The following is a 57,671-nucleotide window of genomic DNA, read 5'->3' on the forward strand; positions in this document are numbered from 1 at the left end:
TGAAACAGAAAATCCTGAAAAGACATTCCCTAAGGGTATAGTTATTTCAGCAGCAGTTATCTCAATTGGATACTCAATTGGAATATTCCTAGTTGGTGTATTTACTAATTGGGCAACTGTTATGGGTGACAAGACTGTTAATTTAGGTAATGCTAGTTATGTAGTAATGGGTAATCTAGGATATGCTCTAGGTCAAGCATTTGGTGCAAGTCAAGCTACTAGCCTAGCAATGTCACATGGGATAGCTAGATTCTTTGGATTTTCAATGTTCTTAACACTCGCAGGTGCATTTTTCGCATTAATGTTTTCTCCATTAAAACAAATAATTGAAGGTACTCCAGCTAAATTATGGCCTGGTAAAATGGCAGAAATGAAAGACGGAATACCTCAAAATGCTATGTGGGTTCAAGCAGCAATTGTATGTGTTATGATTGTTCTTATAGCCTTCGGTGGAAATAGCATGGCAAAATTCTTCAAAATATTAGTATCAATGACTAATGTAGCTATGACTCTTCCATACATGTTTATAGCATATGCTTTCATACCATTCAAGAAAAATACAGATATTATCAAACCTTTTGAAATGTTTAAGACATACAAAAGTGCTGTAATATTTACAGTTGTAGTTATGTTCACCGTTGGATTTGCAAATTTCTTCTCAATTCTACAACCGGCATTGGCAGGAGATTTACAAACAACACTTTGGAGTATAGCTGGACCAATATTCTTTGCTGCAGTTGCATGGATAATGTATAGTAGCTATGAAAGAAAATATGTAAATAAATAAATAATAGAATATGCCTTTTTTAAATTAAATTTAATCATAAATGATAAAAAAGTGACATCTGTAATGTAAGCAGATGTCACTTTTTTATCATTTTGGTTTTCTAATAATTTATAGATTTTATCCCTAGTCCTTGCGCTTCGGTAAGTGTTATTTTAGATTCATTAAATACAGCTCCTCCATTTATTGGGTCTTCACTACATAGTACAGGACCATCTAAATCAATTTTAGTTATAATACTCTTTGCACAAGCTAAATGCACAGCGGCGGTTACACTAACCTTTGCCTCAAGCATGCATCCTATCATACATTCAACTCCATATATTTCTGCTAAGGAACATATTTTTAGAGCATTATATATCCCACCCGTTTTCATAAGTTTTATATTTACAAAGTCTGCAGCTCTCCTCTGCATAATATTTAGTGCATCCATAGGAGAAAACACACTTTCGTCAGCTAAAACAAGTGTAGATACATTATCTGTTACAAATTTTAATCCATCTATATCATGGGCTGAAACTGGTTGTTCTACAAACTCAATTTGTAGTCCTGCATCCTCCATTTTTCTTAAAACATTTACTGCTTCCTTTGGCTTCCAGCCTTGATTTGCATCAATTCTAAGATTAACATCGTAACCTACAGCCTGTCTTATTGCTTTCATTCTTTCCATATCCCTTGCAGAATCTTTTCCTACTTTTATTTTCAAAGTACCGTATCCTCTACTTATAGCATCTAAACTATCCTTTGCCATTTCTTCTGGATCATTTACACTTATAGTTATGTCTGTTACTATTTCACTTCTATGCCCACCTAACAACTTGTATAGTGGTGCTCCATATAACTGCCCATATAAATCATATAATGCTATATCAACTGCAGCCTTTGCACTAGTGTTCTTTAAAACACAGTTTTGCAATTTTAGCATTAAATCTTCAAAATTTTCTATTTTCATACCTACTATGGCTTTCTTTATATGATCTTCGATAGCTCCTATTATAGAACCAGTGGTATCCCCTGTTATAACTCCTGTTGGTGGGGCTTCTCCAAACCCTATGTTGCCTGTATCAGTGTGTATTTCCACTATAACATCTTCCACACTGTGTACAGTTCGTAATGCAGTTTTAAATGGTGTTCTAAGTGGAACAGAAATTCGTTTTATTTTTATATCAGTTATTTTCATAAATATCCCTCCTTAAATTTTATATAATAAAAACCCAGTAAAAACAGAACCATAGGTTTGCCTTTACTGGGTTTCATTTACTTTGAGCTAGGTGTGACCCTATTCACTTTAAACAAAGCAGTAATTTTAAAATTGTCTAAGTTTTACTTCATCGTACTTTTTCACAGCATCTTTATAAGCAACTACAATAGCTCTTTGAGATGAACCATGATATCTTTTTTTTATTTCTTCTTCTAATTTACAGTCAAATATTTTTAAGCTTTTTCCCATTAAAAGTGATTTTATAAAATCATCTGTTGTTCTTATTGTGGATGAGCAACTTAAATCAATTATTTCACCTGTATCTGCATCTGCCACAAACCCTATAAAAAAAGAACTGAATTGATTAGTTATAGCATTATCTGTATTCGTTTTAGCATTACCAACTACATATATTGTATTTTTGTTATACACAAAACCACCTCAAAATATATTATACGTTATATTAACTTATTTGTTAAGCGTGCACTATTCTAGTAATATACATCACATAATAGAAAGAATTTTACCTACCACAAGTGCTGCTCCTGTTCCTACAATATATCCCATAAGCGCCATCAAAATCCCTATAGGTACTAGTGCTTCGCTGTATGCAGCAGCTAATATTGGTGCTGATGCAACACCCCCTATATTTGCAAGACTTGCAACTCCAATAGTGAACAAGTCCAATTTAAATATCTTAGCAGCTATAACTGAAATTACAAAATGTATCCCCAGTATACAGAATCCTGATATTATATAAATAGGAGCCTGTGTAAGTTCTGCAAAATTTGCTCTAGATGCTATAAGCGCAACTATAGTGTAAAGCATAATATTAGAAAGCTGTGTAGATCCTGGTATCTTTGCAACTGGTGTCATAGCTAGTAGTATTCCAACTAAGGTAGCTATAAGAATCGTCCATGTAGTTCCTGTCAAAAATACAGTTTGTGGAAGCATACCACCAAAATATTGAGCCATTGCAGAAACAAATAAACTTAATCCAAGCAATATTATTAAATCTGCAAATTCTATTTCTTTTCTTATATTTTCTTGGGCTGCATTCAATTTTTTCCCTATTTCATCAATTACACTCGTGTCTGATTTTGTCCATTTGTTAAATTTAGGAGCAAATGAAACTAACCATAGCAATAACATTACCCATATAGAGTAGTTTACTGAATCCATAAGTAAAGCATATCCCAGTTTTGAATCTGATATATGAAGTGCACCTTGGACAGCTACCATATTTCCAGTTCCACCTATCCAGCTTCCTGCAAGAGCTGCAAATGATTTCCAAGTATCTACCTCATAAAATCCTTTAAAAATTCCGTACGTAATTATAAAACCTAGCATTATACTTATAGTTGCCACAAAGAATCCTATCAACATTTTAGGTCCTAATTTTAATATTTTCCTCATATCACATCTTAAAAGCATAAGGAATATCATTGCAGGAAGCAAATTATCCTTTAAACCTTTATAAACCGCAGTTATTGAATCGGTTTTTTGCCACATACCCAAAGTTGAAAGTAGCATGGCTGTAAAGTACAGCAGTACTATAGCAGGAATATAGTTGAAAATTTTTGACTTTGATTTTTTTTCTGCAAGTACAATCATACCTGCAAAGAATAGAAGAAATGCAACATACGTAAATCCTTTTGTAATCATTTTTTTCCTCCTTTAAATTTAGTTAACATCATTAGTTTGCTAATTCATATATAGCTGCTGCCATTATTCGAACATTTTTCATTAGTGAATCTATTTCTATATATTCATCTGGCTTATGTTCAAGCATAGGTTGTCCTTTAAATATAGGTCCAAACGCTAATATATTCCCCATGCTCTTTGCATAAGTTCCTCCACCTATAAATATTAATTCTGCTCTCTCACCTACCTTTTCTTCATAAACCTTTTGTAGTTTTTTAATAAACTGGTTATCTGGAGACACATAAAGACTTTTCTTATGTCTTGTTGACAACTCTTCCATTTTTCCTTCTCTCATTTTATTTACAAATACATGTTTAAAGTCTTCATATTTTTTAGTCACAGGGTATCGCATATTAATAGAAATATCTATTTCCTTTTCGATCCCTATGAGCATCCCTAGATTGGATACAAACTTACCAGACATTTCATCTTCCAGACATATACCTAGCTTTCTTCTTTCTGTATCAAGGCCTATATTTTCATTCATAAAGCTTAAAAATTCTCTGACACTACCTACAAAATCTAGTTTACCCAAAAACAATAAAAGGTGACTCACTGCATTTTTACTCTCATCTGGCCTGCTTCCATGTGCAGAAATTCCAAAGGATTTCACTAATAAACAATTTTCCTTTTCCTCCAATTTTATCTCTTCTACACCTTGTGCTAATTTTTTAACTTCAGCTATTCTAGACTTAGGAATTATAACCTGTGCCTCTGCATATTCTGGAACTACATTAGGTGCAATTCCCCCATTAATAGACTTAAGAATAAATTCACCTTGCTGATTTAATTTTCTCCGATATTTATAGTTTACTATTCCTTTTTCTCCATTTATAATTGGATATTCAGCATCTGGTGTAAAACCTGCGGTCGGCAGTTCTTCTCCTATATCCCTGTAATGCTTTACACATTTAGATGTCAACGCACTGCAATCATTTCCTTACCTTCGCCATATTCTACATATCCTATCATGTTATCTAGATTTACAGTTTTAAATCCTAATTTTTTAGAAAGATCTAAACTGTACTGGAATACTTTTTGAACTCCCTCTCCAAAGGGCATATTCTCTTTTGGTGCATCTTCCACACTTTTAGTCTTTATGCACTCTTCAACACCTTTTAATATTTCATCTTTAAGTTCCAATATTTTCTCATCCAATGTCATAAAATCACCCCTCAAATTTTTAAGTACAAATTGCTTTTTCCACTATCTTTAGAGTCTAACAAATTTCAAAAAACAAAAAACCCAGCAAATGTACTCATTCACTGGGTTTTATTTACGATAATGCTTTAGGCATCTGTATAAACAAAACAGTAATTTAAAATCAATTATTCTCTTTCCTACATAATATACTGAAAATACAAAAAAGTCAATTTTTAAACACATTTCCTATAAATTCCCTACTTTTTACTTTTACCTAAATAAGCCTCCTGAATTTTAGGATTTAATGCAATCTCCACTGCAGCTCCTTCAAGTGTAATTATGCCCTGTTCTAGTACATAGGCTCTACTTGCTATTTGAAGTGCTTTATATGCATTTTGTTCAACAAGGAGAATTGTCTTGCCCATTTTTTGTATATCTATAATAATTTCAAATATAGTTTGGACAAGTAGTGGGGCAAGTCCAAGAGAAGGTTCATCCAACAATATTATATCAGGATTACTCATAAGACCACGGCCCATAGCAAGCATCTGCTGTTCTCCACCTGACAGTGTGCCTGAAATTTGTTTTTCTCTTTCTTTAAGTATTGGAAAAAGGGTAAAAACCTTTTCAATATCCTCTGCAATCCCCTTGTTATCTTTTCTTAAATATGCCCCCAAATTAAGATTATCAACCACAGTTAGGTTAGCGAAAATAAGCCTTCCCTCAGGAACCTGACATATTCCCCTTTTAACTATTTTATGTGGTATTGGCAGAATCTTTTCTTCCTTATATATTATCTCACCAGACTTTGGTTTTAAAAATCCTGATATGGAATTAAGGAGTGTAGATTTTCCAGCACCATTAGAACCAATTATTGTAACAATTTCACCTTGATTCACCTCAATGCTTACTCCCTTTAGAGCATGTATTCCACCATAAAAAACATTTAAATCCACTGCTTTAAGCATATTATTCACCCCCCAGATATGCAAACTTAACCTTAGGGTTATTTTGAATTTCAAATGGATTCCCCTGTGCAATAACACAGCCAAAATTCAAAACTGTAATATCATCACAGATCCCCATAACCAAATCCATATGATGTTCAATTAAAAGAATTGAGATTTTAAATTTATTTCTTATTTCTCCAATGAGTCCCATAAGCTTGTCTGTTTCATCAGGATTCATTCCCGCCGCTGGTTCATCCAGAAGTAGAAGCTTTGGCCTTGCTGCAAGAGCTCTTGCTATTTCAAGTCTTCTTTGAAGTCCATAAGGCAGATTATTTGCCACAAAATCTCTTCTGCACGTAAGCTCCATCATTTCCATAAGTTCTTCCGCCTCATCTCTAAGCATTTTTTCTTCCTTTGCAAATCTCGTATTTTTAACCAAAGACTTAGGCATTGATCCAAACAATATGGCTTCAGCCAAGGTGTATTTAGAATTGTTATGGCATGCAGTTAAAATATTATCATAAACCGTTTGTTTTTTAAAAAGTCTAATGTTCTGGAAGGTTCTTGTTATTCCAGCATTTGCAATTTTATAAGTCTCTCTATTATGAATATCACTATCATTAAACATAATCGATCCAGAGGTAATTTTATATACTCCTGTAATAAGGTTAAATACTGTGGTTTTTCCTGCTCCATTTGGGCCTATAAGCCCCATTATTTTATTGTTACCTATTTTAAAACTAACATCATTAACAGCAGTTAGACCGCCAAATTGTTTAGTCAAATTATTAACTTCTAGAAGAGTCATACTTATCTGCCTCCTTCTTTGGTGACTAAGTCTTTTTTGCTTTTCCTTCTAATTTTTTTAAACAAATTATATATACCTTTAAATGTTATTTCTTTTCCTCCAATTAATCCTTCCGGTCTTGCAATCATAATAAACACAACAACAACTCCATAAATTACAAGTCTCCAATTAGCAAAGGAACGCAATAATTCTGGAAGTATAATAAGAACTAAAGCTCCAATTACACCACCGCTGATACTTCCAAGTCCTCCAAATATAACTATAATTATAAGCTCAGTGGACTTTGTTAAAGCAAACATTTTAGGTTGAAGAAATCCAAGATAAGAAGCTAAAAGCCCTCCACCTACTCCACCATAAAATGCACTTATTATAAATGACATCATTTTAGTTTTAAATACATTAATTCCAATTACTTGAGATGCTAATTCCTCTTCGCGTACGGCTATCATATTTCTACCCTGCCTTGACCGTACAATGTTTGCCATAATTATAACGGCTATAATATCTATAACAATTACAGTTGTTAAATTTGTTTTTAATGGAATACCTGCCCACCCACGAGCTCCACCGAAATATTGAAAATTATCTAATATAAGTCTAAGTGCTTCACCAAAACCCAGAGTAGCAATGCAAAAATAATCACCTTTTAATTTCAAAGTAAATTTACCAATAACTAATGCACCTATGGATGCAAAAATACCACCCACAAGCAATGATGGAATAAAGGGTATTCTAAGATTTATCATCATAAATGCAGTTGTATATCCACCAATAGACATAAATGCTGCATTTCCAAAAGAAAATAGTCCTGTAAAGCCCGTTAGAAGTGCAAGGCCTAAAACTGGAATCATATTTATACCTGCAAACATTAAAATTCCTTTTAAATAGTACCAACTTAAATCCACTAAAAGCCCCCCTATGCCTTATCTTCAGTTACTTTACCCATAAGACCAACTGGCCTTACTATAAGTATGAAAATAAGAAGTGCGAATGCTATTAAATCCCTATATTGAGATGATATATATCCAGAAGTAATAGTTTCTATAACGCCCAAAAGTATTGAACCTACGACAGCACCTTTAATACTCCCAAGGCCTCCAAATACCGCAGCAATAAATGATTTTATTGTTATATTCCCTATTTGAGGATAAACAGTATATTTCATTCCAAATAATACACCAGCTAGTCCAGCTAAAATACCACCTACAGCAAATACAATTATAATAATACGATCTGCATTAATTCCCATTAAGGTACTTGCCTTCATATTATAAGCAGTTGCCTGAATTGCTTTTCCGATTTTAGTAAAATCAATAAGGTATATTAGAAATCCAAGGCAAAATGCAGAAATTATAAACATCATCAAATCAATTCTTCCAATATTTACAGCTCCTATTTTTATTGGTATTGCTGAAAAAACAGGTGGGTATGTCCTAAAAGTAGGTCCAATAGTTGCCACAACTATATTTTCAAGAAATATAGATACACCCATTGCTGAAATTATAAAATATAGAAAAGGAGCTTTTCTATCCATTAGTGGTTTATATGCAATTCTTTGAATAACAACTGCAAGAATACCAGCACTTAAGCCTGAAGCTATAAATGCCACTGGAAAAGGAAGTTTATAAAGTGTTATAAAAAAATAACCAAAATAAGCTCCAAACATAATTACTCCACCATGGGCAAAATTAGAGAAATTCATTATACTGTAAACAAGTGAATATCCAACAGCCATTAATGCGTAAACACTACCTATTGATAATCCATTTATAAGTTGTTGCAGAAAATTTGTCATCCTAATCTCTCCCTACTTTATTTTATTATAAATTAAAGTGGGGCGAACCCCACTTTATTGAAATTTAATGAACCGCATATTTCTGTTGAAAAATGTATTCCCCATTTACTATTTTTATAATAGCGGCATCTTTATTTTCTGGATTGTGTGTATCTTTCCCTATAATTATCTTTCCTGTAATACCTTTCATATTTGTAGTTTCAAGAGCAGCTGTTATTTTTGTTGTATCAAAAGTATTTGCTCTTTTAACCGCGTCGATTAACATATTTGTGGCATCATATGCAAGGAATCCATTAAGCTCAACATCTTTTCCGAAGGTAGTTTTATATTTAGCCCTAAAATCAGCAACATCAGGATCATTAAAATCAAGGTGATTGACAAAATATGAACCTTCGACGGCATCCTTTGCCATGGATATAAGTTGTTCTGATGGCCAGCCATCTCCACCCATTAAGGTAGCTTTTATTCCAAGTTCTCTAGCTTGCTTTGAACTTAACGCAACTTCTTTAAAGAAATAAGGCATAAAAATTACGTCTGGGTTAGATTCCTTTATTTTTGTAAGTGGCGCTCTGAAATCAACGTCCCCAGTTTTAAAGGCTTCTTTAGCTACTATTTTCCCACCTTTCTGCGTGAATGTTTTTTCAAAAAACTGAGTAAGTCCTTGTGAATAATCATCTGCTACATCATATAAAATAGCTGCATTCTTTGCCCCTAGTACGTCAAAAGCATATCCTGCTGCGGCTGCTCCCTGATAAGGATCTATAAAGCAAACTCTAAAGTTATATGGTTTAACTTTACCATCAACAATTGTAACCTTTGGGTTTGTAGCAACAGTAGCAATGTCAGGTACTTTCATTTCTTCAAGTACTGATGAAATTGGAATTGCTTGCCCACTTGCATTGGGTCCTACTATGCCAATAACTTTGTCCTGACCAGTTAACCTTTTTACAGCATTAACAGCTTCAGTTGCATCTCCTCTTGTATCATAAGCTACAAGTTCCACTTGCTTACCAAGTAGGCCTCCCGCTTTGTTAAGATCATCAATAACCATTTTAACTGTATTAGATTCACAAATTCCCCATACAGCTTGATCGCCGGAAAGTGAACCAATCCAACCTATTTTCACTTTGTCTGATGCCTTTGGAGTATTCCCACAACCTGTTAATCCAAGTGATAAAATAAAGATGCTTGTCATTAATAGAGCAAGAGCTTTCTTTTTCAAAGTTATTCCCCCTTATACTATTTGCATTTTTACAATTTAAGTAATTATATACATTTTTACTAAGTATATTGTTATAGATTCAACATTATTCTAAACACTTGAAAATAAAATGAATTTTCATTAAATAATCCTCTTGTATTCTTCACATTTTACACAATCAACATGAAAATCAATAAAGGTTGATAAAATATTTAAAATGACCTATTATAATGATAATCTAGTTTAGTACATTACAAAGGGGTGAATGACAGTCAACTAACCCACGACTAAAGTCGTAGGCATGGAGAAGAAATTCTCTGATGTCTTAGGTGACTAGACTAAGCGAAAGCTACGTTGTTCAGGTTATGATACCTACGAATATTTATCCTAGTTTATAGCTCTATCGTATAGTATTAAAAGCTCCAAGGGTAAGAAGCGGTGTGCTATACCTAACAAGCCTTTACAACATTGTCTAAGGGTAATTAACTCTGAAAGGAGAACGAAACATGAGTGTATTCGTGATTAATCAAAGAAGTGGACCATTAATGCCTTGCAGTACTAGAAAAGCAAGATTATTGCTGAGGCAAGGTAAGGCTAAAATAGTAAAAAGAACACCATTTACAATTCAACTATTACAAGCTACAGGAGAAAGCAAACAAGAAATAATATTGGGTGTAGATGCAGGGAGTAAATATATTGGAATATCCGCAGTAACACAAAATAAAGAAGTCTTTTCAGCAGAAATTGAGCTCAGAAACGATATAGTAAATTTATTATCTACCCGTAGGCAAAATAGAAGAACAAGGCGAAATAGATTAAGGTACCGAAAGCCTAGGTTTCTAAATAGGGTAGGAAGTATTAATAAAGGGTGGTTAGCTCCATCAATAGAAAATAAAATAGATACTCATTTAAAAATAGTAAACAGAATCCATAAGTTGTTACCTATTAGCAAAATTATAGTTGAGGTAGCAAGCTTTGATATACAAAAGATTAAAAATCCAACTATCGAAAGCAAAGAATACCAAGAAGGATTTGGTCTAGGATTCTGGAATATACGAGAATATGTTTTCTTTAGAGATGGTCATAAGTGTAAAGGCAGAAAGGGATGTAACAACAAAATACTTAATGTACATCATATAGAATCACGGAAAGTAGGTGGCAATAGTCAGGAAAATTTAATTACACTTTGTGAAGAGTGTCATAATGACTATCACAAAGGAAAACTAAAACTTAATCTCAAACGCGGTCAATCATTTAGAGATGCAGCATTTATGGGGATAATGCGGTGGGCTTTTTATAATAAGCTAAAAAAGTTGTATTCTAATGTAAGTTTGACTTATGGTTATATCACCAAAAACACAAGAATAATAAATGATTTGCCTAAAGAGCATAGAGTTGACGCACTATGCATTACAGGTAATCCACTAGTAAAAAGACTACAAGGTTACTATTATATCAAACAAGTTAGAAGACATAATAGGCAAATTCATAAGGCTAACATTCTAAAGGGTGGAATTAAGAAGCTTAATCAAGCGCTTTATTTAGTAAAAGATTTTAGATTGTTTGATAAAGTTCAATTTGAAGGTATAGAATGTTTTATATTTGGTAGACGAAGTACAGGGTATTTTGATTTAAGAAGGTTAGATGGAACTAAAGTTCATAGGAGTGCGAGTTTTAAAAAACTAAATATTTTAGAAATACGCAAAAATTTATTATGGGAAAGGAGATAGGCTGTTTATTGGAGTGCCTATGCAAGGTTTGGGCATTCCTCTCATGACTGAAGTCACGAGTATCCAGCCTCAAACATTATGAATGATCATAATCAGCTTATGTGCATAAATTTAAGACATAAACTTCATGAAAATGCTGAAATTTCAGGACACGAAAATAAAACTATGGAAATACTAATAGATTTCCTGAGAAATAATACTAATTTCAATATAGTTGTTAAAGATGGATATTTCATTGCCGAAAAAATAGTGAATAAAGATTTCACGAATATTGCCTTTAGAGCCGATATGGATGCTATTCCTATGACAGAAACAACCGATATAGAATATAAATCCAATAACAGCTGTGCAGCTCATAAATGTGGTCACGATGGTCACTGTTCAATACTTGCAGGCCTGGCCCTAGACATAGAGGAAAACCCGATAGATGATAAAAATATTTTTTTAATATTTCAACCTTCTGAAGAAGTAGGCCTAGGTGCTATGAAAATAGTTCAAGATGGTTTGTTACAAGAAAATAAAATTGATGAAATATATTCGCTCCATAATATTCCTGGATATGAGACTGGAACATTACTTTATAAAACGAATGTGTTTGCTTGTGCTTCAAAAGGAATTATAATTAATTTAAAGGGAAAGCCATCTCACGCAGCTTATCCAGAGTTTGGTATAAACCCCTCCGATGCCGCTGCTGACATTATTAAATTTTTAAATAATAGTACTAAGTCCAATATATATAGTGGAATGGTGCTTTGCACTATCGTAAATATAAATATTGGAGAAAGAGCTTTTGGAACAGCTGCAGCCACCGGTGAGATTTTGTTAACATTGCGAGGAGAAAATGAAGCAGATTTAATGAAACTTGAAAATAACGTATTAAAATTTGTGGAGAAGTGTTGCAGGCAGCATAAAATTGACTTCAAGATAAGTTATTCCGATGAATTCCCAGAGACAAGAAATTATGATAAATGCATTAATAAAATATTAAATGTATGTAGAAATAATGGTTATATATATGAAGAACTTCAATATCCTTTTAGATGGTCTGAAGATTTCGGCTATTATTTGAAAAATATAAAGGGCGCAATGTTTGGACTGGGAGATGGTAAATTACAACCTCAACTTCATACCGCCAATTATGATTTTCCTGATAGTATTATTAAAACAGGTGTAGATATTTTTTATAACATTGCCAAGTTTAAATAAAAGTATAGATTATGCAAAAATCAGCTTATTACTTTCTAAAAGTTATTTCTAAAACCAGTAGATAGTGATAAACTTATAAAGAGAGTTTAATTGAAAAGAAAACATACTGTTGTTATTAATAATTAGTAAAGTTTATTATCTTTGGGAGGAAACATTATTGGACAATTCAACATTAGATATAGAAAATTATAAAAACCTAGTAAACTTAACACCACAAATTTTATGTATCTTATCCTTTGCTGGTAAAATTAAATACTCAAACCCAGCTTTTAATGAAATTTTTGGATATAGTAATGATGAAGTACATGAATTAAATATATTTTCTATCATACACCCAGAAGATAGAGCCAACCTAGAAAGCACATTATTATTAGCTCATAAAAAACTACAAGATGTTATAAATTTAGAATTTAGATATAAGTGCAAAAACGGTAATTTCAAATTGATTTCATGGAATATGAAATTTGAGTGGAATCAGAAAATTATCTATGGAGCTGGCCGTGATGTTAGTAATAAAAGAGATTTAGAGCAAAACATATATGAAAGTAACGAAAAATTAAATACAATTATTGAAAATATAGCTGAGGCCATGTTCATTTCTGATAAGAATGGTAACTACACTAAATTTAATCGGGCAGCTCGGGATATATTTCCTTCTACATTCCATAATTTTAGTAAAATAGGAGATAGTCTTAAAGAAAATAGCTACTACGACATTTTGGGGAGTTTAATTAAACTTAATGATATGCCAGGTTTTAGGATATTAAGAGGCGAAAAAATATTAGGATATAGGATCATGAAAATTAATGACAGCATTACTTTTTATGATATAAACGGTGTTCCCATTTATGATGATAAGGGAAATTTTATTGCAGGAATACAATGTTGGAATAACGTTACAGAAACTGTATTACATGAAAAAATACTTCAGAGTCAATTTGACCTTCTCCACAAGACCATAGATACATTGGATTTACCATTTATAAGATTATCCTATCCTGATTTTAATATTACAGACATTAACCAAAAGGCATTAAATATTATAAATGGATTAAATCCTGAAATGAACTCTATTGATATTGTTAAAGGTCAAAATTATGGAGATATCATTACTGAATTTGATAAAACTGATGTTTTTTATCATTTCCAAATGATTAAAGATAAAAAAGAAACATCCTATATAACATATAAGGAGTTATTTATATTTGGGAAAAAAACATTTGTAAATGTATTATATCAGCCAATACTTGGACTTGAGGGTGATATCCAGCAAGTAATCGCAATTATACTTGACATAACTAAAGAAACTACAGCTAAACTTCAACTGGAAAAGAGTTTGAAAATGCAAGAGGAATTTTTTATAAATATTTCCCATGAGATTAAAACCCCTTTAAATGTTATTTTTAGTACCACTCAATTATTTGGCTTATTCATAAAAGATAATTCACTAATAGAAAATGAAGATAAGCTTGAAAAGTATATTAAGGTTATAACCCAAAACTGCAATAGGCAATTAAAACTAGTTAATAACCTAGTTGACTTATCCAAAATTGAATCTGGTTTTTTTAAATTACATATGTCCAACGAAAATATAGTTAGTGTTATAGAAGAAGTTGTTCAATCTGTATCGGAATATGTTGAAAATAAAGGATTAAAAATTGTTTTTGATACTGACATAGAAGAAAAAATTATTGCTTGTGACTCTACTAATATTGAAAGAGTTATGCTAAATCTTATTTCCAATGCAATTAAATTTTCAATGCCTGGCGATGGGATATTCGTAAATATACATGATAATATTGGCAATGTGGAAATATCTGTAAAGGATACTGGCATAGGAGTTGAAAAGGATTATTTTAATGTTATATTTGAAAGATTCAAGCAGGTGGATAAATCCCTATCTAGAAATGCTGAAGGTAGTGGTATAGGCCTATGCCTTGTTAAATCAATTGTTGAACTACATGGTGGAAAAATTAACTTAGAAAGTGAAATAGGAAAAGGTAGCAAATTCACAATAGAATTGCCAAGTAAAATAGTAACAGCACCATATAATTCAATTGAAGACAAAAGCATAAAAAGCGAGCTTCAAACAATAAACATTGAGTTTTCTGATATTTATACATAATATTTATTGTTCTCCAATGCACAAAAATAATTCACTTAAAAATAGATTAATAGCTATATTGTTAAATATTAACAATATAGCTATTAATATTATTTACATTTATTTAAATTTTATTTTAGTTGAATACAATGTATAATGTTGATATAGGTGTATTAAATGAAGTCTACAAAAATAATATGAAAGATTAAAGTGGTGATAAAATGAAAAAAAGAAAAAAATTTAATAGGTACAACTCTCTACTTATAATTATGATAGCTATATTCTCAGCAATAGTTGCAAAATTATATTATTTACAAATATATAATGGACAATATTACAAGGATAAGGCTACTATTGCTAATAATACTCATAAAATTTCAATAGAGGCACCAAGGGGGCTTATAACAGATAAAAATGGAATAACCCTTGCAAATGAAACGCCTGGTTATAACCTTACATACACAGACACTACTAAATCAAATGAGCAATTATTTTCAAATCTACAAGAAGTATTTAGCATCTTAGATGAAAATAAAGAGGCTCAGACTGATAGTTTTCCATTAAAGATTGATCCATATAGATTTGAATTTAGTTCAAGTGATCCTGCTTCAATACAAGTGATGTTGTTGAGATTTCTAAAAGATAGAGGACTTCAAGCTGATATATTAAAAAATAAGTTTGAAAATAAAAAAGAAGACGATTTAACAACCTTAGAAATTACAGCCCTTAATAATGAACTTTTGAAATTAACCCCCCAGGAAATATACGAATACCTTCTTAATGAATATGGCATAACAAAAGGAATTTCAAGTTTGAACATAAAAACAACTCCAAGTTTAATTAGAAGATATTTAATTGTAAAAGATGCTATAAAGTTGAATTTTTATACTCCATACAAATCCATTAGCATAGCGACTAATATAAAAAAAGATACTTCTCTTATACTTGAGCAAAGTCTAGCATTGTTACCTGGATTTAAGATAGAAAATCTACCATTGAGACAATATCCATATGGAGAGCTTGCTTCTTCAGTTTTGGGATATATAAGCAAAATAAGTCCTGCTGATACAGCTAAATATTCCGCAAGGGGTTATGACACAAGTGTCGATTTTGTTGGAACATCTGGAATTGAATCTGCAATGGAAAGCAGCCTTAAAGGAGTTAACGGTGAAAAAGAGATTATCATTGACGATAAGATTACTTCCAAGGATAGTGCTTCTAATAAAGAAGCAACTCCGGGAAATAATATTCAACTTACATTAGATGCAAATCTACAGTATGCCACCGAAAACGCTTTAACCACAGTAATGAAGAACTTACAAAAACAAGAAATTACAAATAAAGTAAATTCATCAAATGCTACAAGGGGGGCAGCCGTTGCCATAGATATCCATACTGGTGACGTATTATCACTTGTTAGCATGCCTGGGTACAACCCAAATGATTTTTCCACATCCCAAGGATTAACCCAGGCTCAATCAGAAAAATATTTTAATCCAGACTATGAAACCATGGCAAAATCACAAGGAAAATCACAAGATTTAATTGATTATATGTTCCCAATAGACAAAAGTATTACTGGAAATACCACAATTAGAAAAGATAAATTCGATTACTATCCAAAACATTTATATAATTATGCAACTATGTCCCTCATTCCACCAGGTTCTACTGCTAAACCACTGACTGCAATTGCAGGTCTTGAAACTGGAGTTATAAATGCTTATTCCACCTATGATGATAAAGGTGGTTATGATATGACTGGTAAAGATGAAATATACGGTAAATTTTGGAATTCTTTCGAGACAGATGGTTCACAAGGTGTTGTAGACGTAGTAAAGGCCATAGGAAAATCCAGCAACCCATTTTTCATGAATGTAGGTCAGAAATTAAGAGAAAAGTATGGCGACGATATTTTAGCTAAATATGCATGGATGTTTGGACTAGGAGCTAATCCTAAAGCAGTTAAACCCGGTACAGGAATAGAGATAAATGAAAATTTTGGGCAAGTATATAATACAGTATCTCAAAAAACCATATCCGCTTCCCAATATCTTTTTAATATTGAAGAAGATTTAACTAAAGGAATTTGTTCTAGTGATAATGCAAAATTCCCACCATTAGATTTATACGATAGAGAAGGAGATAATCTTATCGTTTATAATGATAAAAAACTCTCTGACATTAAGGCCGAAATTAAAAATAAAATAAAAGACTCTGTACAAAACGGAACCTTTTCAAAGACTAACTACGAGGTCTTGTTTAACAAATTAATTGCAACTGATCCCCTGTATAAAGGTAAAAAATTTACAGCTGCTAACCTTAAATCAATTCTAGTTGAAGTACAATACCAGGCAGTTCAGGAAGGGTATGCTTCTTTAAGTAGACCATCCAATATATTGCTAGCATCTATTGGGCAAGGAATGGACACTTTCACACCTCTTCAGATGGCAAATTATATAGCAACCATTGCAAACGGCGGAACAAGATACAAGCTCAATTTGGTTGATAACGTAAAGGATTTTAATGGTAAGTTAATATCCCAAACAAAACCTGAGGTTTTAAATAAAGTTGATATGAGTGCAGAAACAAGAGATTTAGTTATGAGAGGTATGAACAACGTTACAGGTGAAGGTGGTACTGCTGAATCACTTGCTGCTTTTCCTATACCTACAGGCGGTAAAACAGGTACCGCACAATTTAATACTACTATACAAAATAAAATTGGTAGAGGAGATTATTCATGGTATGTAGGCTATGCACCAGCTAATAATCCTGAAATTGCAATATCCGTAGTTATATTTGACGGTGGGTTTGGTAGTAGTTCTGCCGATGTTGCTGCAGGTATGTACGAGAGTTATTTTAAAAATGATCCTAGGATGGCTGAGTATAAAAATAAGTATGACATAAAATTAAAACGTATTAACTAAATGTAATTGATTTATAATCGTAAAATTCATGATTACCGTACTACTAAAAACAACCAAATCTTTTTAAAAATAAATTTATTAGGAGGTGAAATATTTGGATTTAGCTACTATTATCAATATTCAAAAATATTCAATTCATGATGGTCCTGGAATTCGCACAACAATTTTTTTTAAAGGTTGCCCACTAAATTGCTCATGGTGCCATAATCCCGAAAGCCAAAACCCTAATTTTGAAATTATGTTCTTTAAGGAAAGATGTACCAGCTGCGGCTCATGTATTAACGTATGTCCTGCAAAAGCAATAGACCTTATAGAAAAATACCCTGTGACTAATGAGAACAAATGCACTCTTTGTGGTAAGTGCAGTGATTTTTGTCCTAGCAATGCCAAAGAACTTGTGGGAAACGATATAAAAGCATCGGCACTTATGAGTGAAATAATTAAAGATGAAATATTTTACGAAGAATCAAATGGTGGAGTAACATTTTCTGGTGGAGAACCACTGATGCATGTCGATTATTTAAACCATGTGCTTGAAATTTGCAAAGATAAAGGTATACACACCACAATCGATACTAGTGGCTATGCTATTTGGGAACAATTCGAAAAAATAATTGATAAAGTAGACCTATTTTTATTTGACGTCAAACATATGAATAATGAAAAACATTTGAAATATACAGGAGTGGAAAACCACCTCATTTTAGAAAATCTAAAAAAACTTTCGGAAAGTGGTAGCAATATTTATATAAGGATGCCAATAATTGCTGGCATAAATGATGATGATGAAAACATTGATAGAGCAGTTGAGTTTCTATCAAAGCTAAATATAATACAGGTAGATTTACTCCCTTATCACAAAATGGGAATGGACAAATACAGAAGGCTTAATATGGATTATAAATTATCAGGACTAGAAAAACCAACTGATAAAGTTATAGATAAAATTGTAGAAAAATTTAAAAATGCTGGGATAAAAATAAATATAGGGGGTTAGTGTATTATGATGACTGAAAGAGTAAAGAAATTAAGGCAGCAAAGTATAACTGCCATCCCATACATTTCTATGGAAAGAGCCATAATAGTTGATGAAGTTTACAAAAAATATGAAGGCACAGTTTCCATCCCAGTTCTTCGTGCTTTGGTTTTAAAAGAAATTATGTTAAAAAAGAAACTTTGCATTAATGATGGTGAATTAATTGTTGGTGAACGAGGAGAAGAACCTGCTTCAACTTGTACTTATCCAGAATTATGTTGCCATACCTTGCATGATTTTGATGTTATGGATGCTAGGGATAGAATATCTTTTAAGGTTGATGCACAAAGTAGAAAAATTCAAGAGGATTTAATTATACCTGCTTTTGAAAAGAAATCTATGAGATACAGAATACTTGAAAACATGACTGAGCAGTGGAAGGACTGCTATGCAGCTGCAATATTTACAGAATTCATGGAGCAAAGAGGCCCAGGACATACTAGTGGCGATGATAAAATATTTAAAAAGGGCTTTTTAGATTTTAAAATGGACATAGCGAAGGCTATTTCAAAGCTTGACTATTATAATGATGACGAAGCTCTTGATAAGAAAAATCAATTGGAAGCAATGGATATAGCTTGCGACTCTGTAATCATTTTAGGACATCGCTACAGTTCTTATGCAAAGGAACTTTCCGAAAAAGAATCAGATCCAACAAGAAAGAAAGAACTTTTAGAAATAGCTGAAGTTTGTTCCCACGTTCCTGCACATGCTCCAAGAAACTTTAGAGAAGCTCTCCAAATATATTGGTTTGCTCATATATGTGTTATTTCTGAATTAAACCCTTGGGATGCATACAATCCAGGAAGACTTGATCAACATTTAAATCCTTTTTATCAAAATGAGATTCAAAATGGAGACTTAACTAAAGAGCAGGCTATAGAATACTTAGAATGTTTCTGGGTAAAGTTTAACAACCAACCAGCACCTCCTAAAGTTGGTATAACCTTAAAAGAAAGTGGAACCTATACTGACTTTGCAAATATAAACATTGGTGGAGTTAAAGCAGATGGCCTTAACGGAGTAAATGATGTAAGTTACCTTCTTCTTTATGTAGTAGATGAAATGCAGCTTTTACAACCAAGTTCAAATGTACAAATAAGTAAAAAGAGCCCTCAAAAGTTTGTAAAAACAGCTTGCGCCATATCCAGAAAAGGCTTAGGTCAGCCATCAATGTTCAATTCTGATGCAGTCACTCAAGAACTTGTTAATGCAGGCAAATCATTAGAAGATGCAAGGTGTGGAGGTACTAGTGGATGTGTTGAAGCAGGTGCATTTGGAAAAGAAGCTTATATTTTAACAGGCTACTTTAACTTACCTAAAGTAATGGAAATTACTCTGAGCAATGGAATTGATTTAATGACTGGAAAAAGATTAGGTCTTGAAACTGGAGAAGCATCAAAATTTGAAACATACAATGAATTATTTGAAGCTTATAAAAAACAGTTAAAATACTTTATTGATATAAAAATGAGAGGAAATAGGGTTATTGAAAGATTATATGCAACACTTATGCCAGAGCCTTTCCTTTCAGTATTAACCAGCGATTGTATTTCAAAGGGCAAAGATTATAATGCTGGAGGCGCAAGATATAATACTAACTATATTCAAGGTGTTGGTATAGGCACCATTACTGATGCACTTACAGCAATAAAAAAACATGTATTTGAAGATAAAAATGTCACTATGAATGATTTAATAAAAGCAATGAAAAATGATTTTAAGGGTCATGAAGATATACTAAAACTTTTAAAACACAGAACTCCAAAATATGGTAACGATGATGATTATGCTGATGACGTTATGAGAGAAATATTCAATTCCTACTATAATGAAGTAACTGGAAGAAAGAATGGAAAAGGTGGAGAATACAGAATAGATATGCTTCCTACCACCTGTCATGTTTATTTTGGATCAGTTATTGGAGCTACAGCTAATGGAAGAAAAGCCTACATGCCAGTATCTGAAGGTATTTCTCCTGACAAGGGTGCAGATATAAACGGTCCAACTGCAGTGCTTAAATCTGCAGCAAAAATGGATCACTTAAAAACTGGAGGGACATTACTCAATCAAAAGTTTACACCAGCTGTTGTAGAAGGTGAAGAAGGCTTAAATAATTTGGCGAATTTGGTAAGATCATATTTTAGATTAGACGGTCACCACATTCAATTTAATATTGTAAGTCGCGATACACTGCTGGCTGCACAAAAAAATCCTGACGACTATACTGATCTAATAGTAAGAGTTGCAGGATACAGTGATTACTTTAACAACCTTGACAAAGTGCTTCAAGATGAGATAATTGGAAGAACAGATCAATCCTTTGGAGGATGTGGCTGTTAAAAAAAACAATGGAGGTACATTATGAATAAAAAAATAGGACTTATCGGATGCGGAAATATGGGCCTGGCAATGATTGGTGGAATATTAAATGCAAATTTAGTAATGCCTAGCAGTGTTATTGTAAGTGACTTAAATGAACTTAGTTTGGCTGAAACCGCTCAAACATATGGTATTAAAACCACTACAGATAATAATGAGGTAGCTAAAACTTCTGATATTATTGTATTATCAGTAAAACCCAACCTATATGAAGTTGTAATAAAACAAATAAAGGATCAAGTTAAAGAAGATGTAATAATAGTTACTATTGCAGCTGGAAAAGCTATTAGTGGTACCGAAAGTATGTTTGGCCGAAAGCTTAAAATAGTTAGGGTAATGCCTAATACTCCAGCACTTGTTGGCGCAGGAATGTCTGCAATTTGCCCTAATGAAATAGTAACAAATGAAGAACTTTCTGAAATAGTTACTATGTTTGAAAGTTTTGGAAAAGCAGAAATAGTTAATGAAAAATTAATGGATGTGGTAACTGGTGTCAGTGGCTCATCTCCAGCTTTTGTATACATGTTTATTGAATCCATGGCAGATGCAGCAGTACTAGATGGAATGCCAAGAGATAAGGCTTACACTTTTGCAGCTCAAGCTGTGCTAGGATCTGCTAAGATAGTACTAGAAACCGGAAAACATCCTGGTGTTTTGAAAGACATGGTATGTTCTCCAGGTGGAACTACTATAGAAGGTGTAGCTGCACTTGAAGAAAATGGTTTTAGAAATGCAGTTATTTCAGCCGTTAGAAAAACAACTCAAAAATCTATTGAATTATCTAAATAATTAAGAATATAACATAAAAAAGTTAAGGTGCCGTTTATCGTGGCACCTTAACTTTTATGTTTTATAAAATTTATTTTTAATTTAACATTAAGCTACTATATCTCTTTTGGTAAAACCAATATATGAAATAACATTAAAAACTATAAAATAAACTATCAGTACAATAATTGAGAATTTCATTGTCATACCTTTAACTAATGGCTCACCACTAATATATTGATTCAAGTCTGTATTCGTAAATAATATATATTTTGACCAATTATATTTAGTAAGTATCATAGTTATTACATTTCCTACAGTTAAAAGAAAAACTCCAACTCCTGTAGCCATTGCACTATTACGGAAAACCGTAGAAATCATAAATGCTAAAGTAACCATCATAATTAAGTTAATAGACTTAAGTCCGTAAAGCTGCACAATATGTACTATCATATTAACCTCAGTAATTTTACCACTTGAATTTGTAAGGAATGGTGTACCTGCACCACTAAAGCTGAATAATATTCCTCCAAGAAGGAATGACACTATAAAAAGCACTAAAAGCATTAAAAGAGTATACCCAATAACAGAAATATATTTTGAGAGCAAAATCTTCCATCGCTTTGAAGGTCTAATTAATAGCAGTTTAATCGTGCCTTCGGAAAACTCATTGGCTACTATTTTACCGCCCATTACAATTGCAAAAAGAGCAATTAGTGAAATCACACCACCCATTCCCTCTACAAATCCCCATAAGGAGTTACTTTGCACTGGTTCAATGTCATTTTTAAGCCTATATTCATTAGTTTGTAATATTTTTGAGGATCCGTCCTTTTCCACTTCAGACAACTCTGGATTAGTTAAATCTTGCTTATAAGCTTGGTTTTGAATTGTTAGATCTGCTTTCCAATCACTTTTAGCTACCTGAGGACCTGTAAATCTAGTAAAAAGACCAGCTACTACTATAATAAGGACTAATATTCCCATCATTATCCACGTACTTATACTATGAGAAAGCTTCATATTTTCATTACGAACTAAATTTATCATCTTATGCAATTTCATTACCCCCTGTCATTTCCAAGAATTTTTTCTCTAAGCTTTGTTGTTCTTTACGAATGCCATAGATCTTAATCCCTTGGCCCACAAGCTTCTCAACAATTTCTGGTATATTTTCTATATTTTCTATGATTTCAATTTCCTTATCAACTATTTTCGGTTTATATTTGCTATTAAGACCTTCTAAATATGTTTTTGCACTTTCAAGTGGGGTAACAGTTAGCGCTATAACTGAATCCACCTCATCTTCAAGCATTTCCTTCATATCTTGGATCCTAACCAATTTTCCATTTTGCAAAATTCCTACCCTATCACACATAAGCTCCATCTCTGAAAGCAAGTGACTAGATACTATTACTGCAATATTCTCTTCTCTTGCTAGCGTCCTCAAATGATTACGCAATTCATGAATTCCAGCAGGATCAAGTCCATTAGTAGGTTCATCTAGTACCAAAAGCTTTGGAGAATTAAGAAGTGCTTGTGCAACTCCCAGTCTTTGGCGCATACCTAGCGAATATTTCTTTATTTTCTCGTGTATTCTTTTTTCAAGACCCACAATTTTTATAACCTCATCTATACGCTCCTTCTTTACATCTGGATACATTCTTGAAAAATGAAGCAGATTTTGATATCCTGTTAAGTATTTATATAAATCTGGGTTTTCAATAATGCCACCTACTTTAGCAATTGCCTTTTCAAAATCCTTTTCAACATTGAACCCATCAATATACATTTCTCCTTTAGTAATAGACATAAGTCCTAAAAGCATTTTAATAGTAGTAGTTTTACCTGCACCATTGGGTCCTAGGAATCCAAATACCTCACCAGAATGGACGTCAAAACTAAGATCGTCTATTATTACTTTTTTCCCAATTTTCTTTGTAACATTCTTTATTTGTACTATAGTTTTCATTTTTATGTCAACCTCCTTAATTGTATTTACAATTTTTTCTCTATTAGTTGCTTACTTAGTCAAGCATATAATTGACCTATTGTATTATAACACTAGGTAGATTAAACCTCAAACCAGCAACCGAATACTCATCAACTCAATGTGGGACAACAGTTATCTTATGTCAATAAAAAAACTAGTTACTTCGCATCATTTAGCAAAGTAACTAGTGCTTTTTCATAACACCCTTTTTACTTAACATTTTCATCTAAAATATATACTGCAAAAGTTGTTTCTGTTTTCGGATTATAGTACACAGATAAGATTATCCCTTTGTATTTAAAATTACTAATTGCAAAACTGAGATGTTCCTCCACTGGCTTTCCAAATTCTTCTTTGAAACTGCTTATTTTATCACCAAGTCTTAACCCATTAAAATCCACATGTTTGTTGTCAATGTATACCTGTTCTACTGGCCCCTTTCCATAATCTTTAAACCAAACTCTAATATCTAATTGTGAAAACTCTAATCCACCCTCATCAATAGTAATTGACTCATTGCCAAGCTTTGTGATAAGCTCTGTCTTGTTAAGTCCTATCAATTTAATATAGTTTAAAAAGCTAGTATCTTTTGGGGAAGCTTCTTTATCACTTTGAACTATTTTTTTTGTACTTAAATTAGGTCCTTTTGTAATTGCATTTGAGGTAATTGCAATTGTGAAAACACTTAATAATACCACTATAGTTAATGTAACTATTTTTTTCATGAAAATCGCTCCTTATAATAACCTTATCTATTAATACTTATTATATGCCATGTTCTCTGCCATATCGTATCAATCAGATGTCAAAATTATTACAAAGCGGATACAAAATAATTTAATTATTATTCCATTTTCCAGATTTCATGTAGATCACACACATCCCAAGTGATGCCAATGTTGCCATTGGAGACGCAAAACCAATTTCATATAAGGTTATCCCTGCTCTTTTGCTTAAAATAAAAGACACAGGAATACGAATTATAAATGTAGCCAGCAAACTGTGAATCATTGGGAATAATGAATTACCACAACCACTAAAAAACGAGTTCATACAAAATACAAAACAAACCAAGATACAATCAAGGCTGTACGATCTCAGATATAATGCTGCTATTGCTATTACTTGCGCATCTTTGGAAAACAATGCGGTCATGGATGTTGGATTCCATTGTGCATACACATAGAACATTATTCCCATGACTAAAGAACAGGCTGTACCTATATACAAACATTGCTTTGCTCTTTCTGGCTTCCTTGCTCCCATATTTTGAGCTGTCATTGCAGCAATTGCTGAAGCAAATGCTATAGTTGGAAGCATTGCAAATACAATTATTTTTTCTACAACACCTAAAGATGCAGAAGCCGTAAGGCCCATTTTGTTAATAACTGCTGTAATTATTATAAAGGAAATATTAATTAAACCATCCTGTAATGCAATAGGGAGTCCTAACTCAAATATTTTTTTTGTTTTTATTGCTTTAAGCCTTATATCACTCCGATGAAACTCAAAAGCAAAGCCATTCTTTTTTATATACAATACTCCAAGTACGAAGCTTATAGTTTGAGCAGCTATTGTTGCAATTGCAGCTCCCGCTGCCCCCATATGCATTACACCCACTAAAATTAAAATTACGGTCAAAATAACGGCCATTATGCCGAAAATGCAAATGATGGTCCCAACTGATTCTGCAATATCACGGTCTTTTTTAGCGCCCAAATAATGACCTATTAGTATAGTACCGCCTGTGGTTAATCCAAGGATAACCCCTGTAATTGTCTGCATAATCTGACTTCCTGTGGCCACCGAAGAAACTTGAGCCGAAGTGTCAAACTGCCCAACTACCACCAAATCAGCTGCACCATAAAGCGCTTGAAGCAAACTTGCTAGTAGAAAAGGAAATGCGAATTTTAATAATGTGGGGATAACCTTCCCCTGCGTTAAATCGCTTTGTTGTTCCATAATAAATAAACCTCCCATAAATAAAAAAATGCTGGATAAGGTAGCTGGCTTTATCCAACCATCTTATCCAGCATATAGTTATCTATATACCCTCCGATGAACAACCTGTATTCTACCATGACTGAGTAATTGTGTCAAAATTTTGCGGTTTTTGTTTCTGACCAATGGGACTTTCCATTGGTATAGAAGAAATTGACAAGAATCTAACTGATTTAATTGAAGCTTGCTGTTAATGCCAATAAAAATACCAGACAATCTTCCAGCTTTTAATGCACATGGTTAATAGTTAATTTCATATATCAATCTTTATCATGAAAAATCGCCCTACTTAGGAAAAGATGGTATAGTAACCTTCGCTTTAAATAAATCTCCATCAACTTCAATACTAAGGATTCCACCTTGAAGCTCTAGGATGCTCCTCGCGATAGATAGACCGAGCCCTGACCCTTCAGTATTTCTTGACTTGTCTCCCCTAACAAATCTTTCAAATATTTCTTCCTTATCAAAATCCATTTCATAAGAAGAGATATTTTTCATAATTATGATTATTTTAGAGTCTTGCTCCATTAACTCAATATATACTCTAGTACTCCGAAGCGAGTATTTTAATATATTATTTATGAGATTTTCAAATACTCTCCAGGTCTTTTTCCCATCTAAATTAGCATAAACCTTTTCACTAGGCATCTTTAACTTAAAGGTTAAAGATGAATTGTTAATTTTCTCATCTAGTTCTGCTAACGATTGCGAAAGTAGTGCTGTCACATCTACTTTTTCTATATTGAGTTCCACCACTCCACTAGCCATCTTAGATGCTTCAAATAGATCATCTATAAGTATCTTAAGGCGCTGAGATTTTCTATCTAATACATCTATATACCCCTGTGATTCTTCCTTGGATAAGCCTTCTTTTTTTAGCAAATCCACATAATTTATAATAGAAGTCAGTGGAGTTTTTAAATCATGGGACACACTTGTTATAAGTTCAGACTTAAGCCTTTCGCTTTTTATCTCATTTTCAAGAGACTTTTTAAACCCAGTTTTCATATTATTTATGTTATGAGCTAATTTGAAAAAATCACCTTTTCCACTTTCTTCTATAGTATAATTAAAATTTCCTGAAACTATTTCCTGTGTTCCTTTTAGAATACTTCCAAAAACTCTTACTCCCTTAAGTGCGTAAATTGTTATAAATACCAGGTAGCCAAGCACATATATTGTTGGTATTATTACAATGAAAGAACCGCACACTAATGCTATAAACGCACCTAGTATTGACACTCCGCACAACAAAGTAAGTATAATAATACCTCTTACTTTAAACTTAGTACTTTGAGTAAGCGGGCTCTCTTTCATAAATTTTGAGAATTTGTTAAAGCCACAATTTTTCAACTCCGCCCTAAATCTCTCTTTATCTTTTACTAAAGTAGCTAGCACTCGTGCACTAAGAATAAAGAAGTAAATGTAAAATGCAATTAAAGTAAGCATATAAATCTGGTGGAAATTATATGGTTTAGAAAAAAACACCACTCTATTTATGTAGCTATTTATTACAAGTGAAAATATTATTAAAGTAAATATCCATAAATCTAAAGGGTACTCCTTATTTGGATTTCGTATAAAATACATTTCCATATAGTTTTTCTTTAATATATATATAAGCATTATAAATCCTATAATAAATGATACAGCTCCTATTATTGCCTCTTTACTAATTCTTTGTGCTACGGAATTATAATAAATGTAATTGGAATATATATAATTGTTTTGATCCATATCCTTAGGAATAATAAAATATGCTTGACCAGTAGTACCTACCCACTGATTTATTGAGATCATCCCATCATTATTGTTTATAGATTGTTTAGGAAATTTTATACTGTACAATGCATTATTTTTTAAATACGAATCTATATCTGAAACATTTTCTATATTAGTATCTATAACATTATTTTTTCCTCTTGTTATATAGTATTTTATTATACTCTTTTCTTTTACAGCTATTTTAATATTTTCATAGTCTTTAGTTTTATATGCAGCTATTTCCTTTTTCATATCCGCTACAGTCTTTGTATTTTCCTTTTTTAATTCATTAAGTTCACCATCTTCACCCTCAGTTAACCTTTTTACTGCCAGCGTATTTCCTTCTTTTTCTGCTACTACAATATCATTAGTATACTTGTTTTTTATTACTTCTTCACTATTCTTGAGATTAGAATCATATAATGTTTTAGCTGATATTAGCTCTTCATTTGTAACCTTTTCATCATCTGATTTTTGTGAATAATCTTTATAAATCCCATTAAGTGCTTGTATATTATTAAAATAACCTAATAATTCATTTTTAAAACCTGCGCTATTAAAATAAGGCTCAACTCCTAGATAATTTCTATTATTTATAATGTCTTTTATCGACAATGCCGAAAGTGCAAACATATATACGCATATAATAAGTATTATAATGTATATATGTTTATTTTTCGATTTTATATCCAATACCCCACACCACCTTTAAATATTCAGGTTCCCTTGGATTTATCTCTATCTTCTCTCTTATTCTCCTTATATGAACAGAAACAGTATTTTCTCCATTATAAAAAGGTTCTTCCCAAACTCTCTCATATATTTCTTCAATTGAAAATACCCTTCCCTTATTTGCCATTAATAATTCCAATATTCTATATTCGATGGATGTGAGTCTTATTTCCTTTTCTTCCACTGTTACCATCTTCGAGTTTTTGTTTAATATAAGTCCATGTACATTTATTTCATCATCACTCTCTTTATAGTTTCCAAGATTTGTATACCTTCTTAGCTGGGATTTAACTCTGGCCACTAGTTCCATTGGATTAAATGGTTTTGTAATATAATCATCCGCTCCTATGTTAAGACCTAGTATTTTGTCTGTATCTTCTGATTTAGCTGAAAGCATTATTATTGGTATGTTTTTGCCTTCTCTTATTTTAAAGGTAGCTTTAATTCCGTCCATTCTAGGCATCATTAAATCCATTAATATAAGGTGAATTTCTTGTTCTTTCAAAACTTCTAAAGCTTCTATACCATCCACCGCTTGAAATACTTTTATACCTTCATTTTTTAAATATATTTCTATGGCTTCTCTTATCTCATATTCATCATCTACAATTAAAACATTATGCACAGTCATGAAAATCACCCCTTACTTATATTATACATGTTAATAGGGATTCCTTACAATCATGTCCTTTTCATGAAAAATGCGAAAGCATCTTTATCAAAGCCATTAGCCATGGCTACAACATTTATATTACGAATATGATAAATTTTCCCTTTATAATCCTTTGCTTGATTGTCACATACATATGCATAATCGTAATCTCCTTCCTTTACCCATTTCATGAATATATAGGTATGCGTTGGAAAATTACTTTGCTCTCCATTTGCATCTGTAGTGAAACATATATCGCCAGGTATTAATTTTTTATAATTACTTTGTTTTTTAAACCCATTCTCTGAAAGTAATGACAGGAGCTGTTCTGTATTACTTGTTTCCTGAGGTACCTCAAAATTGTTTTTTCTAAGCACTTCAGATAAAAAATAAACACAGGTATTTTCTGAACTACCCTTATTTAATTCTACGGCCACATTGTACACCTCTATACGATTTCCTTTATCTTGTAGAAAATTATATACATCTTTATTTAAGGATAAATTTTCTGCTCGTACATTGGACTTAATATTTTTAGAAAATATTATCGCAATACTTGTTATTACTATGACAAATAAAATCAATTTCACTTTTTTCATTTGGTATTACCCTCCCCCTCGTATAACTAACTATAAATAATTATACAGTATACTTTTTACAAAATACCTATCATAATTCTTACAAATTTATTAAGAAAATAAAAAAAGCTGCTATAAACAGCGGAAAATAAAAAACACCATATATTAAACATATTGTTTTCAATGATGTAATCAAGTAATAACCATTTTGTTTGAAACACAGAATTTTTTTACCAGTTGATATATTTTTTAACTTCTGCTTTTTCTCCTAAGTTTACGTCTTTCAAAACCCATTCTTTAAACACAGGATATCCTGTTCTATCAACAATATACCCTATATGCTCTTTCCCTCCTGGAGCATCTCCATCCATGTACTCCTCTATATACGAATAAGTATTTTTTATTATTTTAATTATGCTTTCTGCGTCCACCCAAGTTATAAAATCCTGAGCAAGTCTAGGATTCTTCTTACCAGTCCTACCCATTATCACAAGTTTAAAATATTTCTCAGTGCTTCTACTCCATGCACCTGTTGGACATTTCCCTATACATTCTCCACATCCAATACACTTATCTGGATCACGTACTACTTTAAAGTTCTCCATTTTAAGCGCACCAGTAACTCTTCTTTTACAGTTAGTAACACAAGATTTACAACTTATGCATCTGTAAGAATCATATTGAGGTTCTGTCATCCCTATAATTCCAAAATCTTGCATCCTAGCTTTAATACAGTCATTAGGACAGCCTGTTAAAGCTACCTTCACGTGATAATCATTTGGAAAAATTTCCTTTTCAATCTTTTTTGCAAACTCAGTAGTATTGTAATTTGCAAAAGGACAGACATTTGAACCAATACATGCTGACACATTTCTAGTTCCTGCAGCAGAATATCCAGTATTGGGTGAAATTTGATTTATTTCAAGACCATCTATAACTGGTTGAATCATCTTATTAACTTCTGGTATTTTAGCTATATCAATATTAGGTATCTCAAACCCCTGCCTTATTGATATATGAATATTACCATCTCCGTAAGTTTCTGCTACTTCTTGAAGTACTGCCAAATGTTTAGCTTCTATGTGCCCGCCAGGCACTCTTATTCTTATTGCGGTTTTACCTCTTCTTTTTGTTATTCTAAACGCATTTTTTTTAAGCAATTTAGTGTTTATATCCATAATTTTCTCCCCCCTAATCTACTAGATGAACTGCATCCAAATAGTTAAAAACAGGTCCCTCTAAACATATATACGTATCATCGATTTTGCAGTGACCACATTTTCCAACTCCACAACACATTTTTCTCTCATAAGATACCCATATATTTTTTTCTTTTATTCCTTTCTTTATAAATCCAGCCACTGTAAACTTAAGCATCATTGGAGGCCCTACTACAATAACTTGTACTTCATCAATATTATCTACTGGAATGCCTCCAATATATTTTGTTATGAGTCCTACATTTCCATTGTACCCGTCAGGAGCACTGTCTACAGTTAAAGTTACACTAATATTTTTTCCCCAAGTTTTAAAATTATCTTTAAATAAAATATCCTCGGGTGACTTAAACCCCGCCATTAAGTTAAACTTTTTGCACCGCTCTGGATTTTGTGCAAAATAATCTACTATCCCCTTTACAGGTGCAAGACCTGTTCCGCCCGCTGCAACAATAATCTCTTTATTTTTAAAAAGATTAATATCAAATCCATTACCGTAAGGACCTCTTAAAAACAAACTTCCTCCTACAAAAAAGCTATGAATTACATCGGTAACTGTACCCACACGTCTTATTGTAAGATCTACATAATCCTCACCTATTTCACTAACGGATATAGGTGATTCTCCAAACTTTGGAATAGAAACTTCGAAAAACTGGCCAGGTTTTACATCACCTTTAAATTTCATTCTAAATGTATAATCCGTTTCTGTATGCTTACTTATCTTAAGTATTTTAGATATAAAGGGCATATATATATTTTTCATTTATTCCACCTCATCCATTGCTTTATTTAGTTTATTTACACAATTTGAGAAAGATATATATTCTGGACATATATCATCGCATCTACCACAACCTACACACATATGATATCCTGTTCTCTTTTTAAAATCATATACCTTGTGCATAACTTTAAATCTCATTCTGTCTTTTTTGTCTTTTCTAAAGCCGTGTCCTCCTGCCATATCACTGTATCCATCTACTTGGCAAGATGCCCATACACGCCTCCTTTCTCCTACATTTTTGTTTTCTTTATAGAAAATATCCTGCATAGTAAAACAAGTACAAGTACCACAGACAAAATTACACCTTCCACAAGCAATGCATCTTGAAGAATATTCATCCCACATTTTTGATTTGAAAACTCTTTGGTCCAAATTTTCAGGTATAGTAACTTTTATTTCATTAGCTTGTACAAATTCTGGGTCTACTTGTACCTCTTTTATTTTATCTATATTAAAGTAACTCATTAGTTCTTCTGATTTACAATTAACAAAAACCTCGTCACCTTGAATTTTAGTGTACATATCATAATCTTCTGTCTTATTGGAGCCCATACTGACGCAAAAACAATTCTCAAAACTTTCACTACAACCCATAAGTACAAACTTGATTTTATCTCTTAAAACCTTATAATAATAATCTTCATTTCCATTTCTTAAATAAATTTCATCCAGACGCTTCATGGCATGAATATCACAACTTCTTAAGAATATTAAAATTTTCTTCTCATCACATTTTGGCTCTTTACAATCATTTTCAGTAAAGTAAAATAATGTTTGAGTAATTGGAAGTATTATTTCCTTAGGTGAAAAACTAGATTTAAGTTTAAATTCTACTTCACTTATACTGCTTATTTCCTTATACCTAATAGTATCTGTATCCGCAAAAGTTCCTTTTCCCTTTAGCAATACTGGTGCATATATCTTATATTCATGTCGCAGTGTTTCGAGATACTCATCAAATTCCCCTACTTTTAAATTAAAGCTCATAAATGCAACAACCTCCATCATAATAATTATTATTATCTAATAGCTTGAAATTGTTAATTAATTAACTATAAAAATTAAATTTTTAACTAACTATTCATATTCTATTTTAAACTACAAAATAAGAATGTGATTTTCATCACACACCTTTAAAATATTGACTTAGCTTTTCTCTATTAACTATAAACTTTCTATGTTTTATTTTTACCATATCCATTTTTTCAAGTTCTTTTACCGCTCTTGAAATAGTTTCGCGAGAGCTACCTAGCATATCCGCCAAATAGGTTATGCTTACCTTAACATTTATTAAAATACCCTCTTCTGTTTGTATTCCATAATCTTTAGAAAGTTTCCAAAGCTTGGCTGCTACCTTCTTGTCCATTTTAGTAGGAACTGTATTCTTAAGTTGCCTATATAATCTTCTTATTTTTTTACTCATAGAGTACAAGATAACTTGTGTGAGTTTAAAGTCTTGCCTCATTATATTTAATAAGTCTACTTTTGATATGCTCATGATTTCACTATCTTCAAATCCTTCACAATTAATTGAGGCTGTAATATTGTCGAAAATTACCTCATTTATAATCTCACCTTTGTTTAGAATAAATATAACCCGCTTTTGACCTTTTTCTGATAACCTATACATAGTTACCTTGCCTTCTAAAACTATATATATATTATCTATACTTTGTCTTTCAGCAAACAAGATTTGTGATTTATTTATTCTTTTTATAATAACATTCTCTTTTACTAATTCTAAAGTTCTATCCTCAATATCCTCAAATAGTGGAAGGCCTTTTAATTGACTAAGAGTTATATGTACCATCTTAACTTCTCCTTATGATTTCAACTTAAAATCTCATTATAATAAAAATACCGATATTCTTATTATACAACAATAAATTTTATAATTGAGCAAAAAAAATGTTTATACATATCTTAATTAATAGTTTCCTCAGTGGTAAATACCTATGCAAATTGCTGCAGTGTGAGATAAGTTTAGCCGTTTCTTCCTTTAATATGATTTATGCGCAGAGTGAATTTAATATTTTCCATTAATCTTTCTGATATTGTAATCTCCGTCTTTACTATTTAACTAGAATAACTAGCTTCTTTTCAAATTAGTAACCATGGTAACTGATTCATATTCTAGTTTAAGTTACAATGCAAGTATGGATATTCTAAAGGGAGGAAAATTAATTGAATGAGGTAATTGTTATAAAAGATTTAGTAAAGTCCTATCAGATGGGCGAAACAAAGATTACTGCCGTTGACAGTATAAGCTTTTCGATAAAAGCAGGGTCCTTTGTTATTCTGCTTGGAGCAAGCGGTGCTGGCAAATCTACAGTCTTAAATATTTTAGGTGGAATGGATACTGCAACTAGTGGAAGTGTTCATGTTTTTGGACAAGAGATATCAAAATACAATGATTTAAAACTTACATCATATAGGAGAAACAGTATTGGTTTTGTTTTTCAGTTCTACAATCTTATGCCAAATTTAAATGTTATCGAAAATGTAGAACTTGCAAGTCATATATGTAAAAATCCCATTGATGCAAGTGAAAGCCTAAGATTGGTAGGGCTTGCAGACAGACAAGATAATTTTCCTTCTCAAATCTCAGGGGGAGAACAACAAAGAGTCGCTATCGCAAGGGCCCTTGCTAAAAATCCTGATTTGTTATTATGTGATGAGCCCACTGGAGCTTTGGACTATGTAACAGGCAAAAGTATACTTTCACTTTTGCATAAAATATGCCGTGAGAGTAATAAAATTGTTATAATCGTAACACATAATTCTGCAATTGCCCCAATAGGAGATATGGTTATTAAAATGAAAAGTGGGCAGGTAGTCAGTATGGAGGAAAATCTTTCCCCTGTACCTGTTGAGAGGATTGAATGGTGATATAGATGCTAATTCGTAATTTTTTTAGAGATATAATTTCTACACTTCCAAGATTTCTTGCTGTCATAATTGTTACAGCCCTTGGAGTAATGATTTATGTTGGTATGAGTGGAAATGGCTATAACCTTACCAAAACAGCTGAAAGTTATTATAAAAGTCAAAATGTTGCTGATTATTGGATATATGGAAGCATGCTTACTAAGTTAGATGAAAAGCGAATTGCAAACCTTGACTCGGTAGAGAGTATTCAGTCTGAACTTAGTCTACAAGCAGAAAGCTATCAAGATGAAGATATTACCATTGACCTGGATGGAATATCAGGTGATTTTAATATTAATAAACCTGATATCCTATCGGGAAGGATGTTTGAGAATAATCGAGAATGTATGCTGGATGCATCATATGCAAAAACTCACAATATTAATATTTCTGATAAAATTGATTTAAAAATTAAGAAAACAGATAAAAAACTGACATTCACAGTATGCGCACTAATTAATAGCCCAGAATACATACACAATATAGGGGATACAGACATCACTCCTGATAGTTATAAACATGGTTTTGCATTTGTAAAAGAAGATGCGCTAGAAGAGATGAAAGATCTACTTTCTTATAACAAAATGAGTTTAATACTTAAGAATAATACAGATAAAAATCAATTTAGAAAAGATATCGAGAAAATATTAGGCACCAAATTAAACAAACTTTTAAGTTTTAAAGATAATGAAAAAGTCTCAATAATAATAAATCAAGTTGATAATACAAAAGCACTTACTAACTCGCTTCCTATGATATTTTTTCTGATTGCAGCACTTATTATGTTTACTACTATGTCAAGAATTGTAGAAAACAGCAGGATGGTGATTGGCACATTAAAGGCACTTGGGTATAGTAAAATAGTCATTTTTATCTATTTTTTATCTTATGCGTTTATAGTAGTTATTTTGGGGAATCTTCTTGGCATATTACCATCAAGAATAATTACAGCTGGACTTATGAGTTTTACTACAGCAGACATGACAGTAGCAAAATTCTCAAATAGCTTTGATTATTCATCTATTTATAAGACCTTACTGATTACAACAGTTATTTCTGTTGGTACAGCAGCATTTTTATCTGCCCGCGAAATAAGATATTCTCCTACAGAATGCATGCGACCAAAGTCTCCGAAGATAGGCAAAGCAAATTTTCTTGAAAAAATTAAAATTATTTGGTCCAATATGAACTTTGAGCAGAAGACTATTACGAGGAATATTTTCAGAAATAAAATGAGATTAATCATGTGTGTTTTTGGAGTGGCGGGTAGTATGGCAATAATAATTACAGCTTTTGGATTCCGTAACTCTACTGAAAAATTAAAAAGCAACATGTTTTCAAATATGTATAGGTATGATATTCAAATAATACTTAAAAAGGACACTTCCACTTTTGAGGCTGAGAGGATAAAAAAAATTAGCGGGGTAGATAAGACTGAAAATGTAATGAACCAAGTCGTTAAGGTATCTAATAGTGGGAAAAGTGAAAACACAACAATTAATGTAATGGAGGATACAATATCGCTGATGGTGCCGTCCATAGATGCTAAAGATGGTATGAGTATGCCAGAAGATGGTCTTATAATCTCAACTACTTTGGCAAAAAAACTAAATATCTATAAGGGAGATATGCTAGACCTTGTAGTTTCTGGGAAACGTGATATAAGAAAAATAAAGGTGGCAGATATTAAAGAGAACATTACCGGTGGATATATAAGTAGATCCCTTTGGAGAAAACTAGGAGAAGGATATACGCCATCTATTATATATGTAAAGACAAAGCAGCCATCTAGTTTTATAGAAAATACTAACAATTATGACTTTATCGGTTCTATAAAACAAAAGAGTGAATTAGTAGCATCCATAAATGATCAAATGCGTGCAGTAAACTCAATTTCTCTCGTGCTTATGGTTTTTGGCGGAGTGCTAACTCTAGTAGTTTTATACAACTTGGGTATTCTAAATTTTTATGAACGGATGAGAGAACTTGCAACCCTAAAAGTTTTGGGATTCTATGACAAGGAAATTAAGGTGCTAGTTTTAAGGGAAAACACTATTTTCACCGTTATTGGAATTATTATTGGAATACCACTTGGAATAGCATTAACTACATTTATATTGTCACAGAGTTCTAGAGAAAATATGACATTTGAACCATATATTAAAGGAGTTACTTTCTTATATGCTGCAGGATTAACATATATCTTTTCAGTTATTGTTAATTTACTTCTTAAAAGAAAGCTAAAGGACATTGATATGCTTGGGGCTTTGAAAAGTGTTGAGTAGTTCCAGGTGATATTAAATTACTGAATTTGCAAAAATGAATGGAGGAATTAAATTAAATGAAAAAATTTTTTTCAAAGAAATTTGTAAAATATATAGTAGGAACGTTAACAATATTGCTGGTTGGTTTGGGCTTATATAAGTCACCTATAGTTCAAAATAAACTTGCTGCGGGTGTTCATGTACAAAAGACCGCAGTAGTAAAAAAAGGTGATGTTAAGATATCGGCTTCAGGAACAGGATATGTTTATTACGACAAAACCTCAAGTATATCTTCAAAGGTTAGCAGTAAAGTAAGAAGTGTATATTTTAAAGAAGGAGACAAAGTTAAAGCTGGAGATTTAATTTGTGAATTTGATGATTCTGCCACTCAGCTGGCTTTAAGTGGATCTAGGAATGAGTTAGTTCAAAGTAAGTTATCAAATGATGCAAATGAAATCCAAGCTGGAAAGCTTTCTATTGTGACACCTTTTTCAGGACAAATTAGCAATATTCTTGTAAAGAAAGATGATGTAATTACAAAAGGTGCAGCATTATTCACTATTGCAGATACCTCAAAACTTAAGCTTTCAGTTGACTTTAATGCTGTGGATATAAAAAAGATATCAATAAATCAATCAGTTAATGTAAGCATATCTTCTATTATGAAATCAGTTAAGGGGACTGTTACGTACATTAGCAATAAAACTACATCTACAAAGGCAGGAGGGCAATTATATACAGTGGAAATACAAATAAATAACCCTGGTGCTATTTCAGAAGGTATGATTGGTGAAGCATCCTTTGAAACATCAAAAGGGACTGTAGCAAGCACAAATTCAGTAACCTTAGAATATGTAAGTAAGACAACCGTTATAAGTGAAACCGGTGGAACAGTAAGTAGTATATTTATTAAGAAAAATCAGCAAGTGGCTAAAAGTCAAGAAGTTATTAAAATGCATAATGATGATGTTGCAATAAATCAATCAATAGGGAATGCTAAGGTTGCTTCTTCACAAATAAAAATATCATCATCAGAAAATATGCTTTTCGACTACAAAATATATGCACCTATAGATGGTATTATAGCTAAGCAGACCATAAAAATTGGAGATAGTGTAACCCCAGGACAAGCAATAACTTCTATTGAAAAAACAGATGTAGTATTAGTTGACATAGATATAGATGAGATTGAAATAGCCAAAGTTGCTGTGGGGCAAAAGACGCAACTTACTTTAGATGCGCTTTCAGAAACAGCAACGAGACCTATAGAAGGTGAAGTTATAAAAGTTGCTCTTGATGGGATTTCTAAAAATGGAGTAACAAATTTTGCTGTAACCATTAAAGTCAAAGAAAGACAGAGTATGCTTAAGAGTGGAATGAATGTTTCAGCTAAGATAGAGTCCAAAAGTATAACAAATGCACTATATGTTCCGACAGGTGTAATAACGAAATCAGGAAAGAAGCAATTAGTAACCATTAAAGACGATAAAACGAAAGGAATACAAAGGGAGATCCGGGTTGGGACAAGTAATGAAAGTGTTACAGAAATTAAAGGTGGAGTAAAAGAAGGTGACATATTAATTCTACCTGAATAAATGGGTTCAGTACACTGTGTAAATATGGAGAGCCAGTAAATAATTCAGTGAAAAGGATGGTATAAAAATGAAATTTAAAAAAGCAGGGTTAAGTTTAATGTTAACAAGTTTAATGTTAACAAGTGTAATGATAATATCTACTGTAAGTTCCCCTTTAGCTTTTGCAATCTCAATCCCATTAAGCTACTCAGGTTCAATTGAGAAAATGCAACAACTAAAGGTTATAGATATGCCAACCAGCGGTGAGGAAGGATTGGTAACTAGAGGTCAATTAGTAAAAGCCATAGCAGTAGCAGATGGATTAACATCTACTTCTTCAAGCTTAAGTGGCACAACTATTTTTCCAGATGTGACTTCTAATAGTAAGCTAAGTGGATATGTTAACGGTGTGGTAGGTGTAGGGTTAATGTTTGGAACACCAGATGGCCACTTTCATCCTGAACAGTGCGTTACAATGGCAGAGATAGACACAATCATGGTGAGGATGCTTGGATATACAGATACAGACGCAGATTTATCAAAATTATCGTGGCCTAATAATTATATTCAGCAGGCTTATAAATTAGGATTAACTACTGATATATCTACGAATAAAAGCGATAAGTTAACTTATAAAGTAGCAGCAGTTATGTTTGACAGGCTTTTTAGTACATTAATTAATGGATCTCAAACTGAGTATTTTTCTAATAAATATTTTGAAGACGAATATTTGAATACTGACATTACAGGTATATTAAAAGAAGTTACAGTGGTTGGAAATTCAAAAACTTCAGATAATCTTTTAGATAATGAAGTTTATCTTGAAGGTCAAGGACTTAAAAGTTTAACAAAATATGCAGTTAATAGTGATGCTGGGGACATTGAGCTTGGAGTGAAATATAAACTTTATATTGATGGAGCCAATATTACTAAAGTAAGTGTAAAAGAAAATTCTACAGAAAATTATGCGGTAACAGGCATATCAAGTTCAGTAATAGCTTACATGGATGACAATGATGTGGCCCAAACAATGATGCTACCAAAAGCTTCACTATATTACTATCATGGGGAATATGTAGATTATGAAGTTGCAGTTAAATCTATTAGGGCATATTCTTCAATTATTCTAACAAAGAAGAGTGATAATTCAGGCTATGATTATGCAGTTATTGTAGATGCTAATTTTGGTGCACCACAAATCTATAAAAATGATAATGCCAAACTTCTAGAGCAGCTTAAGACTACCAGATATACTTACATTTATAGAGGTGCAAATATACAGGAATCACAATTAAATGCTTATGATGTAGTGTATTTTGTATCTGATATTTGGAATAAAAACACATTTGTTTATGTGAATGATAAGACTGTGCTTGGAACAATTAAAGCATTTACACCAGATATGCTTAATCCAACAGGAGTAACAATTAATAGTGTAAACTATACTTTTAGTAAGTATTTCAATAAAGCTAAACTTAATAATTATGATGGCAATATTGGAAGTTTTTTAACTAATGTTAATGTTGATGATTTTAAAACATTACTCTTAGGCGTTGATGGGAAGATAGTCGACATTTACTAGGGGTCGGGCCCCATAGCCGTCAAGCTAAGACAACCCAATATTTAACCTACTCTATTTTAAATATATTTAGCTTGATGGGAATTATATTGTACCGAAAATATGAGGATAACTCATATTGTTAAAAAATAGCTATATTTGAATATGCTAAGCAATCATGCACTTTTAATTGCATGATTGTTTTGATTTTGCAATAATTTTACATTATCATTAAGAAAAGAAACATGTGATTCACATCACTTATTTCCTAAACGATTACTTTTTATAAGAAAAAAAACACCATGTATTAGTTTCAGTATCAATACATAGTGTTTTACTTTTTTTACAATTGTGAATACAAATACTGTGAATATGATTGATTATTTTATATTTGGTGTTTTAACATTCAAAACACTAAATGTTTCACCTTGATCTGCCCATAGTGCCATGTTTGTATTAGGCGCACAAACAATAATATCATTTGCGTTCACAACAGCTTTTTCTTCTCCAATTTGAATTGTTCCTTTTCCAGAGACAACATAAAAAAATACATCGACAGGAACCTTATGCTGAGGGACCTCATCTCCAGGTTGTAAATTCAAATTCATAACTCTTGTGTTATCATGGCTTATAAGTTGTTTAACTACAACACCTCTCATGTTTTTCTTACCTTCAATTTCATTCATTCTAATAATATTCATTATATTTTCTCCTTCATATTTTATTATTGGTGTTAATAATTATTACTCTATAGTTATTGCACTAACTGGGCACTCCTGCTCTGCATCTTTGGCAGTGTCCATTAATTTCTTACTATATGCATTTAGTTGTCTTTCAGTTTCTTCCATTTGTCTATCCACAATACTTGCCTTTTCTATGTGGCCTATTATACTTTCAGATGTTACTTTTAATATTCCGTCAACGTCTACTATTTCTTTATTCATGTTTTCAATATGGCACTTTTGCTCAGTCAAAATCTCCATTACTACCTTAACCTCTTGTTCCACTCTCGCTACAGATGATAGACTCCCCTCTATTTTTTCTGCTGCATTACTTGAAGCCCTAACCCCACTGACAATAACCTCATTTGACCTACTGGAATTATTTAAGACTACCTTGGTCCCATCTTCTATGCTCCCTATTAAATTTGAAATGTCTTTAGTGCTTTGTTTAGTCATTTCAGCTAGCTTTCTAATCTCACCTGCCACCACTGTAAAACCTTTTCCCTGTTCTCCTGCTCTTGCTGCCTCAATTGCTGCATTTAAAGCTAATAGGTTTGTTTGGCTTGCAATGCTGGTTATTAACTGAACAACTTCATGAACCTTACTAAATTTTCTTGCCAATTCATTTATACTTTCAGTATTATTCCTATTCTCATTTTCTAAAGACTTTATTACGTCTACCATTTCGTCAATAGCATCCCTGCCTGCATAGGATTTCTTAACTGTATCCTCCGTAATCCCTATAAGTTTATTCCCTTCTGAATACAAACTATCCGTTAACCCATTAGTATTTTTAGTTAAGTTTGAAATTTGATCCATATGTATCCTTATTTTATTAGCAAGTCCTCCTAATACATCATGTTCACTATCTACAATATTGTGTTGCTTTACAGTATCCCTTAATAACTTGCTAATATCTTGAATAAAACCATTAGTTTCATTATTAAATCTAACTTCCTTCTGTTCTTTTTCTTCGCTATGCTTATTATGAATATTTTCTAGATCTCCAAATTTTTTATTTTTAAATAACCGCATTTATTTATTTTCCCCCCAATTTTTCTCTATCCATTAAGATACTTAAATTTTATTATCAAACTATAGACTATGTTATTTAGTGTTTAATTGATGCAGATATAGTATTGAATATGTATAAATAATATATAGTTATATTATAACTATTTTCACGTAATAATACGGTAACATGTGTTACTGTATTTAAACTTCATTAACAAAGGACACTACAGCCCTACTGCAATAAAGTCAAGAAAATCTAATCATTTTATGATTAAAAATCCTTGACTTTAAAATCGATATTCTTTATCCTAATATTTGCTTTAAATCTGCTTCTGGTGTGCTTATTGGTTTAAGATCAAAAGTATCAACTAAGAATTGTAATACATTTGCGCTTAAGAAAGCTGGTAGTGTTGGTCCAAGGTAAATTCCTTTTACTCCAAGTGAAAGTAATGCCAATAAATCCGCAACAGCCTTTTGTTCGTACCAAGTTAAAATTATTGCAAGTGGTAGATCATTAATACCACATTTAAATGCATCAGCAAGTGCTGAGGCTATTTTAACAGCCGAATATGCATCATTACATTGACCTATATCTAGTAATCTTGGAAGTCCTGCTACTTCGCCAAATTCCAATTTATTAAAACGATATTTTCCACAAGCCAAGGTAAGAATAATGCAATCACTTGGAACTTGCTTTGCAAATTCAGTGTAGTAATTTCTTCCTGTTCTTGCACCATCACATCCTCCAATTAGGAAGAAGTGCTTAATTTTACCGTCTTTAACTGCATTCACTATTGTTTCTGCATGAGCCAAAGTTGCTTTATGTCCAAATCCAACTAGAATTTCTTTAACTTCTTCATCCTTTTCGAATCCACCAAGTTCTAGTGCTTTGTTTATGATTTCAGAGAAGTCCTTATGACCCTTCTCGTCAGCAGCTATATGTTTTACTCCATCCCAGCCAACAACACTTGTTGAAAAAATCCTATCCTTATAAGAATCTCTTGGTTTCATTAAACAATTCGTTGTCATTAGAATACAACCAGGTATACCATCAAATTCCTTTTGTTGATCTTGCCATGCTCCTCCAAAATTGCCCACTAAATGTTTGTATTTATTAAGCTTTGGATATCCATGGGAAGGTAACATTTCACCATGGGTATATATATTTATTCCCTTGCCCTCTGTTTGCTGGAGTAGCATTTCAAGATCCCTTAAATCATGACCAGAAATCACAATGAATGGTCCTTTTTTAATGTTTACATTAACCTTTGTAGGTGTTGGAGAATTGTATTTTTCATTATTAGCTCTATCTAATACCTCCATAACTTTAACGCTCATATCTCCAGTTTTAATTAAGTACTTTATAAGATCTTGAAGGTTTAAACTATCATCAGTCATTACTGCTAAAACTATAAAATAAAAATCATCTACTTCATCGCTGTTATATTTAATAAACCTAGCTTGATGTGCATATGCTGCAATTCCTTTTAATCCATATTTTATAGTTTCGCGAACTGAGCGGATATCAGCATCTAAATCCTCATCATACATAACACCTGCCTTCTTAGCATCTTCAAGCATCTGCTCTTTAGTATCACTTAGATTATATAAAGCCTCTTGTGCATTTACTTCTTCTCCTAATGCTTTCTTCCTTGCATCTTCTTTTATTACTTGAGATTTTTTAAGCATATCTATATGAGACTTTGGATCAAAATTAACATTAGTTAATGTCATAAACAATGAATTTTCAATAAATGAAACCCATGACTTATCAATTTTTTCGCCTTTGTCTAAAAGTTTGGTAGCATAACAACTTATTCCTTTTAACTGATATATGAGCAAATCCTGAAGTGCTGCAATTTCTGGTGTTTTTCCACAGACTCCTACGTTGGTACAACCTTTTCCACCGGCAGTCTGCTCACATTGAAAACAAAACATTTTTCCTTGCATATTTAACCCTCCTAATTTTTAAAACTTCTATATTCTATTCTACACATTCTTGGTATAATTATACTATACATAGGAGGGATAACTGCAAGGAAATTTTTAATGATTATTTGATAGAGCACACCTTTTTCTGTTGAAGCATAGGAAATAACACACTGTTTTCTAGATAAATATGAATAAATAAATCTTTTTCTAAGTCATGTATTTTTGTATATGCTAGTATAAAAGAAGTACATGCATCCTTTGGAGCATTAAAATCTCTAGTTATCTTCTCTAATTCTTTAATTATATTTCCAGCTGCGTCATGCTCACTCTCTGTATCCTTTATAACATGATGTATTTCTGATAAGACACTATCGTCCTTCGTTATTTCAAATTTTTCAATAAGTGGGAACAAATACTCTTCCTCTTTAATAAGATGCTCCTCAAGTTCTATTTTCAAGGTTCCAAAAAGTTTGTGTACCTTTAAAAGTTCTTCACTATGATGCTGGAAATGTACCTTTAGTACTTTAAATAATAGAATATCTATTTCTCTAAGTTGTTTTTTTGTAAATTCATGGTGAGTTTGCACTATGTGCTTTATTAAGGTAGAAGGTTTTTCTTTTCTCCAGTCTTTATATTCTGAGTTTGATTTTATAAATTTCTCGTACTCGCTATTAAGTTCCGAAACAATTGTATCATAATCTATGGCCATCTCGTCCAATGCTCCTGCTAAGGTATCATGGCCACCACAGCAATAATCTATTTTATATTTGTTAAATATCTCTGCAGCACCTGGGAAAATTGAAACTATCTCTCCTAGGCTTTGGTTTTCATTTATAATTCTTACCATAATTAATTCCTCCTCCTTTTTAAACTGTAGCTAGTAATAAATCAGCCATATAATTAACTGCTCTTTCAATGCTCTTTAGGTTGTCCTCGTTTGGTGAGAATCTAATCCTTAGTGGGAATTCTATATCGATCATACCAGTAGATTTAATTACATCAGAAGTACTCAAGACTTTAATATTACTTTTCTTCAAATAATCTTGAACCACCTCTATAGCTTCTCCACTCCAACCATAAGAACCAAAAGCAGCTCCTATTTTATTTTCTAGGTTTAGTTCATGTAGTTCTTTTAATATATCTTCCATGTTTCCAATCATATCAGCATACTTTGTGGAGCTACCAAATAAAATAGCATCCGCATCATTAATAGCTTTCATTACTTCTTCTTTTACTACCTTATTTACATCTATAATCTCTGAAACTATATTTAGTTCTTCAAATTTTTCTTTAATAAACGTAGCTATCTTTTTTGTTCTACCTGTCATAGTGGAGTATAAAATTAATGTTTTTTTATTTATCTCTGTGTTTTTACTCATATTATCATAAATATCTATAAAGCTTTGTACATTTTCTCTAAGTATATATCCATGGGATGGTGCTATCACCTTTATATCTAAGTCTCTAATTTTTTCAATCATAATTTGAACATATCTTCTATGAGGGTGCATTATCAATTTATAGTACCCAATATAATCAGCCTTTATGTCCTCTTTTGCAATATCATTAAAATACTCATAGTTGGCTACATGAGTACTAAAAATGTCACAAGAAAATAAAATTTTATCCTCTATGCAATAAGTTATCATAGTCTCTGCTGTATGAAGATAAGGTGTTTCTATGAATTTCAGTGTTTTACCTCCTATATCTAAAGTATCCCCGTCACCTACCACTAAAAATTCTCTATTATGAAGTTTGTACATTTCTTTAAGCTGATCTATCGCCAAATGCGTGCACACAATTACTGCATTTTTAGCTTTTGCTGCCAAGCTTCCAAGGCAGCCAGAATGATCAGGCTCAGTATGATTAATTATAATGTATTTGATTTTTTCAAGATCTATAATTTTTTTTAAATTTTCCACATATTCTCGTCCAAAACTCATATCAACAGTATCTATAACCGTTGGTTTTTCAGTCATTAATAAATAACTATTATAAGTTGTACCTTTAGTTAATGTTAATCTATGAAAGGGTACATCTCTATCATCAACCTTACCAACCCAATATATATCCTCGCTTAGCATAATGTTTTTACTCATAATGTATTCCTCCTAAATTAATTTATTTAGTATTTTTATTTGTTATATATTTTAAATAATTCTCACATACTTTTGCTTTCCTATGACCCTATTGTATAATTATTTTGATTTTTAAAATATGATTCAAATCACAAAACGTAAATATTAAAGAATTATATATTATTTGACCACAATAAATTAAAAATGTTATGATATTAAATGGTAGGTGATATATATATGGAAAAGTGTAATTGTGAAAAATGCAATCATAAGCTATGTGCTAAGAAAGTACCAATATTTTCATTTCTTTCTGATGATGAGCTTATAAAAATAATTAATATGACAGGAAATAAAGTCTATAACAAAGGTGATGTATTATGCAGTCAAGGTGAAAAGTCAGATACTCTATTCATTATTAATGAAGGTCAAGTTAAAATATCTAAATTAACAAAAGAGGGTAAGGAGCAAATAGTTCATATCTTCACTGGTGGTGATTTCTTTGGAGAATTAAGTCTCTTTAGTAGTGATGAATTATGTAATTTTGACGCTTATGCTATCTCAAAGGTTAAAATATGTACATTAACTAAGCAAGATATGGATAAAATTATCATGAGTAATCCAAAAATATCATTAAAGCTATTACAAGTCATTTCAAAACGTCTATCTCAGACTGAAAATCTTGCCCAAAATCTTGCTACTAATGATGCAGAAATACGAATTGCATTTATGCTTTTAGAATTTGGAGAGGAATATGGAACATCTACAAGCCAAGGCTTACAAATTAACTTACCTATTAATAGAGAAGAGATGGCAAGCTATGTTGGAGTCACAAGAGAAACCATAAGCAGGAAGTTAAGTATATTTGAGGACTTAGGTATTATTAGTCTTAAGGGCAACAAAGTACTGATTATAAAAAAAATGGATAAATTAAGATCATATGTAGAATAATAATTTTCAATCAACCTAAAAGCTATTATATTAGCCTTGGGGTTGATTTTTTTTTCTAAATTAGGGAAATAATAAACAAAGCACTAATTTGGGAGATACTAATCTTATTTAAAAACTTGTAACGTAAGTTACCGTATAATAGAATAAAAACTAGTATTATATTATTAAAGAAGTTGATAATATAAATTATACTTTAAAACTAAATTTATTAAAAAATAAGGAGGTTTAATTATGGATGCAATAGATTTAATGATAGATGAGCATAAATATATATCACGAGGATTAAAAGTATTTAGAAAATTAAGCATAGAAATATTGAATACTAATACTGTTGATTTTGTATCCTTTGAAAAGATGATTTTATTTGTGAGAAATTACGCCGATAAACATCATCACAATAAGGAAGAGGTTGTCCTATTTAAAAAGATGGAAACTCAATTAGGTCAAAAGATGGTAAAGGGACCTCTATCTGGAATGTATATAGAACATGATTTAGGAAGACAACATATTAAACTTTTAGAGGAAGCTCTACTACGAGTTAAGAATGGTGACTTAGATTCACAAGTTGATATAATTGCAAATTCTATCTGTTACAGTGATTTATTAACAAGACATATTGATAAAGAAAATAAATTAATATATGCCTTTGCTAGAAGAGCATTAAGTGAGGCTGACATGGTGGACGTAAATGAAAATTGTGAGAAACTCGAATCCATAGCAACTGAAAATCTGGTGCAAAAGAAATATATCGATGTTTTAGAAATGCTTGAGAAAAAGTATGTTACGGATTAATTGATATACAATGCTTTATGGTAAATTAATATTTATACAAGGAGGAATTTATAATGAGCAGATTTTTAGCACCAATTCACACTTCATTATTCAATAAAATAAAGGTAACAGAGGATTTAGAAATAAATTTAATAAATTCATTTAAGGAAGTTAACGGAGAAAAAGTAACTGTAATTGTAAATGATATTAATGAAAAATATGGTAATCCCCTAGAGGATGCCCCTCTTGAAGACTTGATTGACTCAGATAACATACATGGATGGCTACAAAGTAAAATAGCAGCAGCAGAAACCCGTCAGGCGGAACTCTTAGGGAATTTAATTAGTGAATTCGGTGAAAAAGCAGAAAAAATTGCCTTTAATGTATTTGCCAATCAAGCTACCAAGTTAGCTAAGCAATCGAAAAATATTTATGAAACTGCCACAGCTCCTGATATCTACCAGGCACTTAATGTATATATACTTGAAGGTATGCCTTGTGATAATGTAAATAAGATAACTATAAAAGACGTTGATGTATTAGAGTGGCAGAATATTAAATGCTTACATAAAGCATATTGGGAGATTGCAGGAGCAAATGTGGATACCTTATATTCTCTTAGATTTTCATGGTTTAAAACTTTCGTAGAAACAATTAACCCGCAATTTACTCATATGGTAAAAAAAGAAGACTCCATTTTTATTCATAGAATCGAAAAAAAATAGAATTAAATAGTAATTACTATTTAAAAAAATTAATTTTAAAATTATGATCTTAAGCTGATAGAGTGATTATTTTTTGATCACTCCATACAGCATCTTTTTCTTTTGCATACATAATTACCCCTAAGCCTCTCAATATCATGCCCTTCAAGTATCAAAAGCTTTTCCCTTAAAAAACCAGCCCCACTTCTACATATTCCAATACCCTTTTGTGGTAACACCCTATGAGTTGGAATAAAATAAGAAACTGGATTTTTTGCAACTGCACTACCAACAGCTTGTGCTGCACCTGGTTTTCCTAGTGCCTCAGCTAGTCCCTTATACGTGCAAATATTCCCTGCACCAATTTTAGAGACAGCATCAAAAACAGTTTGCTGAAAAGGTGTAAACTCTGTTAAGTCCAACATCATATTATGAGTTCCTGTCTCTAAAAAATTCAAGGTTTCCTTAACTAGCAAACGTATCATGGGATTTTGTTCTTTCCCCTCACTAAATCTTTTTAAATCTATAAGCTCGTTACCATTATTATTTTTCAAAGATAAATACTTTAACCCTTTAGATGAAAAAGTAACACTTATGGTACCTGTTTCTAAAAAATCAATAATTTTATTAACCTGCATTAAACATTCCTCCTTTTTAGAAGTCCCTACTATTGTTTAGATAAATAATATTGCAATATTAATACTCCGATAATCTATTTATATCTTTCCAAACCTTATAATTTATTATACAAGTTTAAGTTGCAAAAGATACCAAAAGATAAATGAGTATATTAGTGCTTTGTAGTTAATATCTTCTGAAAGAATATTTTCCTACTTTAAATATAACAGTAGCAATTAATATGAGTATTAAGTCATCCTTATTTTTTAACAATAAGTCTTTGAGTTTTTATGCTACAATAAAAGAACATATGTAAAGGTTATACCACAGGTTTACTCTAATTTAGTAATATCAATGTGCTATAGAAGAATTAGTTTAATTTAAATAAAAATTTAATTTGGAGTGATGTAGATATGGTTAAAAGTAAAAATATGCCACTTGCCATGTGGTTAACACCAAATCCTCAGAAACTTACTAGGAATTTTTATGCCAGAGAAACACTGCAGGTTGCCAAGGAACTTTTAGGTAAAATACTTGTACATGAAGTTAATGGAGTAAAGCTAAGAGGTAAAATAGTAGAAACGGAAGCATACATTGGATCAATAGATAAGGCTTGTCATGCTTACGGTGGTAAAATAACACCTAGACTTACTACACTATATGGTAGGCCAGGAATTGCATACGTATATTTTATTTATGGGATGTATCATTGTTTTAATGTAATAACAAAAGAAGAAGGGTTTCCAGAAGGGGTCTTAATTAGAGCTATTGAGCCAATTGATGGGTTAGAGTTAATGTCAAATTTCAGGTTCAAGAAAACTTATAATGAACTTACAAAAGCTCAAATTAAAAACTTAACCTCAGGACCCTCTAAGCTATGCATAGCCATGAATATAAATAAAGAAAACAATAACCAAGATTTATGCACAAGTACACTATATATTGAAGACTCTTCAGAAAAAGAAATAGTTGGAATTATAGAAACTAAGAGAATTGGTATTGATTATGCAGAAGAGGCAAAGGATTTTTTATGGAGATTTTACATAAAAAATAATACTTGGGTGTCTAAAAAATAGAAAATATCTCCAAAATGTGGTTGAGAGGTAAATGATGTAAAGCTTGCCTCTCTTACCCATATTATCCTTAGACATAAACACCTGAAACAATGTTATTGTTTCAGGTGTAATCTAATTAATCACTTGGAAATTATAAATTATACTTCCTTTGAATACATTGGGGATGGATTTGGAGCAAGTATAACATAACATGACATATCTTTATCACTATTATTAGTTAAGCTAAAAACTTCAGTTCCCTTGCAGTGTATAATGTCCCCATGAATAATCTTATGTTTTATTCCATCTACTCCCATTTCACCTTGACCTACAAGCACATGAATAATAAGATCGCTTTGTTCATGATTATGAGCTGGAACCCCTTGGCCTGGTTTAAAATTCAGTACAAAATTTAAAACTCTATCTTCTTTAAAGATAACCTTTTTAGTAAATTTTTCATCATTGTAAATTATTTTATCTGATATTTTTTCTATTCTCATAATATTTTCTCCTTTTATTATTATTATTTTTATTATTTTTATTTTCTCAACAATTACGACTCCAACTGATCACCGTTCTTTTGCGTAATTTGTACTCCCAAGTAATATTCCCAAACTTCCGCTTTCTAATGCACTTGCTTTTTCATCTTCACTCATATTAAATATCTTTGGACAAATTCCTTCACATAAACCACATTTAATGCAAGCACCTTTATCCACAAAACCTTTCGCATCAAAATTTTCTTTGTCAAAGTCATTTTTTCTTAATCATTTACTATACACTGATTGTACTTAATTTTAAATGTTATAGATGTGATTCAAATCACAATTCAATAATTCATTGTATTACAGAAATTAAAATCATTGCCACCCTTTTTTCTTAATAGAATACATAGCACTATCTGCATTATGAATAAGCCCTACCATATGGCAGCGATGGAGATCACTACTAAATTCTTATTTATACTTCTTCTCTTAAGTCATACATAATACAAGTATTCAATTCAATAAACAATGCTTTAAATAAAAGAAAGCCAAGAAAAGCAACCATGTAATGATTAGATTTTCTTGACTTTTAATATACTTTTTTATTGGTTAGTTTTAATATCTGCTCTTAAACTATTTATATTATCCGAGTATTTGTTTTAAATCCTCTTCTGGTGTACTTATTGGTTTAATGTCAAAAGTGTCAACTAAGAATTGTAATACATTTGGGCTTAAGAAAGCTGGTAGTGTTGGGCCAAGGTAAATTCCCTTTACGCCAAGTGACAATAATGCCAATAAGTCAGCAACAGCCTTTTGTTCGTACCAAGTTAAAACTATTGCAAGTGGTAGATCATTAATACCACATTTAAATGCATCAGCAAGTGCTAAAGCTATTTTAACAGCCGAATATGCATCGTTACATTGACCTATATCTAGTAATCTTGGAAGTCCTGCTACTTCTCCAAATTCTAACTTATTAAAACGATATTTTCCACAAGCTAAGGTAAGAATAATACAATCGCTTGGAACTTGCTTTGCAAATTCAGTGTAGTAATTTCTTCCTGCTTTCGCACCATCACATCCTCCAATTAAGAAGAAGTGTCTAATTTTACCGTCTTTAACTGCATTAACTATTGTTTCAGCATGAGCCAAAGTTGCTTTATGCCCAAATCCAACTAGAATTTCTTTAACTTCTTCATCTTTTTCAAATCCACCAAGTTCTAGCGCCTTGTTTATCATTTCAGAGAAGTCTTTATGACCATTCTCATCAGCAGCTATATGTTTTACTCCATCCCACCCAACAACACTTGTTGAGAATATCCTATCTTTATAAGAATCTCTTGGTTTCATTAAGCAGTTTGTTGTCATTAAAATACAACCAGGTATGCCATCAAATTCCTTTTGTTGATTTTGCCATGCTCCTCCAAAGTTACCTACTAAATGTTTGAACTTATTTAGTTTAGGATATCCATGTGAAGGTAACATCTCACCATGTGTGTAAATATTTATTCCCTTGCCTTCTGTTTGCTGGAGTAACATTTCAAGATCTCTTAATTCATGACCAGAAATTATAATAAATGGTCCTTTTTTAATGTTTACATTAACTTTTGTAGGTGTAGGTGAGTTGTATTTCTCATTATTAGCTTTATCTAATACCTCCATAATCTTAACACTCATATCTCCAGTCTTAATTAAGTACTTGATAAGGCCTTTAAGGTTTAAACTGTCATCCGTCATTACTGCTAAAGCTATAAAATAAAAATCATCTACTTCATCACTATTATAATTAATAAATCTAGCTTGATGCGCGTAAGCAGCAATTCCTTTTAACCCATATTTTATAGTTTCTCGAACTGAGCGTATATCAGCATCTAAATCATCATCATACATGACACCTGCTTTTTTAGCATCTTCAAGTATCTGCTCTTTAGTATCACTTAGATTATATAAAGCCTCTTTTGCATTTACTTCTTCTCCTAAAGCTTTTTTCCTTGCATCTTCTTTTATTACTTGAGATTTTTTAAGCATATCCATATGAGACTTTGGATCAAAATTAACATTAGTTAACGTCATAAACAATGAATTTTCAATAAATGAAACCCATGACTTATCAAGTTTTTCACCTTTAGATAAAAGTTTAGTAGCATAACAACTTATTCCTTTTAACTGATATATGAGCAAATCCTGAAGTGCTGCAATTTCTGGTGTTTTTCCACAGACTCCTATATTGGTACATCCTTTTCCACCAGCAGTTTGTTCACATTGAAAACAAAACATTTTTCCTTGCATATGTAACCCTCCTATTTTTTAAAATATTTCAGTATCTAAGCTCTACGTTGAGTAGTTAATTGATGATTCAATCAATTATATGTAAATTAGTTACATTACTATACTTTACCATTATAATAGATAACTTTCAATATTTTATTAACCTTTTTGTAATCTTAAATACCCTTGGATTAATATTACACATTTATAATCATATAAAGGTTTTAACCCGTTAACCTTATTTATTATAGTATAATTTATTTTATGTATGTCTATTTGATTTAAATCACATTAAAAACCAAACTATATGGATATAATGTTATTTAAAGAATCAAATAATTATTGACTTTGCAATTAAAACTAAAGTTAAAAAATAAGCAGAGTGAAGCTAGACAATTATAATGGAGGCAATTAAAATGAGTGATAACATAGTTATAATAGGTGGTGGCATTGCTGCTATAAGTGCAGTTAAGACAATTAGAGAAACTGATAGCGATATAAATATATTCATATTTCAAAGTGAAAAATATTATCCTTACTATAGGATAAAGTTGACAAAAGGCCTCTTCAATATTCTTGATGAAGAAAAAATAATGCTTCAGAAAAAAGATTGGTACGAATTTAATAATGTTAAATTGTGTCTTGGAAGTGAAGTTATTGGAGTTGATATCATTAAGAGTGAAATTATCTTGCAAAATGGTAATAGATTTGGTTATAATAAGTTATTACTCGCTAATGGTTCAAAAAATTTTATTCCACCTATTGATGGTATTGATAAAGAAAATGTTTATACCATAAGAAAATTAGATAATACTCGAGATATACAAAATAATATCAATGATAAAACAACTATATTAAATGTAGGCGGTGGAGTACAAGGAATAGAAACAGCATGGAGTCTTAATAAATATGGTAAAAATGCTATCATAGCCGAGTTTCAAGAAAGATTAATGCCTCGCCAGTTAGATAAAAGGTCATCTGAAATTCTTAAAACTGCAATTGAAGATTTTAAAACTAAAGTGCTTTTAAATACACACATAGTAAAAATTCTTGGAGATACTAAGGTAAAAGGTGTAGAAACAGTTGCTGGACAAATTATTGAAAGTGACATGGTTATTTTTTCTGTGGGAATAAGAGCTAATAAGGAATTATTAGTGGGTACAAAAGTAAAAACTAATAATGGAATTTTAGTTAATGAGAAAATGGAAACTAATATAAAAAATGTTTACGCCGCAGGGGATGTAGCAGAGTTAAATGGAAGAATAGTTGGACTTTGGAACATTGCTATTGAACAAGGAAAAACAGCTGGATATAATATGGTAGGTAAAGAGATGGTTTACAAAGAGGTTGTACCAGTTACCATATTAAATGCTTTCGATATAGCACTTTTCTCCATGGGTGAGGTAGATGAGAACCAATGTGATAAAACAATAATGGAAGAAGACTCCAATGGGTTGCATTATAAGAGGTTATTTATTAGAGATAATAAAATAATAGGTGCCATTGTAATCGGAGATAATAAGTATTCTACCTTAATAAAGGCTGCAATAGAAAAGAAGATTGTATTTTCAGACGTGGATTTATTGAATACAAAAATAAATGATTTATTAGTGAAATCAAAAAGTAGTTAAATGGAGGGTATTAGATGAGTTTTAAAATAAGTGATACTGTTACCTGGGTTGAAAAAATTGATTGGGAGCTTCGATCATTCCATGGTGAGGAATACTCTTCCTAGTCATGGAATAATATGGAGAGATAATCCATTGCAAATAGTAAATAAATATATGGGATGGGCAAAAATTACCAGGAAAATTACATCACAATAATTTATGATACTATGTGGAATTCCACTAGAAGAATGGCTGAAGCCATATCAGAAGGTGTAAAAAGTTCAAATAGTGGTATTAAAATAAAAATTTTTAATTCATCTAAAAGTGATAAAAATGATATTATTACAGAAGTTTTTAAATCAAAGATTGTGCTTATTGGTTCATCAACAATAAATAAAGGTATATTATCTTCAACAGCGGCAATACTAGAAATGATTAAAGGACTTGAATTTAAAGTGAAAAGTGCAGCAGCCTTTGTACTTATGGATGGGGGGGTGGGTCTACAAAGATAATTACTGAAGATTTAAATAAAGCTGGTTTTGAGGTAATAAATGAAGGAATAAGAGAATTGTGGAACCCAGATGAAGATGGATTAAACAGATGCAGGGATTTTGGAAGGAATATTATAGAAAAAATCTAATTATATTATAAGGAGGAATATTTTTATGAAAGGTTTTGTTGATAAGGATACATGTATAGGATGTGGATTGTGTGCTTCTGTATGCCCGGAAATCTTCGAGATGATGGATGATGGATTGGCAGAAGCATCGGAAAATGAAATTGAAGATAAGCTAATGGAAAGCGCTAAAGATGCTGAAGAGCAGTGTCCTGTAAGCGCCATTACAATTGAATAATAGTATTGATAATTATTAGCACTAGCCAAAGCTGGTGCTATTTTTTATTTGATTTAAACGGACACAAAAACAGAGACATCGCAAGAATTTGTAATGTCTTTGTTTTTGTGTTTTATTTTAGATCTCGCTATATTATTTTTTATATCCAATAGCCTTAGCTGGGCATTTTCCTATTGCTGCCTTTATGTTTTCATTTTCCTCTGATTTTGAAATTTTAATAATAACCTTTGCCTTTTTATTTTCAATAGCAAAAGTCTCTGGCGATATTTTTGTACATAATCCACAACTCATGCAATATTGATTATTTACATTAAGCACAAAATCTTCTTCATTAGTCAAAATATCATCCATTGGTATATCCTCTTTTTTAACTAACCTTGAAGTAATATAAGCCATAATAAAAATTGAAATAGTAGTTAAAACCCATCTTATAGCCATAAATTTAGGTCCTAAAAATTTTGCTTCATTAGCCAGCATTGGTATTTTAATTACTGCCCAAGTGCTAAGCATGATAACAATGCTTGTAACACTAGCGCCTTTTTTTAAGAGCATTTTGCACACAGGAAATGCAGCATATATGGGTCCTGCTGAAAAACTTCCGAGTAAGAAAGAAAATATAGGTCCTTTAAACCCTGAACCTTCACCTAAAGCACTTTCTATTGATTTTTTAGGAACCCAGGCTTCGATAAGAGAGGTTAGTATCAATATAACTGGCATTATTATAAGCATTTCCTTTACGTAATATAAGCTATTATTTAAAGACTGAATAGCTTTACTTGGCATTAGAATTCCTAGTAATATATAAGTTGTAATTACTAAGGTTAAAAACATATTATTTTTTAGTTTTGCTCTAATGGCATTCACAATACCACCCCCATCAATAATGCAATTATAATGGCAAAAATAAAGCTCAAAGAGTTCCTTACTATAGTAAACTTTAAACCAAACTCTTTTTTTTCAAGGGAAAAAGTAACTATTCCTACCATAGTAAGTGTTGTTAAAAATGCAACCACTGGGACTATGTTTGCTCCAGCATTTACAAGAGATCCTACCAGTGGAAAAGCAACAAAAGCAGGTATTAAAGTTATACTTCCTACAAAAGCGGAAACAATTGTTGATATAAAAATATTAGACTGGCCCATATATTGTTTTATGATATCAGGAGGAATAAAAGTTAATATCAAACCAATTAAAAATAGTATTCCAATTATCTGGCTTATCATATTTTTCATCATTCCACTAGACATCTTAATAGAATTTAATGTTCTTTTTTTATCTTTAGTTATTGACCAAATAAACCATGTTCCAGCAATAATCCAAAGTGCAATGGTGAATATATCCATCTTAATTACCTACATAATTTTTAGGGTTAGGCGCTTTAATTACGAAAAATTCAAGAATTTCTTCATTAAAGTTGTTTATATTCATTTTAATATTATAGGGTATATTCACAATATTCCCCTGTTGATATTCTTTTTCTTCTTGTTCTCCTAGTTGTATAGTCAATATACCTTTTATTATAACCATATATACATTAGAATTAGAGAAGTGTTCCGCCAGACCTGTTCCTTTAGTCAGTGTCATATGCATTAAAAGTAAATTGTCATCATCGATAGTTTTTTCAACCTTTTTTTCAATAGATTTGTTGAATTTATAATTTTTTTCTATCATTTTAATTTCCCCTTTCAAAATATCTCTACATGTATTATAATTTAATCTAAGTTATAAATCAGTTACCATGGTTACTAATTTATAAAAAAGGAGATAATTAATATATGATATCCTATGTTCCTTTACTTAAAAACATTGATTTATTTAAAGACCTTTCTTTTGAAGATCTGAATTATTTATTCACCAAAGATCTATACGAAATTACAAACTATAAAAAAAATTCTGTAATATATTTTCAGAACGAAAAGTGCACAAGGTTTGACCTAATTTTAAAGGGAACTATATTAGTTCAAGGCATTGATTCAAAAGGAAATGTACTAACTATTAGTGATTTTACTGTTGGTGATGTTTTAGGTGGAAATTTGCTTTTTTCACATAGGAACTTTTATCCTATGACAGTTATTTCAAAAACTGATGCTATCATCCTTCATATGAAGAAAGATTTAATTTTGAAGCTCTGTCAAATTGATGTGGCTTTTTTAAATAATTTTCTCGGTTCAATATCAGATAAAACTTCAATATTAACAGATAAAATCAACTCATTATCTATGAAAACTATAAGACAATGTATAATTGATTTTTTAATATATGAAAGCTTCTCGCAAAACAGCAGGACCATTAAATTAGGATACACTAAAAAAGAACTTGCTGAAAAATTTGGAATTCAACGGCCCTCTCTTTCTCGTGAATTAAATAAAATGAGAAAGGACGGATTAATAGAATATGATGCTCGCTCAATAACAATAATTGATATAGATTCATTAACCAATTCTCATTTGTAGATTATGTGACTTATAAATAAACTAGTTCTAATGTTAATGGCGACAAATATGTTGTAATAATCTATATGCTTTAAACTATATAACTTATAGTAGCCTCAGGCAAATATTTTTGAATTAATTCTCTAATGACATCCTCAGCTGGATTTCTATATTCACTGCGATATGTATATTTACCTGGCCCCTTTGGCCTCATCTTAATCTTATCAAGCAAATTTACTGCTTTTGGCATGCTTTCTGTATTAATAATATAATTAGGTAAACCATAGGTCATAAATATTACCTCTATAAATAATTGATTTTTAAGCTTAAATGATAAACTCTCCTTAACTTCCTTAAACATATTATCATACATTATTTCCCACCCATTTT

General features: G+C 31.6%; 53 protein-coding genes and 1 pseudogene (1 of these 54 running past the window's edge). 20 read left to right on the forward strand and 34 right to left on the reverse strand.

The features are described from left to right. Window positions 1-787: amino acid permease (locus ACREVU_RS16485; RefSeq protein ID WP_431552696.1), on the forward strand; the 787-nt coding region annotated here is incomplete at its 5' end. A 100-nt stretch (window positions 788-887) separates the two neighbouring features. On the opposite strand, the gene ACREVU_RS16490 is transcribed toward ACREVU_RS16485, so the two are convergent. From ACREVU_RS16490 to ACREVU_RS16535, 10 genes are all read right to left on the reverse strand, one after another. Next, on the reverse strand, window positions 888-1,964 hold the full coding sequence (locus ACREVU_RS16490) for a dipeptide epimerase (protein ID WP_431552697.1): 1,077 nt from the start codon (window positions 1,962-1,964) through the stop codon (window positions 888-890). 126 nt (window positions 1,965-2,090) lie between these two features. Then, window positions 2,091-2,417: a DUF3870 domain-containing protein gene (locus tag ACREVU_RS16495; RefSeq protein ID WP_431552698.1), complete on the reverse strand. Its 327-nt coding sequence runs from the start codon at window positions 2,415-2,417 to the stop codon at window positions 2,091-2,093. Window positions 2,418-2,489: 72 nt separating this feature from the next. Beyond that, window positions 2,490-3,650, reverse strand: a complete 1,161-nt coding sequence (locus tag ACREVU_RS16500) for a DUF819 family protein (RefSeq protein WP_431552699.1) — start codon at window positions 3,648-3,650, stop codon at window positions 2,490-2,492. Window positions 3,651-3,681: 31 nt separating this feature from the next. Further along, window positions 3,682-4,611: a Sapep family Mn(2+)-dependent dipeptidase gene (locus ACREVU_RS16505; protein WP_431552700.1), complete on the reverse strand. Its 930-nt coding sequence runs from the start codon at window positions 4,609-4,611 to the stop codon at window positions 3,682-3,684. Continuing rightward, window positions 4,608-4,853, reverse strand: a complete 246-nt coding sequence (locus tag ACREVU_RS16510; protein WP_431552701.1) for a hypothetical protein — start codon at window positions 4,851-4,853, stop codon at window positions 4,608-4,610. The genes ACREVU_RS16505 and ACREVU_RS16510 overlap by 4 nt, the downstream gene beginning before the upstream one ends. A 236-nt stretch (window positions 4,854-5,089) precedes the next feature. Then, window positions 5,090-5,800: an ABC transporter ATP-binding protein gene (locus ACREVU_RS16515; protein WP_431552702.1), complete on the reverse strand. Its 711-nt coding sequence runs from the start codon at window positions 5,798-5,800 to the stop codon at window positions 5,090-5,092. A gap of 1 nt (window position 5,801) precedes the next feature. Next, window positions 5,802-6,590, reverse strand: a complete 789-nt coding sequence (locus ACREVU_RS16520; protein ID WP_431552703.1) for an ABC transporter ATP-binding protein — start codon at window positions 6,588-6,590, stop codon at window positions 5,802-5,804. Window positions 6,591-6,592: 2 nt separating this feature from the next. After that, entirely contained in the window at window positions 6,593-7,495 is a 903-nt protein-coding gene (locus ACREVU_RS16525; protein ID WP_431552704.1) for a branched-chain amino acid ABC transporter permease, read from the reverse strand. 11 nt (window positions 7,496-7,506) lie between these two features. Beyond that, entirely contained in the window at window positions 7,507-8,385 is an 879-nt protein-coding gene (locus tag ACREVU_RS16530; protein ID WP_431552705.1) for a branched-chain amino acid ABC transporter permease, read from the reverse strand. Between the two features lie 64 nt (window positions 8,386-8,449). Continuing rightward, complete coding sequence (locus tag ACREVU_RS16535; protein WP_431552706.1) at window positions 8,450-9,607, reverse strand: ABC transporter substrate-binding protein; 1,158 nt, start codon at window positions 9,605-9,607, stop codon at window positions 8,450-8,452. 485 nt (window positions 9,608-10,092) lie between these two features. Here ACREVU_RS16535 and iscB point away from each other — a divergent pair, with 485 nt between their 5' ends. From iscB to proC, 7 genes are all read left to right on the forward strand, one after another. Next, complete coding sequence (gene iscB, locus ACREVU_RS16540; RefSeq protein ID WP_431552707.1) at window positions 10,093-11,316, forward strand: RNA-guided endonuclease IscB; 1,224 nt, start codon at window positions 10,093-10,095, stop codon at window positions 11,314-11,316. A gap of 78 nt (window positions 11,317-11,394) precedes the next feature. Next, complete coding sequence (locus ACREVU_RS16545) at window positions 11,395-12,522, forward strand: M20 metallopeptidase family protein (protein WP_431552708.1); 1,128 nt, start codon at window positions 11,395-11,397, stop codon at window positions 12,520-12,522. A gap of 157 nt (window positions 12,523-12,679) precedes the next feature. After that, window positions 12,680-14,647, forward strand: coding sequence for a sensor histidine kinase (locus tag ACREVU_RS16550; RefSeq protein WP_431552709.1), 1,968 nt, complete (start codon window positions 12,680-12,682; stop codon window positions 14,645-14,647). A 200-nt stretch (window positions 14,648-14,847) separates the two neighbouring features. Next, window positions 14,848-17,556 carry a peptidoglycan D,D-transpeptidase FtsI family protein gene (locus tag ACREVU_RS16555; RefSeq protein ID WP_431552710.1) on the forward strand — a complete coding sequence of 903 codons (2,709 nt, stop codon included), beginning with the start codon at window positions 14,848-14,850 and terminating at the stop codon, window positions 17,554-17,556. Between the two features lie 94 nt (window positions 17,557-17,650). Continuing rightward, window positions 17,651-18,553 carry a trans-4-hydroxy-L-proline dehydratase activase gene (locus ACREVU_RS16560; protein WP_431552711.1) on the forward strand — a complete coding sequence of 301 codons (903 nt, stop codon included), beginning with the start codon at window positions 17,651-17,653 and terminating at the stop codon, window positions 18,551-18,553. 6 nt (window positions 18,554-18,559) lie between these two features. Further along, the gene (gene hypD, locus ACREVU_RS16565; protein ID WP_431552712.1) at window positions 18,560-20,935 is read left to right on the forward strand and encodes a trans-4-hydroxy-L-proline dehydratase; all 2,376 of its coding nucleotides are present in this window, start codon (window positions 18,560-18,562) and stop codon (window positions 20,933-20,935) included. Between the two features lie 21 nt (window positions 20,936-20,956). After that, window positions 20,957-21,763 (forward strand): pyrroline-5-carboxylate reductase, encoded by an 807-nt coding sequence (gene proC / locus ACREVU_RS16570; RefSeq protein WP_431552713.1) that lies wholly within the window; start codon window positions 20,957-20,959, stop codon window positions 21,761-21,763. Between the two features lie 87 nt (window positions 21,764-21,850). Here proC and ACREVU_RS16575 read toward each other — a convergent pair whose 3' ends face one another. The 11 genes from ACREVU_RS16575 to ACREVU_RS16625 all read right to left on the reverse strand — a co-directional run bounded on the left by ACREVU_RS16575 (window position 21,851) and on the right by ACREVU_RS16625 (window position 33,276). Beyond that, window positions 21,851-22,792 carry an ABC transporter permease gene (locus ACREVU_RS16575; RefSeq protein WP_431552767.1) on the reverse strand — a complete coding sequence of 314 codons (942 nt, stop codon included), beginning with the start codon at window positions 22,790-22,792 and terminating at the stop codon, window positions 21,851-21,853. Window position 22,793: 1 nt separating this feature from the next. After that, window positions 22,794-23,714 (reverse strand): ABC transporter ATP-binding protein, encoded by a 921-nt coding sequence (locus tag ACREVU_RS16580; protein WP_431552714.1) that lies wholly within the window; start codon window positions 23,712-23,714, stop codon window positions 22,794-22,796. 230 nt (window positions 23,715-23,944) lie between these two features. Continuing rightward, window positions 23,945-24,460 carry a hypothetical protein gene (locus tag ACREVU_RS16585; protein ID WP_431552715.1) on the reverse strand — a complete coding sequence of 172 codons (516 nt, stop codon included), beginning with the start codon at window positions 24,458-24,460 and terminating at the stop codon, window positions 23,945-23,947. Between the two features lie 112 nt (window positions 24,461-24,572). Continuing rightward, window positions 24,573-25,697 carry an MATE family efflux transporter gene (locus ACREVU_RS16590; protein WP_431552716.1) on the reverse strand — a complete coding sequence of 375 codons (1,125 nt, stop codon included), beginning with the start codon at window positions 25,695-25,697 and terminating at the stop codon, window positions 24,573-24,575. 324 nt (window positions 25,698-26,021) lie between these two features. Continuing rightward, window positions 26,022-28,193, reverse strand: coding sequence for a sensor histidine kinase (locus ACREVU_RS16595; protein ID WP_431552717.1), 2,172 nt, complete (start codon window positions 28,191-28,193; stop codon window positions 26,022-26,024). Beyond that, the gene (locus tag ACREVU_RS16600; RefSeq protein WP_431552718.1) at window positions 28,171-28,863 is read right to left on the reverse strand and encodes a response regulator transcription factor; all 693 of its coding nucleotides are present in this window, start codon (window positions 28,861-28,863) and stop codon (window positions 28,171-28,173) included. Before ACREVU_RS16600 ends, ACREVU_RS16595 begins: the two co-directional genes overlap by 23 nt. Window positions 28,864-28,913: 50 nt before the next feature. Beyond that, window positions 28,914-29,483: a hypothetical protein gene (locus ACREVU_RS16605; RefSeq protein ID WP_431552719.1), complete on the reverse strand. Its 570-nt coding sequence runs from the start codon at window positions 29,481-29,483 to the stop codon at window positions 28,914-28,916. Between the two features lie 209 nt (window positions 29,484-29,692). Continuing rightward, window positions 29,693-30,640, reverse strand: a complete 948-nt coding sequence (gene asrC, locus ACREVU_RS16610; RefSeq protein WP_431552720.1) for a sulfite reductase subunit C — start codon at window positions 30,638-30,640, stop codon at window positions 29,693-29,695. A gap of 13 nt (window positions 30,641-30,653) precedes the next feature. Continuing rightward, window positions 30,654-31,445 (reverse strand): anaerobic sulfite reductase subunit AsrB, encoded by a 792-nt coding sequence (asrB, locus tag ACREVU_RS16615; RefSeq protein WP_431552721.1) that lies wholly within the window; start codon window positions 31,443-31,445, stop codon window positions 30,654-30,656. Next, a complete protein-coding gene (gene asrA / locus ACREVU_RS16620; protein WP_431552722.1) occupies window positions 31,446-32,453 on the reverse strand; it encodes an anaerobic sulfite reductase subunit AsrA in 1,008 nt (335 codons plus the stop codon). A gap of 136 nt (window positions 32,454-32,589) precedes the next feature. Further along, complete coding sequence (locus ACREVU_RS16625; RefSeq protein WP_431552723.1) at window positions 32,590-33,276, reverse strand: Crp/Fnr family transcriptional regulator; 687 nt, start codon at window positions 33,274-33,276, stop codon at window positions 32,590-32,592. A gap of 374 nt (window positions 33,277-33,650) precedes the next feature. Between ACREVU_RS16625 and ACREVU_RS16630 the strand changes: the two genes are divergently transcribed. The 4 genes from ACREVU_RS16630 (at window position 33,651) to ACREVU_RS16645 (ending at window position 39,814) form a co-directional block, all read left to right on the forward strand. Next, the gene (locus ACREVU_RS16630) at window positions 33,651-34,355 is read left to right on the forward strand and encodes an ABC transporter ATP-binding protein (protein ID WP_431552724.1); all 705 of its coding nucleotides are present in this window, start codon (window positions 33,651-33,653) and stop codon (window positions 34,353-34,355) included. Window positions 34,356-34,360: 5 nt separating this feature from the next. Beyond that, window positions 34,361-36,679, forward strand: a complete 2,319-nt coding sequence (locus tag ACREVU_RS16635) for an ABC transporter permease (protein WP_431552725.1) — start codon at window positions 34,361-34,363, stop codon at window positions 36,677-36,679. Window positions 36,680-36,735: 56 nt separating this feature from the next. Next, on the forward strand, window positions 36,736-38,253 hold the full coding sequence (locus ACREVU_RS16640) for an efflux RND transporter periplasmic adaptor subunit (RefSeq protein WP_431552726.1): 1,518 nt from the start codon (window positions 36,736-36,738) through the stop codon (window positions 38,251-38,253). Window positions 38,254-38,320: 67 nt separating this feature from the next. Next, complete coding sequence (locus ACREVU_RS16645; RefSeq protein ID WP_431552727.1) at window positions 38,321-39,814, forward strand: S-layer homology domain-containing protein; 1,494 nt, start codon at window positions 38,321-38,323, stop codon at window positions 39,812-39,814. Window positions 39,815-40,170: 356 nt separating this feature from the next. Here ACREVU_RS16645 and ACREVU_RS16650 read toward each other — a convergent pair whose 3' ends face one another. From ACREVU_RS16650 to ACREVU_RS16670, 5 genes are all read right to left on the reverse strand, one after another. Then, a complete protein-coding gene (locus tag ACREVU_RS16650) occupies window positions 40,171-40,491 on the reverse strand; it encodes a cupin domain-containing protein (protein WP_431552728.1) in 321 nt (106 codons plus the stop codon). Between the two features lie 42 nt (window positions 40,492-40,533). Beyond that, a complete protein-coding gene (locus ACREVU_RS16655) occupies window positions 40,534-41,547 on the reverse strand; it encodes a methyl-accepting chemotaxis protein (protein ID WP_431552729.1) in 1,014 nt (337 codons plus the stop codon). Between the two features lie 282 nt (window positions 41,548-41,829). Next, entirely contained in the window at window positions 41,830-43,476 is a 1,647-nt protein-coding gene (gene hcp / locus ACREVU_RS16660) for a hydroxylamine reductase (RefSeq protein WP_431552730.1), read from the reverse strand. Between the two features lie 103 nt (window positions 43,477-43,579). Continuing rightward, entirely contained in the window at window positions 43,580-44,305 is a 726-nt protein-coding gene (ric, locus tag ACREVU_RS16665) for an iron-sulfur cluster repair di-iron protein (RefSeq protein WP_431552731.1), read from the reverse strand. Between the two features lie 19 nt (window positions 44,306-44,324). Beyond that, a complete protein-coding gene (locus ACREVU_RS16670; RefSeq protein ID WP_431552732.1) occupies window positions 44,325-45,557 on the reverse strand; it encodes an FprA family A-type flavoprotein in 1,233 nt (410 codons plus the stop codon). A gap of 216 nt (window positions 45,558-45,773) precedes the next feature. Between ACREVU_RS16670 and ACREVU_RS16675 the strand changes: the two genes are divergently transcribed. The 3 genes from ACREVU_RS16675 to ACREVU_RS16685 all read left to right on the forward strand — a co-directional run bounded on the left by ACREVU_RS16675 (window position 45,774) and on the right by ACREVU_RS16685 (window position 47,980). Beyond that, the gene (locus ACREVU_RS16675) at window positions 45,774-46,484 is read left to right on the forward strand and encodes a Crp/Fnr family transcriptional regulator (RefSeq protein ID WP_431552733.1); all 711 of its coding nucleotides are present in this window, start codon (window positions 45,774-45,776) and stop codon (window positions 46,482-46,484) included. Between the two features lie 231 nt (window positions 46,485-46,715). Beyond that, window positions 46,716-47,276 (forward strand): hemerythrin domain-containing protein, encoded by a 561-nt coding sequence (locus ACREVU_RS16680; RefSeq protein ID WP_431552734.1) that lies wholly within the window; start codon window positions 46,716-46,718, stop codon window positions 47,274-47,276. A gap of 53 nt (window positions 47,277-47,329) precedes the next feature. Next, complete coding sequence (locus tag ACREVU_RS16685) at window positions 47,330-47,980, forward strand: hypothetical protein (protein ID WP_431552735.1); 651 nt, start codon at window positions 47,330-47,332, stop codon at window positions 47,978-47,980. 77 nt (window positions 47,981-48,057) lie between these two features. On the opposite strand, the gene ACREVU_RS16690 is transcribed toward ACREVU_RS16685, so the two are convergent. Beyond that, window positions 48,058-48,597, reverse strand: coding sequence for a methylated-DNA--[protein]-cysteine S-methyltransferase (locus ACREVU_RS16690; RefSeq protein WP_431552736.1), 540 nt, complete (start codon window positions 48,595-48,597; stop codon window positions 48,058-48,060). A 423-nt stretch (window positions 48,598-49,020) separates the two neighbouring features. On the opposite strand from ACREVU_RS16690, the gene ACREVU_RS16695 reads away from it, so the two are divergent. After that, complete coding sequence (locus tag ACREVU_RS16695) at window positions 49,021-49,653, forward strand: DNA-3-methyladenine glycosylase (protein ID WP_431552768.1); 633 nt, start codon at window positions 49,021-49,023, stop codon at window positions 49,651-49,653. A gap of 137 nt (window positions 49,654-49,790) precedes the next feature. Here ACREVU_RS16695 and ACREVU_RS16700 read toward each other — a convergent pair whose 3' ends face one another. From ACREVU_RS16700 to hcp (ACREVU_RS16710), 3 genes are all read right to left on the reverse strand, one after another. After that, complete coding sequence (locus ACREVU_RS16700; protein WP_431552737.1) at window positions 49,791-50,132, reverse strand: cupin domain-containing protein; 342 nt, start codon at window positions 50,130-50,132, stop codon at window positions 49,791-49,793. Window positions 50,133-50,201: 69 nt separating this feature from the next. Continuing rightward, window positions 50,202-50,351 carry a ferredoxin gene (locus tag ACREVU_RS16705; protein ID WP_431552738.1) on the reverse strand — a complete coding sequence of 50 codons (150 nt, stop codon included), beginning with the start codon at window positions 50,349-50,351 and terminating at the stop codon, window positions 50,202-50,204. A gap of 408 nt (window positions 50,352-50,759) precedes the next feature. Continuing rightward, a complete protein-coding gene (gene hcp / locus ACREVU_RS16710; RefSeq protein ID WP_431552739.1) occupies window positions 50,760-52,406 on the reverse strand; it encodes a hydroxylamine reductase in 1,647 nt (548 codons plus the stop codon). Between the two features lie 395 nt (window positions 52,407-52,801). Here hcp (ACREVU_RS16710) and ACREVU_RS16715 point away from each other — a divergent pair, with 395 nt between their 5' ends. The 3 genes and pseudogenes from ACREVU_RS16715 to ACREVU_RS16725 all read left to right on the forward strand — a co-directional run bounded on the left by ACREVU_RS16715 (window position 52,802) and on the right by ACREVU_RS16725 (window position 54,849). Continuing rightward, window positions 52,802-54,016, forward strand: a complete 1,215-nt coding sequence (locus ACREVU_RS16715) for an NAD(P)/FAD-dependent oxidoreductase (RefSeq protein ID WP_431552740.1) — start codon at window positions 52,802-52,804, stop codon at window positions 54,014-54,016. Between the two features lie 99 nt (window positions 54,017-54,115). Continuing rightward, window positions 54,116-54,635, forward strand: a pseudogene (locus ACREVU_RS16720) (flavodoxin domain-containing protein); the annotation flags it as partial. Between the two features lie 25 nt (window positions 54,636-54,660). Further along, entirely contained in the window at window positions 54,661-54,849 is a 189-nt protein-coding gene (locus ACREVU_RS16725; RefSeq protein WP_431552741.1) for a ferredoxin, read from the forward strand. A 132-nt stretch (window positions 54,850-54,981) separates the two neighbouring features. Here the strand turns inward: ACREVU_RS16725 and ACREVU_RS16730 are convergent, their stop codons facing one another. Genes ACREVU_RS16730 through ACREVU_RS16740 form a run of 3 tightly spaced genes read right to left on the reverse strand, consistent with a single transcriptional unit; the run spans window position 54,982 to window position 56,520 of the window. After that, window positions 54,982-55,713, reverse strand: a complete 732-nt coding sequence (locus tag ACREVU_RS16730) for a permease (protein WP_431552742.1) — start codon at window positions 55,711-55,713, stop codon at window positions 54,982-54,984. Continuing rightward, a complete protein-coding gene (locus ACREVU_RS16735; protein WP_431552743.1) occupies window positions 55,710-56,192 on the reverse strand; it encodes a permease in 483 nt (160 codons plus the stop codon). Before ACREVU_RS16735 ends, ACREVU_RS16730 begins: the two co-directional genes overlap by 4 nt. Window position 56,193: 1 nt before the next feature. Then, window positions 56,194-56,520, reverse strand: coding sequence for a cupin domain-containing protein (locus tag ACREVU_RS16740; protein WP_431552744.1), 327 nt, complete (start codon window positions 56,518-56,520; stop codon window positions 56,194-56,196). 104 nt (window positions 56,521-56,624) lie between these two features. On the opposite strand from ACREVU_RS16740, the gene ACREVU_RS16745 reads away from it, so the two are divergent. Continuing rightward, window positions 56,625-57,302, forward strand: coding sequence for a Crp/Fnr family transcriptional regulator (locus ACREVU_RS16745; RefSeq protein ID WP_431552745.1), 678 nt, complete (start codon window positions 56,625-56,627; stop codon window positions 57,300-57,302). A 70-nt stretch (window positions 57,303-57,372) separates the two neighbouring features. On the opposite strand, the gene ACREVU_RS16750 is transcribed toward ACREVU_RS16745, so the two are convergent. Next, a protein-coding gene (locus ACREVU_RS16750; RefSeq protein WP_431552746.1) for a spore photoproduct lyase family protein crosses the window boundary here: on the reverse strand, window positions 57,373-57,671 show its 3' portion. The gene runs 52 nt beyond the window's last position; 299 of the gene's 351 nt are visible here — the last part of the coding sequence; its start codon lies beyond the right edge, outside the window; its stop codon occupies window positions 57,373-57,375.

It is taken from the genome of Clostridium sp. (genome assembly GCF_050717535.1).
GTDB lineage: Bacteria > Bacillota > Clostridia > Clostridiales > Clostridiaceae > Clostridium_AD.

Bases quoted from the DNA above. Each gene is read 5' to 3' on its own strand.
- ACREVU_RS16490 (WP_431552697.1), bottom strand. From the start codon at position 1,964: ATGAAAATAACTGATATAAAAATAAAACGAATTTCTGTTCCACTTAGA.
- ACREVU_RS16500 (WP_431552699.1), bottom strand. From the start codon at position 3,650: ATGATTACAAAAGGATTTACGTATGTTGCATTTCTTCTATTCTTTGCA.
- ACREVU_RS16510 (WP_431552701.1), bottom strand. From the start codon at position 4,853: ATGACATTGGATGAGAAAATATTGGAACTTAAAGATGAAATATTAAAA.
- ACREVU_RS16515 (WP_431552702.1), bottom strand. From the start codon at position 5,800: ATGCTTAAAGCAGTGGATTTAAATGTTTTTTATGGTGGAATACATGCT.
- ACREVU_RS16520 (WP_431552703.1), bottom strand. From the start codon at position 6,590: ATGACTCTTCTAGAAGTTAATAATTTGACTAAACAATTTGGCGGTCTA.
- ACREVU_RS16530 (WP_431552705.1), bottom strand. From the start codon at position 8,385: ATGACAAATTTTCTGCAACAACTTATAAATGGATTATCAATAGGTAGT.
- iscB (WP_431552707.1), top strand. From the start codon at position 10,093: ATGAGTGTATTCGTGATTAATCAAAGAAGTGGACCATTAATGCCTTGC.
- ACREVU_RS16545 (WP_431552708.1), top strand. From the start codon at position 11,395: ATGAATGATCATAATCAGCTTATGTGCATAAATTTAAGACATAAACTT.
- ACREVU_RS16555 (WP_431552710.1), top strand. From the start codon at position 14,848: ATGAAAAAAAGAAAAAAATTTAATAGGTACAACTCTCTACTTATAATT.
- hypD (WP_431552712.1), top strand. From the start codon at position 18,560: ATGATGACTGAAAGAGTAAAGAAATTAAGGCAGCAAAGTATAACTGCC.
- proC (WP_431552713.1), top strand. From the start codon at position 20,957: ATGAATAAAAAAATAGGACTTATCGGATGCGGAAATATGGGCCTGGCA.
- ACREVU_RS16575 (WP_431552767.1), bottom strand. From the start codon at position 22,792: ATGATAAATTTAGTTCGTAATGAAAATATGAAGCTTTCTCATAGTATA.
- ACREVU_RS16580 (WP_431552714.1), bottom strand. From the start codon at position 23,714: ATGAAAACTATAGTACAAATAAAGAATGTTACAAAGAAAATTGGGAAA.
- ACREVU_RS16585 (WP_431552715.1), bottom strand. From the start codon at position 24,460: ATGAAAAAAATAGTTACATTAACTATAGTGGTATTATTAAGTGTTTTC.
- ACREVU_RS16590 (WP_431552716.1), bottom strand. From the start codon at position 25,697: ATGGAACAACAAAGCGATTTAACGCAGGGGAAGGTTATCCCCACATTA.
- ACREVU_RS16600 (WP_431552718.1), bottom strand. From the start codon at position 28,863: ATGACTGTGCATAATGTTTTAATTGTAGATGATGAATATGAGATAAGA.
- ACREVU_RS16605 (WP_431552719.1), bottom strand. From the start codon at position 29,483: ATGAAAAAAGTGAAATTGATTTTATTTGTCATAGTAATAACAAGTATT.
- asrC (WP_431552720.1), bottom strand. From the start codon at position 30,640: ATGGATATAAACACTAAATTGCTTAAAAAAAATGCGTTTAGAATAACA.
- asrB (WP_431552721.1), bottom strand. From the start codon at position 31,445: ATGAAAAATATATATATGCCCTTTATATCTAAAATACTTAAGATAAGT.
- asrA (WP_431552722.1), bottom strand. From the start codon at position 32,453: ATGAGCTTTAATTTAAAAGTAGGGGAATTTGATGAGTATCTCGAAACA.
- ACREVU_RS16625 (WP_431552723.1), bottom strand. From the start codon at position 33,276: ATGGTACATATAACTCTTAGTCAATTAAAAGGCCTTCCACTATTTGAG.
- ACREVU_RS16635 (WP_431552725.1), top strand. From the start codon at position 34,361: ATGCTAATTCGTAATTTTTTTAGAGATATAATTTCTACACTTCCAAGA.
- ACREVU_RS16640 (WP_431552726.1), top strand. From the start codon at position 36,736: ATGAAAAAATTTTTTTCAAAGAAATTTGTAAAATATATAGTAGGAACG.
- ACREVU_RS16645 (WP_431552727.1), top strand. From the start codon at position 38,321: ATGAAATTTAAAAAAGCAGGGTTAAGTTTAATGTTAACAAGTTTAATG.
- ACREVU_RS16650 (WP_431552728.1), bottom strand. From the start codon at position 40,491: ATGAATATTATTAGAATGAATGAAATTGAAGGTAAGAAAAACATGAGA.
- ACREVU_RS16655 (WP_431552729.1), bottom strand. From the start codon at position 41,547: ATGCGGTTATTTAAAAATAAAAAATTTGGAGATCTAGAAAATATTCAT.
- hcp (WP_431552730.1), bottom strand. From the start codon at position 43,476: ATGCAAGGAAAAATGTTTTGTTTTCAATGTGAGCAGACTGCCGGTGGA.
- ric (WP_431552731.1), bottom strand. From the start codon at position 44,305: ATGGTAAGAATTATAAATGAAAACCAAAGCCTAGGAGAGATAGTTTCA.
- ACREVU_RS16670 (WP_431552732.1), bottom strand. From the start codon at position 45,557: ATGAGTAAAAACATTATGCTAAGCGAGGATATATATTGGGTTGGTAAG.
- ACREVU_RS16675 (WP_431552733.1), top strand. From the start codon at position 45,774: ATGGAAAAGTGTAATTGTGAAAAATGCAATCATAAGCTATGTGCTAAG.
- ACREVU_RS16680 (WP_431552734.1), top strand. From the start codon at position 46,716: ATGGATGCAATAGATTTAATGATAGATGAGCATAAATATATATCACGA.
- ACREVU_RS16685 (WP_431552735.1), top strand. From the start codon at position 47,330: ATGAGCAGATTTTTAGCACCAATTCACACTTCATTATTCAATAAAATA.
- ACREVU_RS16690 (WP_431552736.1), bottom strand. From the start codon at position 48,597: ATGCAGGTTAATAAAATTATTGATTTTTTAGAAACAGGTACCATAAGT.
- ACREVU_RS16695 (WP_431552768.1), top strand. From the start codon at position 49,021: ATGTGGTTAACACCAAATCCTCAGAAACTTACTAGGAATTTTTATGCC.
- ACREVU_RS16700 (WP_431552737.1), bottom strand. From the start codon at position 50,132: ATGAGAATAGAAAAAATATCAGATAAAATAATTTACAATGATGAAAAA.
- hcp (WP_431552739.1), bottom strand. From the start codon at position 52,406: ATGCAAGGAAAAATGTTTTGTTTTCAATGTGAACAAACTGCTGGTGGA.
- ACREVU_RS16715 (WP_431552740.1), top strand. From the start codon at position 52,802: ATGAGTGATAACATAGTTATAATAGGTGGTGGCATTGCTGCTATAAGT.
- ACREVU_RS16725 (WP_431552741.1), top strand. From the start codon at position 54,661: ATGAAAGGTTTTGTTGATAAGGATACATGTATAGGATGTGGATTGTGT.
- ACREVU_RS16735 (WP_431552743.1), bottom strand. From the start codon at position 56,192: ATGGATATATTCACCATTGCACTTTGGATTATTGCTGGAACATGGTTT.
- ACREVU_RS16740 (WP_431552744.1), bottom strand. From the start codon at position 56,520: ATGATAGAAAAAAATTATAAATTCAACAAATCTATTGAAAAAAAGGTT.
- ACREVU_RS16745 (WP_431552745.1), top strand. From the start codon at position 56,625: ATGATATCCTATGTTCCTTTACTTAAAAACATTGATTTATTTAAAGAC.